The sequence below is a fragment of the Maribellus mangrovi genome (assembly GCF_037646455.1).
GTDB classification, from domain to species: domain Bacteria; phylum Bacteroidota; class Bacteroidia; order Bacteroidales; family Prolixibacteraceae; genus Draconibacterium; species Draconibacterium mangrovi_A.
The window spans coordinates 403700-461370 of sequence record NZ_JBBIXN010000004.1 but is presented as its reverse complement, the minus strand read 5'-3'; the positions used below and the strand labels follow the sequence as shown (position 1 = coordinate 461370).

Below are 57671 nucleotides of genomic sequence, written 5' to 3'. Positions count from 1 at the left end.
TAGCATTAAAAATGGCATCCACCTCCTTGTCTTCAAGTACGTTCCGGAAATCATTCTCGAGCTTTGGCTTGTAATCCAGCACTCTTGAGAAACGCTCGGCAGCCCGTGTACGCTGGTGTTCCATTACATCGCACAAGTAGCGCAATTCAACATTGCTCTCTTTGCGTGCAATCGGTGCAGTATATGCTCCTAGTCGGCGTCCCAGTCCCATAATCGCAACGTTTAGTTTATCGTTCGCACCAATAATCCTGTTGTAGCTTTTGGCCGACATTCCCATTGCCGCACCGCCAACAGCAACACCTGCCGTTCCTGCTGATAATTTCCTTAAAAAATCTCTTCGGTTTGTCATATTATAATTCTCTAATTTTTAAACTTCTAAAGTGAACAGTATCGTGATGATCCTGTAATAAAATCGGGCCTTTTTCGGCCATCCCAAATCCTTCGTAGTCGGCGTATTTACTTCGTGCAACCAGGGCTCTGTATATGTTATTACTGCGCGTATATTCTACCACCTTTCTTCCATTCAGCCAATGTTGCACTTTACCGTCGGGAAATACAAGGATCCGCCCCCGATTCCACTGATTGGCTCCTTTCACAAAGCGGTTTTCCTTTTCGGCCGGAATCAGATCGTAAAGTGAAGCCAGCGTGCGGTTGCCCACTACTCCGTTTTTTGCATCAGGATGTTTTTCATCATCCAGTATTTGGTACTCGAGACCGATCGAAGAGCCATTATTGCCAATGCCGTATTTAACGCCGCTGTTTGCGCCTTCGGTAAACATGAAGTCGAACTTAAATTCAAAGGGGCCAAATTCTTTGCGGGTAACAATATCACCTCCATTTACACCCGATAAAACGCTAAGCGTTCCATTTTCAACCTCCCAGCCTTTTTCAGGGAAATTTTCCCCATTGGCACTTTTCCATTGTTTTGTCGATTTACCATCGAACAGCAGTGAAAATCCCTGCTGTTTTTCGGCCTCACTCAAATTATTCGGTACTAAATTCACTACAGGGACACCTTCGTACGGAGCCGGTTTTAAATTGTCGGATTTAATACGAATGTTACGCCACTTGATCTGTCGTCCCTCATGTTCCTTGTTATTCCCTATACCGTGTACCTGAAGTGCGATAAAACCTTTAGCCGTCATATCATCGATAAGATGCGCCACCGGAATTCCGTTGAGCCAGGTGCGTATGGAATTTCCAATGCATTCAATCCGGTATTTATTCCATTCTCCTAATTTCAACGCTGTTTTAGCCGAAGGATTGATATCCAATGTGTACAACCATCCTCTTCGTGCTTCATCGTAGATTCCTGCACTCCACGCCCTGTCTGACGGATCGACTTCGCACTGGTAGCCATGAACTCGCCCGTTATTGTACTCCGGCAAACTCTCACTTCGGAACTGTATGCCTGAATTCATATCCGGATCGACGAACAACTCAAGCTCCAAAACAAAATCCCCATAATTCTTTTCGGTGCATAAAAACGAATTGGGAGTATTGGCCACCGTTGTACCAACAATCACTCCATCAAGCACTTCGTACTTTGCCTCGCCGTTCAACTGTTTCCATCCCTTCAAATCTTTTCCGTTGAACAGATCTGTCCAGCCATTCTGAGCGAATACCACTCCATTTAGCAGAAGACCTGTTAATAGGAACAGAACTACTTTCTTACCCTTCATAATCTATTTTGTTTATTCATTTAAATCCATTGTATAAGAGAAGCTGTATTTGCCTGATCCTAAGTAAATTTCGGTATCATTTCCAACATGCCGTTGTTCTCCATCTGCATTTGTTTCAACTCCTGAATTTCCGGTATCCGGCAGTATGACGCTCGCCGTTGTATTGGCAGGTACTTCAACATCATACTTCATCTTGTTGCCGTCTATTTTCCAATCCGACACGATGGTTCCATGAACCGATTCGAAAGTTGCTTTTGCATAAGTCAGGCCTCCCCCTGGATGAGGAGCCAAAATAAAATGTTTGTATCCGGGGTGGTTCTCATCGATTTTTATTCCAGCCACGCGGCTGTACAACCAATCGCCAATGGCACCGTAAGCATAATGATTAAAACTGTTCATCCCGACATCCTGGAAACTTCCATCGGGTTTTTGTCCATCCCAGCGTTCCCAAATGGTAGTCGCTCCCTGGGTTACGGGGTACAACCACGAAGGATATTGAGTGCGGTTCAGCAAACGATAAGCCAGGTCGTCGCGGCCAATTGCCGATAAGGTATGACACAAAAGCGGTGTTCCTAAAAATCCTGTGGTCAGGTGACCAAATTTCTCCACATCTTTAGCCAGGTAATTCGCAGCCTGATCCACACGATCGTCGGGAACAAGACCAAAAGACAATGCCAAAACATACGCTGTTTGTGTATGCGAAACCAGGCGGCCGTTGGGTGTGATAAACTCCGCTACAAACGCTTTTTTAATGTTTCCAGCGAGTTTGTTATAGTTCTGCTCATCCTCCTTTTTATCAAGTATCCCGGCCATCTTTTCGGCCAGGGTTGTGGTGTAATAAAAATAAGCTGTGGCCAGCAAGTCTTTTTCAGTTGTAGCCCCTGGGTAATCGGAATGCGTTGTTGCAAAAGCCAGCCAATCGCCAAAATGGTAATCGCCGGTCCACAGGTAATCTTCTCCTGCCCTGCTTTGCATATAGCCGATCCATTTTTGAATGGCGGGGTAACTTTCTTCCATCATCCTTGTATCGCCGTATATTTTATACACGGTCCACGGTATTATGGCAACAGCATCGGCCCACCCGGTAGCTCCTCCACCACCATTTAATACATCTGGAATCACATTTGGTACTTTCCCGTTATCGAGTTGATCGAGCGCAATATCTTTCTCCCATTTAGTGTAAAACGGAGCTACATTAAAATTAAATCCGGCAGTCATACTAAAAACCTGTGCATCACCCGTCCAGCCCAGTCGCTCGTCGCGTTGCGGACAATCAGTCGGAACATCCAGGAAATTACCTTTTTGTCCCCAGCGAATGTTGTGTTGTAATTGATTGATCATTGGATTGCTGCACTCAAAACTTCCGGTTGACGGCATATCTGAATAAATAACAACACCGGTCAAATCCTTTGGATCTGGAGCATTTTCAACACCCGTAATTTTAACGTACCTGAAACCATGAAAAGTAAACGAAGGCTCGTAAGTTACTTCACCGCTTTCACCAAAAATATAGGTATCAGTGGCTTTGGCCGCACGCAAATTGGCGGTGTAAAAATTCCCTTCTTTATCCAGTACTTCCGCAAATTGAAGTTGCACAGCATCCCCGACGGTTCCGCTTAATTTCACGCGCACCCATCCTACCATATTCTGGCCCATATCGTACACCATTTCTCCTTTTGGAGTGGTAATAAACGCTATTGGCTTAATTTCTTCAACGGCTTTTACCGGCTCTCCTTGAGTAGCAACTAGCACCTCTTTTGAACCTTCAAGTACAGTAGCAGCTTTCCAAGATGAATCATCATATCCTGCGGTTTTCCACCCCGGCATCTCCAGGTTAGCATCGTAAAATTCACCATTATAAATGTCTGATTTCAGAATGGGTCCGTTACCAACCTTCCAGTTTTCGTCGGTAACAATCGTTTCTATCCTTCCATCGTCGTATTCAATTTTTAACTGAGCGATAAGGGCAAGTTGATCTCCGTAGTAATTTCGCTGTCCGCTAAAACCAATAAATCCGCGATACCAGCCATCACCCAATTTTGCTGCAATTGCATTTTCGTCATTCAGCAATTCGGTAACATCGTAAGTCTGGTACTGAATTCTGTTTTTGTAACTGGTCCAGCCGGGAGTGAATAACTGATCTCCCACTTTCTTGCCATTGATATACATTTCGTATAATCCTTTGGCACTCACATAAAGCCGGGCGGAAGCGATGTTGGCACCGGTCTTAAAATCATTACGGTAATACTGCACCGGCAACGATGCTTTACTTTCAGATTCATCGGGCAAACTTATCCAGGAAGCTTGCCAAAGTTCAGGCTTTAAAATACCTGTTTCCCAGTATGCAGGCGTACTCCAGCTGCTCTCATTGCCTTTGTTGTCCCAAACACGCACCTGCCACCACCGGCGTTCCATTGACGGAACCGCAGGACCGCCATAGGCAACATTAACTGATTGATCGGATGTGGTCTTCCCGGAATCCCAAATCAGGTTTCCGGCACTCAAGTCAGTTTCACTGCCCGCTACCCAGATTTGATAGGCAGTCTGTAATACTTCGTTTTCGTTGCTTTCGAGTTGCCAGCTCAAACGCGGCTCAATAACATCGATGCCGATTGGATTTTGATGGTACTCGCATAACAATCTAACAGGATTGGTTTCGGACCGTGCCGAAAAGGTGAAAAGAGAGATCAACATGAATAATGAAACTCTCCAAATTAAAGATTTAGTGTGGTTCATTCAGTTAAGAATTATGGTTCAGATTAAAAGCTTTTAAAGATATTGTTTATTCATTGTTCCTACAAAAATTCCGGTTAAAATTGTTCGTCTTTATTAACTCTTCCGATAACATAAGTTTCCATTTCCTTTTTTGGTTTACAAAAAGAAAATCCTGTACTTTTTACAAAAAGATTTGTATTGGATTGTGTTTTATTTCTAAAAAAATGTAATTTTCCGCTCCTGTTTCCTAACAATATGAACCGAATCATGCAAATCAAATAAGATTTTGACAACATTAATTCTATAAAAAATCATTTATTATGCTAAAGAAACTGTACTGTTTGATCCTGTCGGCTTGCCTGATCTTTTCGGTCAACCGGCTGGCAGCTCAGGCTGCGTCTTCTTTCGACAAATACCACAGTCCGGAGGAAGTCCAGCAGATACTTAAAAAACTGGGGAGCTCAGGAAATGTCAAGTTACACCAGATTGCTGAAAGCCCCGGAGGTCATCCGGTAAGCGTACTCGAAATTGGAACCGGCCTTGATGATGTTCCCGCTATTTTTGTTGGAGCAAACCTCGAAGGAAACGTTCCCTTATCGACTGAAGGTGCACTTTATTTTGCACAAATGCTTCTCGATTCGAGTACTTATACCGAGAACGTAAAGTGGTACATTATGCCACAGCCGAATCCGGATGCTTCGCTCGATTATTTTTCAGAAGTAAAAACAGGGAAGAGCACGAACCTCTTTGTTATTAATAACGATGGAGATGAGAACATTGATGAAGATGGTGCAGACGATTTAAACGGCGACGGTTTGATTACGCAAATGCGCGTAAAGGACCTGGAAGGGAAATACATTGTTTCGAAAAACGATGCCCGAATTATGGATAAAGCCAATGCCGGTAAAGGCGAAAGAGGTGTTTATAAAGTTTACACCGAAGGTATCGACAACGATAAAGATGGCCAATACAACGAAGATGGTGTCGGCGGAATAAATGTGGGGATCACTTTTCCGCACCTTTTCCCTTACAGAAAAGATGGAGCAGGACACTATCCCGGTGAAACACCTGAAGTTTACGGCATTATGCGTTTTATTTTCGACCGGCCCAACATTGCCATGGTTTATACACTCGGAACTTCGAACTTCTGCCTTGTTCCGCCCAAAGGTGGCAGAAAAGGCGGTGCTAACCTCGAAAACATAAAAATTCCGGCTCGATACGGCAGGATGTTTGGGATCGACGTTTCGAAAACATATTCGATGGATGAAGTGATTGAGCTGTTTAAAGCACAGGTTCCTGCCGGAATGGAAGTTACACCTTCAATGGTAGCCGGTTTTCTTGGACTTGGAGCTGCCGTAAATCCACAACAGGAAGACCTGGTTTTTTATAAAGAATTCTCGGAAGCCTATAAAAAATACCTGGAGTCGGCTAAATTCAATACTGAAACACTGGATCCGGAACCGGCCAAAGACGGTTCATTCGAACTCTGGGCTTATTATCATCTTGGCGTTCCTTCTTTTAGTATGAATTTGTTTACTGTTCCGAAAGTAAAGGAAGAGAAGAAAGCAGACGAAGATGCTCTTTCGATGGATGATGTGGAGAAATTAAGTGCTGATGAATTTGTAGCATTGGGAGAAGATAAGATCAGCGCATTTCTGAAAGCCAATAATGCACCTGAACGGTTTAACGCCGAGGGTGTGATTAAAATGATGGAAAGCGGACGCGTGACGCCAAAACAAATGGTTGGCATGATGAAGCAAATGCCTAAACCTGAAAAAGAGGACGAGCTCAGCGAAAAAGACAAAGCCTTACTTGCCTATTCTGAAAAAGAATTTGACGGAGCAGGATTTGTAAGCTGGGAAAAAGTTAAGCATCCTGACTTTGGCGAAGTTGAAGTTGGTGGATACGCACCCTACCTTGAAACCACGCCAAAACCGGCTTTGATCGACTCGCTCGCAAAGATTCAGCTTCCCTGGCTTTTGAAACTTTCAACAAAACTCCCCGATTTTGAAATTGCCGATGAAAAAATAACCGACATGGGAGGTGGTATCTACAAACTCGAAATCTTTGTAGCCAACAATGGCGATTTGCCCTACCCTACCTCGATGGGACAACGCAATAATCAACCGGCTCCGCTGGTACTGGTGCTTGATGGCGATATTGAACTGCTGGAAGGAAAAATGCGTACACCCGTTGGCAGTGTTGGAGCCAACCAGGTAAAAAAACTGAGTTGGCTGATTAAAGCCAATAAGAGTGATGTTACTGCCACCCTGGAATCAGCAGTGTTTACCGATGTTGTTAAACAATTAAATATTGGAGGTTAATCATGGTACGAAAGATATTTTCATTCATAGCAATATTTTCATTGGCACTGTCGGTTTGGGCAGCCGATGATTCAGAAATAGCAGTGCCGCTGCGTTTCGACCGATACTACAATTACGAAGATGTAGTACAAGCACTTGAAGTCCTTCACGCAGCCTACCCAAAGCTTACTACACTAGAGGCGATTGGAGAAAGTGAAGAAGGCCGTAAAATTTATGTGCTGAAGATCAATAATACTGAAACGGGTGCCGAGCTTGAAAAACCCGGTGTTTGGGTAGACGGTAACATTCACGGTAATGAAATTCAAGCCGGTGAAGTTTGTTTGTATTATGCAAATATGCTGCTCACCAAATACGGCAAAAACGATAAAATAACCAAGGCTGTCGATCGAAATACCCACTACATCTGTCCGGTTGTTAATGTCGATGGACGGGCTCACTTTTTCGACGATGCCAATACCATGCATTCAAGCCGGAGTCTTCGTATTCCGAAAGATGACGACAACGACGGTTTGTTTGATGAAGATGGCCCCGACGATCTCGACGGTGATGGGAGCATTTGCCAGATGCGGATAAAAGATCCGAACGGAGAATATAAGGCCGATCCGGAAGATCCGCGAATTATGGTTCGTGTGAAACCCGGTGAAAAAGGAGAATATACCATTTTAGGTTCCGAAGGAATCGACAACGACGGCGACGGACGTTTTAACGAAGATGCAGAAGGTTATGTTGACCCGAACCGTAACTGGGGTTATAACTGGATGCCACCTTACGTTCAACGCGGTGCCGGCGATTTTCCGTTCTCAGGAGTTGGAATGAAAGCCATTAACGATTATGTGGCCAAACACCCCAATATCATCGTAAACTTTGCTTTTCACAACAACGGAGGAATGTGGTTGCGTGCACCTGCAGAAAAGTCAGTAACACTGCCACAATCTGATGTTGCTGCCTACGATGTAATCGGGAAAGAAGCCATTAAAATTACACCGGGATATGTTTATATGCCATCGTACGACCTGTATCCAACTTACGGTGATACCGACGGACAATTCTTCTTTGTTTTCGGTTCATATTCACTGGTAGGTGAATTGTTTATGCGCTCTCAGGAAACCTATTCTGAAGAACCCAAAGCTGCCAAATACAACGGCGACCGTGGCGGAGGTGTTGAACGCAGCCGCGAACAACTGGAATTTAACGACAAAGTAGTACAGGGCGAATTATACAAAGAATGGAAAAAATACGATCATCCTGTTTATGGTGAAATTGAGATTGGCGGATGGGTAAAAATGAGCTCTCGTCTGCCTCACCCGTTTATGCTTCCTGAACTCGTACACCGGAATTCTTCGGTAGTGTTGTTGGCTGCAAGTGAAACACCGGAAATTGAAATGAAGGTTTTTGAAGTTAAAGAATTGGATAAAAACCTGAACAGGGTTCGTGTTCGTCTGGAAAACAAAAACGGATTATCTTCGATGACAGCACAAGCATTTAAGGACAAACTGTATGCTCAGGACCATCTGAAAGTTAGCGGTGCAAAAGTTGTTGCGGGCGGCAAAATAAATGATTATCGCCTCGATCAGGTCAGCTATAAAGAGGAAAAACCTGAAATTCAGTTCTTTGCTATGCCCGGAAACAGTAAAGCCGAATATGAATTTATTATTGAAGGAAAAGGCGAAGTGAAACTGGAATATGTTTCGCGCAAAGCAAAAAATGTAAGCACGTCTGTTACACTATAATTGCTGTTTAATTATTATTCAAAGGAGTGTTGGTTCGCCTTCACTCCTTTTTTGTTGACTAAAATTTTAGCGAATCACAATTTACAGAAAAGGTTCTACGTGATTGCATTTGATGCCATCATCCACAAAAACGGCTTCAGCGCCAAGGTTTTCAACATCAACAATGTTCCGGTATTCATCATCAAAAAATACCATTTCGGTATACGGCAGATCAAAATGCTGCTGAATATTTCTGAAATGTTTGGTTTTATCGGCCGGATAAATTTCTTTCAGGTGGAAAAAACGATCGATTTCCAATAAATGCAAAAGATCGTTGGCCCAGTTGGGGCGATACGTGCGCGATGCTGCCACAATGTATTTTCCACTTTTATGCAGTTCAACGAGGATACGTTCTACGTCGGGATACAACCTGATCCATCGGTTATATCGGTCAGTTAAACGATCATCTTTCCAGCGATATGGCGGATTGGTCGTATCGCACCAGGTTCCTCCGGCGTCCCACAAGGTAAAATCCAAATCGAAAACAAAAACTTTTTTGCGCATGCACACAAAAATAGCGTTTCAGTTCAGTTAACCTGTCGGGATTAAAAAATAGAATAAAGTTTAGCAATGAATTAAAACAGCGTTCGACTATTTAATTACCGCATTTTCAACATCTTCAACAAACTGTTGGGCATAACGGATATCAAATGGCATAAGCTGTGTTAAAGCCAGGACCACCATTTTATTCTCCGGATCGGCAACAAAGTGCGTTGAGGCGGCACCGCTCCAACCGTACCTGCCTGTTTCAGGATCTACCGATCCACCAAGCCCGTACTGGCCGCCGTTTTCATAATCAACACTCTCGGGTAGCTGGTTCGACATAATTAGATTCACAGTTGATTCCTGTAAAATCCTCACACCATCCAGTTCGCCGCCGTTGATTAACATCCGTCCAAATCGCGAATAATCGTCGATCGTTGAAACTCCCCCACCGCCACCTGAAAACAGGACCGGTTTGCGCTTAAAATTGTCGTCCGGATCATCGGCACCTGTTAACTTGCCGTTTTCATCCATATTATAAAGCACAGCAAAACGATCGTGTTTTTCTTCGGGAACATAAAAACCGGAGTCTTCCATTTTCAGCGGATCAAAAATCCGGGTTTTAAAGAACTGGTCCAATGACATTCCCGATAAAACCTCGCAGATATAACCGGCAACATCAATCGAAACACTATATTCCCAGGTCGTTCCCGGCTGATGTTTTAAGGGGATTTCGGCAAGGACTTTCACCATCTCTTCGAGCGGTTTATTCCAACCGGCTGCTTCTGTAACCCTGTACAGGGAATCGACATAAGCATTCTGATCCCACCCGTATGTCAATCCTGAAGTATGTGTTAACAGGTGTCGGATCGTCATTTTATTGATCTGAGGCTCCAGTTTCCGGGTTTCGGGATTATAAACCTGTGTATTTTCAAATTCCGGAATGTATTTCGAAACTTCATCGTCCAGTTGAAATTTACCTTCATCATACAAGGTCATAAGGGCTGCAGCCGTTATTGGCTTTGTCATTGAATAAATCCGAAAAATAGTGTTATCCTCAACCGGTTTCTGATTTTCGATATCAGCATGACCAAAATTTTGCTTCAAAACGGTTTCGTTGTCTTTCACGACCATTGCAGAAATTCCGGCCAGTTTACCACCGTCGATATATTCCTGAACTTTTTCGCAGGCTACTTCCAGCGAATCCTGCGAAATTCCGTTGTTTACTGAAGCTGACTTCTTATTGGCATTAATACAGGAAACAGATAGAATTCCAACAAAGAAAATGGCTCCGATTAAATAAGTTATCTTTTTCATTTTTTAAGGTATTTAAGTAGTGAAGTTACTGAGTGTTCCAGTCTTATTAATCAGAACAAATAATTCAACCCAACATACATTCCGCTTTTACCATCGCGGGAATCACTGGCAAGACCGTAATCTACCCTCAATATGAAAGTTTCATTCATGGCAACGCGCAAACCAGCGCCATATGAAAAATGCAGCTTTTCAGCATCATTTTCAAAATAATCTGCTATCTCAGATACATTTTCAGTATTAACCTTAATTTTATTGGTTACCCTGCCAAAATCAGTATACCCAACCAAGCCGGTGTAAAAAGCATTATTGCCTATTTTGAAATTTGCAAATCTCCAGCGACCTTCAAGATTCCCCAAAAAATATCCATCACCAACCACACGGTTTCTTAAAATCCCTCTTAACGTGCTGCCTCCTCCAAGACCCTCTGACATCGCAGTCCGTAATTCAGAGGTCAGTACCTGTGTCTGATAGTAAAACGGAGTATGCCCTGAAAGGGTAGTCTGGTAACTTAACCGATAGGCCAGTACAAGTTTTTTCTGAATAATGGGAAAATATTGTCGATGTATTAAACTCATTTTCAGGAACGAACTTTCAGCTCCCAATAATTCGGGAGCACCTTCCAAAATTATCTCGGTCCAGATTCCTTCTGACGGACTTTTGTTAAAATCGCGTGTATCGTAAACCAAACCTGCTTTTAACGAAGGAATAAAACCACCATTGGCTTCATCTTCAGGAATAATCCCCCAATCAACATATTTATCGTAGAGTCCGTTAATATCAGGCAAATATTTTTCATCATCTTCATCCCTTCCTTTATTTAGTTTATCCACATCAACCGAAGCCAATTTAAAATTGAACAACGTTAAACCTGTCGACCAGCGTAAATGTTCTCCCGAGAGCTTCCCCTGAAAATCGGTTTTAAAACGGAACATTTTACGGTCATATTTATAAAACACCCTTGATTTGTATACATCATCCGGTTGCGAATCGTCTACCCAATCTGCATTATAAACAGCATCAAAACCATTGAATCCGTAAAAATCGTAAGCCATATCCGACAGGTAACTTAAATCGACAAACAACAATATGCCTTTAATAAGTTTGTCAGAATCATAATAAAAACGGTTTATACCGCTTCCCTTTGTAAACCTTGAAACCTCCAGATATAAATGATGGTCTGGCGTAGGGAAACGACTACCATTTCCATAGTCACTGAACTCAATCAACCCACCATACTGAAATCCAAGATCCGAATCAAAACTTATGGCAGGTAGCAGACCACTTAATTTCCAGCCCTGTTTGATTATTTCATCATCCTGCGCAAATACGGTTGAGAAGGTTAACAGAAAAGCAAAGACTAGCTGTAACTTTTTCATAAGATGGTTTTTGTTAGTACTTATCAAATATAGCAATTCAGACGCAATACGGAAAGGAAAAAAATGGCCTGAAAAATGGGCAAAAAAAACCGGTACAACTTGCACCGGCCTTTAAAACTTTAAATTGGTGTCGCTTAATCTTCTTCCGGTTCTACTTTGGTACGTGTCCAATCGTCGGAATTGGCGAATTCCCAGGTACTCAGGAAGCCAATTTTGATGATATTCAGCATTTTATCCCAGTTCACTTTATCCAGCTCATCTGAAGGCTGATGATAATCGGGATGCATGGCTGCCATGTAATAAAACACCGGAATATCGGCATCTGCAAATGGCGCATGGTCGCTTCCCCCACCCGGCTTTTCCGACGGACTATATGTCAGGTCGAGGTTTATATCATACTCATCAACATATTTTTTGGTGGCTTCTTCAATATTATAATTGGCCTCGGTGTAAACCATTCTTGCCATATTTTTGGCAGAATCTTGTTCGGTATCTCTGGCAATCATGTCATAATTAAGGTTCAGTACCACATTCATGTCATTATCTTTGGCTTCCTGCACAAAATACCTCGAGCCATACAATCCTTTCTCTTCACCTGTCCAGGCAGCAAAAATTATCGAACGTTCGGGTTTCTTTCCTGTAGCTTTAAATGCTTTGGCAATGCTAAGTACTCCAACCGTTCCCGATGCGTTATCATCGGCACCGTTCCATATCCAACCATCATGTTTTCCCAGGTGATCGTAATGACCACCAACAACAATAAACTCGTCTTTCTTTTCACCTTCTATCATTCCAACCACGTTGCGAGCTTTAACAATTTCAGAGTTAACGGTAGTTTTGAACGCAACAGATTTTCCACTTAGAACCTGTGATTGTGGCTTCAGGTCGTCGGCAACGGCTTTTTCAAAAGCTTCGAAGTCGATATCGGTTCCTGAAATAATGGAATTAGCAACACGAGGAGTTACTGTAAAAGTTGGTATGTTACCACCAAGTTCTTTTCCCGGCATCGCCATTCTTGTGTTATAATACGAACTCAATGGTTCATCGGCCTCATAATAAGCTCCTTTAACCGGATAAATCTGGTTTTTCGACCAGCTTCCGCTTGGATCGACACCAGGCATAATTTGAATAACGGCAATGGCACCGGCATCTGCCAGGCGACTCATTTTGTCTCGTTCCAAGCGATAAACAGCCCATCGTCCTTCGGGTGTAAATTTCTCGAATCCTACCGATGAGGAATCCTGGTGACCGGGATAGCCTCTAAGCACAACAGCTATCTTACCATTCAAATCTATTTTTGCGAGATCATCATAACCTTCGTCTTCGTCAGTAAATGCATATCCGGCGAAAACCAATCCTGCCTGAGCCGACTGACCAACTGTTCCGGTATTTACGCTAAAATCAGACTGGTAAACAAAATCAACGGCACTCTCACTGCCGGGTCTGCTGCTGACAACCGAAAATTTCTGTTCTTCGCCAGGTTCGTATTGCAACAGACTAAAACTTTGGTAATAAGATTTTGACACTTCAGGTCGTGCACCCGCCATCATCTGACGTCGGCTCGGACGCGAATATTCCACATCACCGAAGGGTTCAACACCGTAAAGTTGCATCAGCGATGCAATGTAGTCAGCAGCCATATAGGCACCTTTTGTTCCAACCGCCCGACCTTCGGTCCAATCGGAGGCTAAAAAGCCGAGTTGGCCTTTAATCGATTCCATTGTAATGGCCTCGAGTCCTTTTTCTGCTTCATTCTGAGCAAAAGAAAAAGCAGAAACAAATAAAAGAATAATAATTACAGCAGTTTTTTTCATTGAAACATGAATTTGGTTAATGTTTAAATAATTGATTTTTATTATCACTACCAATATTACTAAATATAACATAACCAAAACTCATCTCATGTCGGCGTTTTTAACATTTGTCGACTATTTAATTTCTTTCTAAATATGGAGAGCAGTCTTCATTTTTACCGAATCTTCTGTAACTTACACATAATTGACTGCGTTTTTCTAAAAAATCAATATCGTTAAATAAACCGCCATGAAAAAAATCGTTAAAGTTTCGGGATCCATCTACAAAAAGGAGCAATTAATGTCTTTGGATCAAATTGGACTACCCAATAACACTGTTCTGGAAGCTACACATCCGTATGCACATTATTACGGACAAGTGCCCCAGGTTTCGAAGCCGAACTCCATTTTCCTTCTCACAACCAGGTTTTATTATTTGGAAGAAATTCTTTCCTTGGTAAATCAGGTTTCCGATTGTTTGGAAGACGATATCAGTTTTGCCAGTGCCTATCTCGAGTACAACGGAAAACAATATCCGGCGATTCGCCTGAAGCACTTTCCTAACTACGAACGGCTGGCCTATCTTCAAAACTGTTTAAAAGAGGTTGGCATGGAATTCTTTCCAAAAATCCAAATCGAAGGAAAGTCACTTTCGAGGGTGCAGAAATTTTTTGAAATGCGTGAAATCGAACCCGGCATCTATTTCGATGATCTGGAAAATAATAAGGGATATATCTTCTGCGATACACAGTTTAGCAACCAGCAGTTTGAACTCACTATGCAACGGATAAAAAACAATGGTAACTGTGGCCTGGTCGACGCCGTTCATGGCGATATCCTGCTTGACGGAATACTCGTAAAAATTATTCGTGTATTTGCCGAAGGAATTCAGGCATCGACATTGAAATGTATAAAATCGGAATTTAATAAATCGTTTTCGGGGATGGAGAGGAAAAGTAAAGTAGCTTTTTTTTAAAATAAAAACCCCGGAGCCTCTGCTCCGGGGAAAAAACCAAAAATCAACTAACCTTTAAACCGCCTGGCGACTTCATCCCAGTTGATGAGATTCCAGAATGCATTCACATAATCCGGACGTCTGTTTTGGTAGTTAAGGTAATATGCATGTTCCCATACATCAATTCCCAGAATGGGCGTTCCCTTAACTTCTGCCACATCCATCAGCGGATTATCCTGATTGGGCGTGGACGAAACCACCAGTTTATTATTTTGAAGAACCAACCATGCCCAACCCGACCCAAAGCGAGTCAAAGCTGCCTTGGTGAAGGCTTCCTGAAAGTTTTCTAATGATTCGAAAGAGTCATTTATTGCATCGAGCAAAACTCCTTCGGGAGTTGTTGAACCACCCGGAGCAATAACATCCCAGTATAAATTGTGGTTAAAAAATCCTCCTCCGTTATTTCTTACTGCAGTTGATAAACCTGAAACTCCTGCGAGCAACTCTTCTAAGTTCTTTCCTTCAAGTTCAGTTCCTTCAACTGCTACGTTAAGCTTGTCAGTATATGCTGCGTGATGCTTGGTGTGATGAATTTCCATCGTCCTTGCATCGATTTGTGGTTCTAAAGCGTTGTAATTATATCCTAACTGTTTTAATTCAAATGACATTATTATAGTTGTTTTTAAAGATTAAAATATGTTTTTTTCTGAATAACAAATTTAAACGCTATTTAGAACTAATCCAAATGTTACGCCTAATAAAACACATCAATATCTTTTATTGTTCATAGAATAACTAAATAATAGGAACTTACCTTTTTAAAACTTTTACCTTTGTGGCTTCATTAGTAGTTCATGAACCGCAAAATCTTAAAATTAGCCTTACCCAATATTGTCAGTAATATAACTGTTCCCCTGCTTGGCCTTGTTGACATGGCGCTGATGGGGCACCTCGATTCGGAAGTTTACATTGGTGCCATAGCTCTTGGCGGTGTAATTTTCAATTTTATTTACTGGGGATTTAGTTTTTTGCGCATGGGCACTTCTGGCTTTACGGCCCAGGCTTACGGAGAAAACGACAATCCTAAAAGTGCAAATATACTTGCCCGTGCGCTGCTGGTTGTAGCCATGGCAAGTGCCTTGATACTTAGCTTGCAGGTACCCATAGCCTGGGCGAGTTTCAAAATTATTGGCGGGAGTGCTGATGTAGAGTCGCTCGCCAGAAATTACTTCAGCATTCGTGTTTGGGCAGCACCGGCTGCTTTGAGTTTGTTTGTATTCAGCGGATGGTTCCTGGGCATGCAAAATGCCCGCTACCCCATGATCATTGCGATTTTGGTAAATGTGGTCAATATTCTGCTCAGCGTATTTTTTGTATTTGTTTTGAATATGAATTCGGATGGAGTGGCACTGGGAACTGCGATTTCGCAATACGTAGGACTAAGCGTCGCTTTAATTCTTTTCAATAAAAAATACAGATACCTTGTCGGGTCCATTTCGCGAAAAGCAATTTTAGACCTTAAATTGCTGGTACAATTTTTTAAGGTAAATACCGATATTTTTATTCGCACCTTTTGTATCATCCTTGTTTTTACCTTTTTCACTTCAAAATCGGCCAGCATTAACGACACCATTCTCGCCGTTAACTCTCTGCTTATTCAGTTCCTGATGTTCTTTTCGTTTTTTATCGATGGATTTGCTTTCGCCGGTGAAGCGCTGGTTGGTAAATACATTGGAGCGCGTAAGATTCCAAAACTGCACAAAGTAGTCAAGTTACTTTTTATTTGGGGACTTGGACTTGCTGCGGCATTCACACTCTTTTATTTGTCGGGAGTCAACTTTATTTTAAAATTACTGACCTCGCAAACCGAAGTACTTCAAAGCGCACAAACCTTTTTGCCCTGGGTGATTCTTGTTCCGGTAGCCAGTTTTGCTTCATTTATCTGGGATGGGATATACATTGGCGCAACAGCATCGAAAGCGATGCGAAACACCTTACTTATTTCCACCTTTGCAGCTTTTGCACCGGTGTATTACTTTCTGAATCCGGTATTGGGTAACCACGCACTGTGGCTCGGAATGATCTTGTTTATGTTTATGCGCGGGCTGGTACAAACGATTCTATACAAACGGGCAATTCTGAAACCACTGAATTAAAACTTATAATATAGTCCTTCAAAATAGAATGACCAACTCGTTTCCTCCAACTAACATTGTCTCCCACCCCATTTTTTTGTAACTTAGTATAAATCAGATCTTTTATTAAGCTTTTCGAGCTATGATCTATCCTATAAGAATAGATTTGGTACCCCTTCTGAAAAATCTGATTGAAGCCATTCAACCCTATGCCAAAGCCAATAATATTCAACTTCAAATGTCATCTTTTGCCGAAAGCCTTGAAATTTATTATCATCCAGAAATCATAATACCTGATCTGACCCGGTTAATCTGCCGTATAATTACATTCACACCCCAGGATTTTTTTGTGGAACTCGATCTACCGGAACAAGATTATTATCAGAAAGAAGCTTTATTCGTTAAAATAACAAACTCCGGTGCCAGTCTGATAGCTTTACAAAGTCACATTCTGGAAGGAATAAAACTTACCACTACTTTAAATGAAACAGAAAATAATTCAACCGAATTTCAAATTAAGATCCCGATAGTTAGTTGTGATGAATCTATTGAAAATGAGATGATGTCAGCGCCAGAATCAAAAAGCAATGTTTATTATTCTCCCTTTCATACAGGCTTATTACGACATTTGAAAAGTCATTTCACCAGCATTAAAAACCTTGAAAAGTCAACTGAATCCATGAGTCAGAGAGATGCAATTTTTATGAAAAAAGTAAATGCTTTTATTTTGGCCCATCTTGACAGAGAAGGATTCGACACTGTAAAATTAGGAAGAGCCCTGGCACTGAGCCGCACACAACTCTACCGGAGATTAAAACCAATAATCGGATTCTCTCCGGCCCATTATATACGGTATGTAAGGCTGAACAAAGCAAAAGAATTTCTTGACCAGGAAGACCTGACAGTGAGTGAAGTGGCTTACAAAACCGGATTTGCCAGCCCAAGTCATTTTACCCGGGCTTTCCACAAACAATTCGGAATTAAACCCTCGGAGATTAGGCAACTTCAAAACAACAAAAACCGTAATACTAACAATAGTTAAAATTATAGCAAAACAACGGTTATGAACACGCCAGAAAAGAACAAGCAGTTTATGCGAAAATTTTACCGGGAAATAATGCATGCAAAGAATCACCGGCCTGAAACGTTAGCAGAAACCATAAATAAGTACGTAAAACCCAAAAGTTAATTGATCACGGAACTTCCTTTAACAAGTCTTTTCCCGGCTACGAACTAATAATCAAGGATATGATCGCAGAAGGCGACCGCGTATTTATACGTGTTGATTTTGTTGGAACACATAAAGGAACTACTGCTGGAATTCCGGCTACCGGAAAAGCGGTAAAAGTTCCTTTTGCGCTTTGTTACACAATCAGAGAAGAAAAAATTGTTGATTTCTGGGCCATTGCCAACGAAATGGAGTTTTTCGAACAATTAGGACTGACACGGGAGCAAGTTGAGGTTCAAAAATCATCGGAAACCGAATAGAATTGATTCTGTAAATAATTCTCGAAACAACTCTTTCCCGTATTTACAAGATCATGTTTCATCACATGTATTTTTAAAATTCGTTTTGGCAACTTTAAAACAATCACAACCGTAATATAGAACATTAGTTTAATGCTTAATAAAAACCACTATCATGAATTTACCTGAAAAGAACAAACAGTTCATGAAAAAATATTACCGGGAAATGTTGTATGCCAAAAACCGCCGGCCTGAATTATTACCGCAGACCATTCAACGGTTTATTCACGACCAAAAACTGATCGATCATATTCTTTCGTTAAACAAATCTTTTCCAGGTTACGATGTAATAATTAAAGATATGATAGCCGAAGGTGACCGAGTGTTTGTGAATGTTGATTTTATCGGGAAACACGAGGGACCAACAGAAGGAATCCCTGCAACGGCAAAAGAAGTACTGGTGCCTTTTGCTCTTTGTTACACCATCAGAGAAGAAAAAATTGTTGACTTCTGGACCATCGCCAACGAAATGGAATTTTTTGAACAATTGGGGCTGACACGTGAACAAGTTGAGGTTCAAAAAGCTTCAGATTTAGATTAACATAATTCTTAAAGTCTTCAGCCATTTTTCTAACTCCTAAGTTAGTCATGCAACACACAGTCAAGTATTTGGAACAAATCGGCTAACTCCTGCCTTTGTTATGGCCGTAACTTTGATTAAAAATCGAACGATGCCCGGGAGTGAAAAAAATCGTCAGTTTATTCTTGAATTTTACAAAGCAATTAACGGAATTCAAAAAACAAAGACTTCTTTGGCACATTTTATTTCAGACCAAAAACTAACAACTCACCTATTATTTCTTGAACAACTTTTCCCAAAATTCAGATTGATACCCGAAGAAATTACAACAGAACAGGACCGTGTAATTGTGAGAGCAAAACTTATTGGCAAACATACGGGAGAAGTTGAAGGGATTGCTCCAACTCACAAGAATGTAAATACTGTTTTTGCCACAGGATATCGAATAGAAAAAAATAAGATCGTAGATCACTGGTTTATTACCGATCAAATAGAATTGATAAAGCAACTGGGATTGGCTACCCTGTTGGATGAAATTTTACAACACAATCCTGATTTTTAAATGTATAACACTTAAAATTATGAATTATGAAAACTTCAAGATTAATGCTGTTATTCGCAACAGCTTTTATGCTTATTTTTTCTTCCTGTCAGGACAACCTCGTTCCTGTTCAGGATGACGATGCTCTTTTGCTGAAAAAGGCGAAAACTGAAAGAATTGTTCCTTTTACAGGGCAATATACTACCTATCCCGAAATTATTAATGATGAGGGTGGAGTACTTACTGCAAATATTCCCAGTGAAGGAAATGCTACCCATTTAGGACTAAGTTCATGGAATTCATTATCATTAGTTTACGCTAATACAGTGCCACCATGGGTTCAAACAGGAGATATGGTATTTGAGAAAAAAGGTACCGGCGACCAACTGATTGGTTATTTCGAAGGAATATCGGAACCCAATCCTCCGGACAATCCTTTCATGGGTTCAGGCGAGTATGTTATAACTGAAGGAACAGGAAAATTTGAAGGTGTAACAGGAAGTGGGACGTACTACTACACAGTAACACCAGATATGGTTGGAGATTTGAGGTTTACCGGAACTCTAACCTATTCGAAATAGGATTTTATTAATAAAACACAAATTTATATTTCACCCGGTAATTTTGATTCGCCGGGTGAATATTTAGAATTTGATAAATGAAGTTCTTTTTTTTGAAACAGCTGCTGTAATCAGAGTACAACTTTCAACCACGCTTCCGACATCAGTTGTGCACCGGCCATCGAAGGATGAACTCCATCATTTGTCCAGTAAACTCCGGGAGCATGATTTATTGCTTCGTCGAAAATACTTTGATACGGTACCCACATCGTCTCAAATGCCTCTGAAACGCGTTTGGCTGCTGCCTGATATTGTTTCATGGGTTCTACCCAACTCTCATCAACCGATTTTGTTTCAAGTACATAAAATGGTTCGCAGAGCACCAGTTTAATATCCGGCAAAGCTTTTTTTGTGCGCTCCAATAATTTCATGTAGTCGTTTTCATAAATCTCAACGGTGCCGTCGTAATTACCGTTTCGTTTATGCCAGTAATCGTTTACCCCGATCAAAATGCTCAGCACATCAGGTTTTAAATCCAAACAATCTTTGTCCCAGCGACTGGCCAACTGGTAGACTTTGTTTCCACTAATTCCTCGGTTATAGATCAACAGCTCTTTTTCGGGCATGGTATTCAGCAAATGCGAAGCCGCCAAAAAAGCATATCCTCCGCCAAACGACGATCCGTTGTTGGGTAACTCTTTTGTTTTTTCGCGGCCGGCATCGGTGATCGAGTCCCCCTGAAAAAGAACAATACCGCCTTTTTCAAAGACAGCGGTTGATGCAGATTTATCTTCATTTGCAATACAACTTGAAACAATGGCCGGGATACTTGCCAGGGCAGCCGCACCGGCTGAAGATTTAAAAAGGAAATTACGTCGCGAAAGATTCATCTGGTTTATTTTTTTTGATTTGAACGATTAAATGTAACAAAAATTCCACATCGGCAGTTTTTCTGCCAATTTTATTAAGGCGGATAAAAGCTGTTTTAAGATAATTTGAAAAAGGGTAACTTCTGACAATCGATTTGGAAAATCAGCACTACGAAAAAAAATGTTCCTTTAATTTTTATAAATTCGCATATCATTCAAAGCTTTATTTCATGAATGAAAATCTTTTCACCTTTTCGCTGTCTGTTTTCACAGGTTTCTTTGCCATTATGAACCCGATCGCCAATACGCCTATTTTTCTGGGTCTGGCCGGCGATCAAAGCGATGCCGTTAAAAAGCAAATTGCAAAGAAAGCGACGCTAATAGCTTTTATAATCGTTACTGTTTTCGTTGTACTCGGAAAGTATATTTTTGAATTGTTCGGAATTACCATACCGGCTTTTAAGATTACCGGCGGCATCCTCATATTTTATGTAGGCTTTGAAATGCTGATGTCGAAAAAATCGAGCATCCATGGCCATAAAATGAACGAAGACACTGAAGGCATTGCAATTTCTCCCTTGGCTATTCCAATATTAGCAGGCCCCGGAACCATTGTAACTGCCATGAATCATGTTACCAACGCCGGCTACCTGAAAGTGGGTATTGTGGTCGTTATTTTTGCACTCATGGTCTACCTTACCTACCTCGCATTCTCATTGAGTGAATACATCCTCAAAAAAATCGGAAATAACCTGATTACCGTTATCGGAAAAATCATGGGTTTGATCCTGGCTATTATGGGAAATGGAATGGTAATAGAAGGCATAAGAATGGCATTCAATCGCTGAAATTTTGGCAAAACATCACCCACTGACACATAATTGTAATACTTTCAACATAGTTGCAAGACAGCGCAACATGATTGCTATGTCTTGCTTTGGTTTTCGTCGTAATTTGATTCCAATTTTTGTGGCCTCCATAACTATGAAGTTGCGTTGCCATGTATTAACAATTTAAACTAAAAGTCATGAAAACAATGCTAACATTGCTCATTGCGATTGGATTGTCCCTCGCATTGACAGCACAGGAAAAGATTAACAAAAGTATTGATATTGAAACTTTGGATTTTATACCTGCTCAGTTTATGGGCCCCGGGTACAACCTTAATGCTCAGGATGGCGATCTGTTAGAAAATTATTTAAGCAATTACATCAATTATCCCGAGGAAGCCATAGAATGCCGGGCACAGGGGATTGAAGTTGTTAAATTTACCGTAGATGAAAAAGGAAAGGTGGGGAACATAAAAATCGTGAATAGTGTCTGCCCTGATATTGATGAAGAAATCATCCAAGCTTTGTATTCAACAAGTGGTATGTGGAAACCCGCTGTCAGAGATGGGTCCAACGGCATGTGTTATCCAACAGTTTCACTTTGCTTTTCACTCCAGAAAGATAATGAAGCCACGCTTAAATATTTTAATGAGCACGCCAAAACCCACTTTAATAAAGCGACTGCATGCATGTTCGTTGATCACAAAATCAAAAAAGCTGAAAGACTTTTCGACCAAGTGTTGACTTACAAGCCTAATGATTCCTCTACACTTTACCTCAGAGGTATCTGTCGCTATGATCGGGGAAATGTTGAAGGAGCATTGGAGGATTGGAATCGTTACAGTAATATCACCGGTTTTACTACGCCACCTGAGGAGTTGGCACTTGATGCTAAAGAATTTAAAGGAGTTGAGGCATTTGCCAATCGGAATAAATAAAAAACAAAACCCATAGTTTACATTTTTGAACAGGAGCCATCGGATTTTTTCCGGTGGCTCTTGTTTATGTTTCCTCTCAAGTTTCCTGTAAATCATAATTTATTTGTGCTATATTTATTCACCCTTTCAGGAACCTGCACCATTATCAGACAGACAGCATAAAACAGAGGATGAATGCCTTTCAAACAGGCATAAACAACACCAATTAACATCATACAAGTCTGAAAATAATAGAAATACGTCTCGGCTAATAATTTTTACCGTTCGTCGATTAAATAGGCTGCCCCGTCAAAAAAAGTTTGAGTGGAAACAAAGAAAGCCGGAAATTTGAATTAGTTTTTTTAGAAACAATTAAATCAAAGTTCAACTAAAGTATTAAGTCATGAAAACAATTTTAGTTATGCTCATTGCCATTATGTTGACGTTAGTCGGAGCAGCTCAGGAAGAAACGTCATCGATTACAAAAGACCTTGAAGGTGTTGAAATTTCTCCTCCACAATTTACCGGTATTACGAACTACATCGAGACCAATGGTAATTTTGATCTTGTTAAAAAATACCTGAAACAAAACATCAAGTATCCGAGGGAAGCAGTAAGGTGTAATATCGAAGGAACAGAAGTGGTAAAATTTACAGTTACCGAAGCTGGAGCGATTAAAGACATTCGAATATTGAATACTGTATGTCCGGCTATTGACGCTGAAATGGTTCGTGTGTTACAATCGACCAAAGGAATGTGGCAACCGGGCCTGAAAAACGGACAGCCTGCTTCCATGACCCAGGAGGTTACCTTAGCGTTTGCTCTTAATAAATCAGATGCTACTGTTGTTAAAGAATTTCAGCACAAAGCAAAACTGAATTTTAACAAGGCCTGTAAACTGATGATAGCTGACCATAAAATCAAAAAAGCCGAACGTTACTTTACCAAGGCCATCAACTACATGCCAAAACATGAAAGCCTTTATTACCTGAGAGCTATGTGCAGACACGAATTGGGTAATGTTTCAGGAGCAGCCGACGATCTGGATCGATTCAAAGAAATTACCGGTTACACAGTAGCAACTGAAGAACTGGCTTTTGACGCTGTGAACCTCAAAAAAGCAGAAGAATTAATAAAACTACCTTTATAGTGATCAATGTAATCTTAATGACAAGCATTACACAAAAGAAAGCCATTCGTCAGCTGACGGATGGCTTTCTTACTAATTCATTAAGTGAACTTTTACTTTGCTTCTTTGTCGGCCAACAATTTATCGGCCATGGTATTTGCCAGTTTTATCAGTTCTTCACTGGTACCGGCTTTCATGTTGCCTTTTTCCTCTATAGGTTCACCAACCATCTCCCACTTAATTTTTTCGGCAAATGTTTTCAGGTTTTTCACTCCGCCACCATTCCACGAGTAATTCCCAAATATACCGAGGTAGTGATTTTTAGGCGCCATGTGTTCCACAGTCGTCAGCAAAGTTTCCACATTAGGGAACATGGCATTATTGTAGGCCGCACTTCCCACAATGAATCCCTTGTATTTAAAAATATCGTTGATGATGTATGATGAATGTGTTTTAGAAGCATCGTAAACCCTGATATTTTTGATGCCGCGAACCGCGATCTGGCGGGCAATGGTTTCAGCCATTTTTTTGGTGTTACCATACATCGAACCGTAAACAATCACCACTCCGCAATCCAGATCATACGAACTCCATTTGTTGTAACGAGTCAGGATCCAGTCAAGGTCGGTGCGCCAAACCGGGCCATGGGTTGCAGCGATCATTTTAATATCGAGTGGAGCCAGCTTTTTAATGGCCCGCTGCGTGTGCGGACAATACTTACCCACAATGTTTGTAAAGTAACGCATCACTTCCACCTCATAAAAATCGAGGTTGATCTCGTCGTCAAAAATACCACCGTCGAGCGTACCATAACTACCAAATGCATCGCCCGAAAACAGAATTTTATTGGTTTCCTCGTATGTCACCATGGTTTCGGGCCAGTGCACCATTGGAATCATCTGGAACTGCAATTTGTGTTTTCCAAGATCCAGCACATGATCATCATGAACCATCAGCGTGTTGGTGGGATTCATGTAATAGGCTTCAACAAAACCAAAAGTCTTTTTATTTCCTACAAGTGTGATGTTCGGATATCGGTGAACAATGGCCTTCAAGGCACCTGAGTGGTCCGGTTCCATGTGGTTGATGATCAAATAATCCACATCGCGGTCGCCGATAATTTCCTCAATCGAATCGAGATAATCATCAATAAATGCACGTTCTACCGTATCGATAAGTGCAATTTTCTCGTCAACAATCAGGTAGCTGTTGTACGAAACTCCGTGAGGAATCGGCCAAATGTTTTCGAATAAATGGGTTCTGCGGTCGTTAAAACCCAGGTAATAAATATCTTTTGCAAGTTTTACTTGTAGCATGATTTTTTTGATTTTCAGAATTACGCCCAAAAATAGTGATTTTAGGTTTAATACAGCCGCACTCCCGCGCTTAGCCACTTATTTAGATTTTGAGTTAAGGAAATGTTAGGAAGCTGAAATGTTGATTGTGCATCGTTCAGGAAAGAATTTTATCTTTGCTATCCATTAATATTTCGTTTTTATGTCGATTGAACAAAAAAGCAAAGCCATGACATTTCCGCGTTTAGGAAGACTTATCATCATTGTATTTGCAATTGCCTTTATAATAGTTGGTGCGCGCGCCTACCAACTGTATCATTATGTTTTTGATGCCAATGTGCGTATGGATTATGTGCTTTTGATCAAAGACAGCACAACCTACGATCAACTGGTTCAGCAGCTTCAGGAAGACGAAGTTCTGGACAACTACAAAGCTTTTCGATGGGTGTCGAAAAAGAAAAATTTCCGACATAAAATAAAGCCCGGTCGCTATGAGCTACAAAAAGATATGACCACCAACGCACTGGTGAACAAATTACGCAGCCGGGCACAGGATCCGGTGGATGTGGTTTTTAACAACGTACGATTAAAAGAAGATCTGGCCGGGAAAGTAAGCAAGTACATTTGGGCCGATTCAACGTCTATTATCAAATTGTTTTCTGATACTGATCAGATTGAAGAATGGGGATTTAACAGCGAAACCTTTCGCAGCATGTTCATCCCAAATACCTACGAGATGTACTGGACAACCGAGGCGCATGAATTTGCCGAACGCATGAACGAGGAATACTATCGATTTTGGAACGTTGAACGAAAAGAAAAGGCTGAAGCGATGAATCTTTCCCCGGCAGAAGTAACCACACTGGCATCGATTGTGGAACAGGAAACTGCAAAACGTGATGAAATGCCGCGTGTAGCCGGACTGTACATCAACCGTTTAAATCGTGGAATTTTGTTGCAAGCCGATCCTACGGTAAAATATGCCCTGGGCGACTTTGGGATAAAACGGGTATTAAACAAGCACCTCGAAATTGATTCGCCATACAACACTTATAAATATGCAGGTTTACCACCGGGACCAATTTCCTTTCCTTCCATTTCTGCCATCGACGCTGTATTACATCACGAGGATAACAATTTTATTTACATGTGTGCCAAAGAAGATTTTTCGGGGTACCATAATTTTGCGGCTACCCTGACACAACACAATCGTAATGCTGCTAAATATCGTGCAGCGCTCGATAAAAACAAGATTTATAAATAGTAATTTCTTTCCCGGACGAGAACATTTAAACCTGCAATCAGAATAAGATTCCCGCTTTCACTGGAATGATCGGGGCGTTATTCAGATCTAGAATCTTCGTTCCTTTGAGTTGCATCGTTAAGAGAACCTGGAACAAGTTCAGGATGATGAGAATAGATATTGATGAGGTGCCCTATATACAGTTCACTTCACGAATCAGCTCAACACCGAACTTTTCAAGAACACTCTGTTTGATTTTTTCGGAGAAATCGAATATTTCTTTTCCGGTAGCACCGCCATAATTCACAAGAACAAGCGCCTGATCTTCATGTACGCCAACTGCTCCTTTGCGGACACCTTTCCAACCAGCCTGATCGATCAACCAACCGGCGGCCAATTTTACTTTTCCATTTGGTGCCACGTATACCGGAACTGTATCAAAGGATTGCTTTAGTTTCTCGGCTATCTCTGCATCTACCACCGGATTTTTAAAAAAGCTTCCGGCATTCCCCAGCTTATTAACATCGGGTAATTTTGAGGAGCGAATTTCAATGACAGCATCACGAATCGTCTGCAAAGTTGGAGCGCCTTTTTCATTCACCTTTTGTTCCAGCTGACCGTATTTTAAATTGAATTCGGGAAATTTCTCCAGGCGAAATATCACCGAAGTAATAATGAATTTATTTTTCAGGTAGCTTTTAAAAATACTGTCGCGGTAAGCAAAACGACATTCATCAACCTTGTATTCGCTGAGTTGCTGTTTTTCAATATCATAGCCTTTTACCTTCTCAACAACGTTACAAACTTCCTGCCCGTAGGCTCCAATATTTTGAACCGGCGCGGCACCAACCGTTCCCGGAATTAGCGAAAGGTTTTCTATCCCGCCGAGATTATAATTCACACAAAATTCCACAAACTCATCCCAGATTTCGCCTGCACCAACTTCAATCCAGTAATTATTGCGGTCTTCATTCACCGTTTTTATTCCCGGAACATTTGGATGAATAATCAGCCCATCGAAATCATTCAGAAATAAAATATTGCTGCCCTCACCCAAAACTATTAACCTCTCCTCTCTCCAGCTTTTATTTTCAGTAAAAAAAACCTGCAGATCAACCGGATCGGTACATTCAAAAAAGTATTTGGCTTTAGCATCTACGCCAAATGTATTGTGAGCTTTTAACGAGTGGTTCTCGGAAAATCGGATCATTGAAAAAGTTTTGCGCAAAGATACACGAATTAATTAGTCGTACCTCTACTATTTGATTCATCTCAGAATTAGGTGACAAGTAAATCACCCATCACAAAATATTTCAGCCCGCTAAAAGTTCTATATTTACAATCCGAATTGAATCTGCTACATTGAAAACAGACAAAAAGAAAATCATTGTTTCCGTAACCAACGACCTGGTTTCCGATAACCGTGTTCATAAGGTTTGTACTACGCTGTATTCGATGGGTTTTGAAGTCCTGCTTGTAGGCCGGATACTGCCACACAGCTCAGAAGTAAAACGCCAATATTCGACTAAAAGATTTCAGCTTCTTTTTAAAAAAGGACCGTGTTTTTATGCTGAGTACAATTTTCGACTTTTCCTTTACCTGCTCTTTGCGAAGTACGACATACTGCTTTCGAACGACCTGGATTCGCTAACCGGAAACTTTGTCGCCTCGCAACTCAGAAACAAGCCGCTGGTTTACGATAGCCACGAGTATTTTATTGAGGTTCCGGAGTTGGTCCACCGCCCAAAAATTCAGAGTATATGGCTTTGGCTGGAACAAAAAATATTGCCAAAAATTCAATACGCATATACCGTCTGTCAGTCGATTGCTGATGTATATAACAAAGAATATGGAACAGATTTTAAAATCGTCAGAAACCTTCCGTTAAAACAAAATTATAAACCGGCGGAAAAACAGTCGGATGAAAAAATTATTCTTTACCAGGGAGCCTTAAATATTGGTCGCGGATTGGAGCAGGCGATTAAAGCCATGAATAATATTGATGGCGTAAAACTGGTAATTGCCGGCGATGGCGATATTCGCGAACAACTCCACGATCTGGTCCTGCAGGAGAAACTCCATGATAAAATCCAATTTGCGGGCCGGCTTCCGCTTGAAGAACTTGCAAAACTTACTGCAACGGCCGATTTGGGATTGTCTATTGAGGAAGATTTGGGATTAAACTATCGTTTTGCACTGCCCAATAAACTGTTCGATTACATTCAGTCACAAGTCCCGGTTTTGGTTACCAATTTGCCGGAAATGGCAGCAATCGTAAAAAAATATGATGTTGGTGAGATTACTGATTCACTCGAACCAAAACAATTAGCGGATAAATTTAGAGAAGCGCTTTTCAACGAGAAAAAAAGAAAAGTGTGGAAAGAAAAATTGCCTTTTGCCGCAAAAGAACTGGTTTGGGAAAAAGAAGAAAAAGTGATCCAGGAAATTTTTAAAGGAATCACCAGGTAACTTTAATCGTACGCTATTCAAAAGAGTAAAGATGCTGAATCAAGTTCAGCATTACGTTCGAGGTCTTATTTCTAAAGCTTGATATAATCGTCACCCTGAACTTGTTTCAGGGGTCTCCTATTAAAGTCAATCGTTCGCTTCCAACAAATTTTCAAACTCAATCATCGTTCTGTTTTGCTCTGAATCGGACAAAGTTCCATCGGCACAAACCAATGTACGTGCCGGTTTTTTAGCGATTGCAGCATAATCATGGGTGGCCATCAACACCGTTTTTCCTTCTTCGTTTAAACGAATAAACAAATCAAGAATTTCCTCCGAGGTTTCGGGATCGAGGTTTCCGGTAGGCTCATCGGCTAAAATAATCTCCGGATCGTTCAGAATGGCCCGCGCAATTACGACGCGTTGCTGCTCTCCCCCGCTCAATTCATGTGGCATTTTATCTTTTTTTCCGGTCATTCCAACCACATCAAGTACATCAGTTACACGTTTTTCAATTTCGCGCTTTCCTTTCCAGCCCGTAGCTTCCATCACGAACGACAAGTTTGCCTTAATACTTCTGTCTGTTAACAAACGAAAATCCTGAAAAACAACACCCATTCTGCGCCGAAGCAGAGGAATATCACGACTTTTAATTTCAACCAACTGCATATCCAGAACCTCACCACTTCCCTCGAGCAACGGCAGTTCGGCATGCAAGGTTTTTATCAAGCTGGTTTTCCCGGTACCAACCTTCCCGATCACATAAATAAATTCACCTTCAAGAACGTCGAGATTCACCGCCGATAAAATCAAATTTTCGCGCTGGTAAACCGATGCTTTTGACAACCTGATTACTTTTTTCTTGTACATTTATAATGAATGTAACGGCAAATTAAACGGAAAATATTTATTCACAGATATAATAAACCAAAGAAATCAACAGTTTCATGTTAAGAATTACAGGAATTAGAAACCATTCAGGAAAGCGATATTAGCTATTTTAGAATTTTAATAATAATTATCCAGCATGAATTAATGATCGGGAGTTAATTCACTAAAAACGAGACATTAAAAGCATGAAGACAATTCGGTTCAGCATTCTTTTGGCCATCATCACCTTTTTACATTTTCAGTTAAACGCTCAGCAAACCGAGTATTACGAGAATGTTCAGAAAAAGATTGATGTAGCTAAAGAATTATACCAACACAAAAAGTACATTTCGGCCTTTCGCGAGTTTGAAAAAATAAAGAAACACGTTGAAGAAAAATCGGAGATTTATTCCGAGGCAGAATATTTCAGGTCAGCTTCGGCACTCAATGCCGGTTACCGCTCGGGCGATAAACTCATGGAAAGTTTTATTACAAACTATCCGGAAAGCCAATACATTAACGACGCCTGGTTTACCATGGGAAACTATCAGTTCGATAAAGGACAGCACCTGCGCGTGCTGCGTAGTTTTGCCAATGTCGATCCTGCAGGTCTTTCTGATGACGACCGCATTGAGCTTCAGTACAAAAGAGGTTACGCCAACCTGATGCAAGACAATATTGATGCTGCTTTGGCCGATTTCGATGCCATAAAAAACAGCAACAATTTATACAGCAAACCTGCCACTTATTATTGGGCTCACATTCAATATTTAAATGAGAATTACGATGCGGCACTGGAAGGATTTTCGCGAATGAATAACGATCCGGCCTACTCGCAGGTTATTCCCATTTATGTGAGCCACATCTACTATAAGCAGGAAAAGTACGACCAGGTAGTCAATTACACTACATCAATTATAAATGATGTTGAAGAAGAGCAAAAGACAGAGCTGTCTCGAATTGTTGGCGATTCTTATTTTCATTTGAAAGAATACAATAAAGCCATCCCCTACCTGGAAAAATATTTTGAAACCTCGGGGCCAAAAACGCGTGAAGAAAACTATATCCTCGGATTTTGTTATTACCACGCCGGCGAATATGACAAAGCTGCTCCAATGCTTGAAAAAGCTTCAACCGGAGAAGATGAGCTGACGCAGAACGCGTTGTATCACCTGGCTGATTGTTTGGTAAAACTGAATGAAAAAGAAAAAGCAAAAACCGCTTTCAGTGCCGCTGCCGAGTTCGATTTTAATCCGGAAATCAAGGAGGATGCACTATTTAGTTATGCCAAATTAACTTACGAACTCTCCTACTCGCCATTTAATGAAACGATAAAAGCATTTGATCGCTACATCAGTTTGTACCCGAATTCCGACAGAAATGCAGAAGCCTATAAAATATTGGTGGATGTTTATATGGTAACGCGCAATTACAGGGACGCAATCGAATCGATCGAAAAAATTCAGAACAAAACGCCCGAAGTACTACAAGCCTACCAACGTGTGACTTTTTATCGCGGACTGGAACTTTTCAATAACGCAGCTTACGAGCAGGCCATCGAATACTTCGACACATCGCTTGATAACGGAAAATACAACCAGGAACTGAAAGCCAGAGCCGTGTACTGGAAATCGGAAGCCCTGTATCGCGTTGGTGACTACAATGATGCCATCATCTCCTACAGTCGCTTTGAAAAAACAAGTGGCTCTTCATCGCTTGAAGAAGCAAGCGGTGCCGATTACAACCTGGCCTATGCTTACCTGAAAATGGATGATCGCGAAACGGCGGTCCGACATTTCAGGGAATACGTGAGCAATATGCAGGGTGCACGCACTCCTAAAGTTGCCGATGCATACAACCGAATTGCCGATTATTATTTTTTGAATACGAATTACGACAAAGCCATTGAACATTATCGTCAAACATACAACATGAAAATGTATGAGGCCGATTACGCCTTGCTACAAATTGCGTTTTGCGAAGGATTACAGCGGAAACAACAAGATAAAATCGACGACCTGAATCAGTTGCTGACGGATTTTCCACAATCGGAATATCGCGACGATGCGCTTTACGAATTGGGCCGTGCCTACGAACGAGTGGGTAAAAACTTCGAGGCGGTGCAGCAATATCGGCAAATTGTAAACACCTTTCCCGGCAGTACTTTTTACCGCAAGGCTCTGCTGCAACTGGGACTCGTGAATTACAACAATGGCGATTTTAAAGCGGCTTTAGATCAATACAAAGAAGTAGCCGAAAACTACCGGGGTACTCCTGAAGCAGAATCAGCGCTGTCGGGAATAAAAAACTGCTATGTTGAGCTCAACAATGTAAATGCCTATTTCTCCTACGTACGCAAACTTGGGGGAAGTGCAGCCAACGTGAGTGCATCGGAACAGGATCAGCTGACTTACCAGGCTGCCGAACGAGTGTACATGTCGGGGGAAACCGGAGCCAAAACTCAACTGGAACAATACCTGAGGCAATTCCCAAATGGCAGCAATGCTGTAAATGCCCATTTCTACCTGGGTGAAATCCTCTATAAAGAAGGCGAATACCAGCAAGCGAACGAACATTATACATATGTGGCCAATCAACCTGATAATGTGTTTAGCGAACCTGCTCTTTCCAAAGCATCAGAAATGCAATTCAGTGCCGGAAATTATGCGGAAGCTCTTCCCATGTTCGACCGGCTTGAAAAGCTGGCCAACAATAAATGGAATGTACTGAAAGCCAATACCGGCCAGATGCGCTGTTACATGATTACCAAAGAATACAACCGGGCCATTGAAGCAGCTAAAAAAGTGAAGAAGTTTGACATTACCAGCGATGCCTTAAATTACGAGGCCGACTACACCATCGGAAAAGCGAACTACACACTTGGTAACCTGAATTCGGCGATCGATCCTTTTAAAGACGTTTCGGAAGACACCAAACTGGAGCAAGGTGCCGAAGCGAAATACCTGCTGGCAGAGATTTATTACAAAGACAATAGAAAAGAAAAAGCAGAACAGGAAATTATCGATTTCGTCGATAAAGGAACACCATACACATTCTGGCTCGGTAAAGCATTTTTATTGCTGGCCAATATTTATCAGGATAAAGGCGATCAGTTCCAGGCCAAACATACCCTGAAAAGTCTGGCAGAAAATTACAACAACGACAATGACGGAATTATCGAAGAAGCCAATCGTCGGCTCAACATTATTCTTGAACAGGAAGCGCAGCAGCAGCAAAACGCAAAAGACAGCGCATTTCAATTGGAAATCAAACAAAATTAAATCCGGAAAACAATGCAGAAACAAGCAAAATATATTTTCTTATTGCTATTTACAACGGCCGGTCTTCTTGTGCAAGCGCAGGTAAAACAGGATACTCTAAGTCGGGAAGTGGAAGTAACAAAAGCCTACACACCGATTATTTCGGATGCCAATAAATTAAACAGCATGCCTGAAATTGATGAGGAAGAGGTGGAAAAACCTACGTTTAACTACAACATAAAAAGCCAGCCGGTATTCAGCACTTTTTCGATAACACCGCTAAAAGCCGCAACTATCGAAACCGAACCTATCATTCAAAAAGGTTACGGGCTGGTTCGTGCCGGACTTGGAACATACTACAAACCTTACGGTGAGATCTTTTTTAATAACCTGAATTCAAAAAATACGGTCTTTGGTATCCACGCTAGGCATTTATCGTCGCATGGCGACATCAAATTGAAAGGCGGAGATAAAGTGGACGCACCGTTTATGAATAATGAAGTGGAACTATTCCTGAAACACACCATTCAGCGATCGATCCTTTCTGTTGACCTGTCACTAAATCACGATGCATTCAATTACTACGGATATCCCGAAGATCCTGTCCCGGATCCGTTGCTGGAAGGCGAGCAAGACATTAACTATTTCGGAACAAAACAAGCATTCACAAAAGGCGGCATTCATATAGATTTTGATGATCCGGCCGCCGAAATGGACGAAGAAGAATTCGGTTTTAAGCTCGATTATTACTTCTTCGGAACAAAAACCGATCAGCGAGAGAATTTTGCCAACCTCACATTTAACCTGCGGAAGCCAATGACTTCGGGTGTCGGCTTGCTGGATGCCGGAGTTGAGTATGCACAGGTAAACAATGTAACATTACCCGGCGATAGTGTTCTCGGAAAAACTTCATCGACCATTCTTTTTGCCAAACCGGCATGGTACATTGGCGATGAAAAAGCCAATGTAAAGCTTGGTCTTAATGCCTGGTTTGTACTGCAATCCGATGAAGAGACAGTGGCTAAACTGTCACCTAACATCCGTGCGAACTGGTCGCCGGTAGATGAAATACTAAAAATTTACGCCGGTATCGACGGGGCATTTCAGAACAATCATTACTCAAAGATTGCCTACGAAAATCCGTTTGTAGATCCTGATCATTACGTTAAAAATTCCATGCAGCAATTCCGTTTTTATGGTGGTTTCGATGGAAAAATGTCGAAAAAAACGACCTATAAAATTTCGGGAGAATATGCCATCAACAGCGATAAACCGCTTTATTATCTGAACGAAAATTATTATTTGGATGCCGCATACAATCCGGCTCCGCTTATCGTTAATAACACATTTGATATTTTATACGACGATATGAATCGTTTAAAGCTGAATGCCGAAATTCTTTATGCGTCGTCCAGTAAAATGGATCTGTCGCTGTCGGTAAATTATTACAGCTACCAAATGGACAAGCAGGAAGAAGCCTGGAACCTTCCTACCTGGGATGCAACGATTGCCCTGGGCTATAAAATTACGGAACAATTAAGTGTTTCGGCCGATATTTATTTGATTGGCGACAGAAAAGCATTGATTGTTGAACACCCTGATCCAACCATTGCTTATCCCGCAAATATCATTCTTCCAGGCCCTGTCTTAAAATCTTATAATCTGAACACTGCTTTCGACTTAAATCTAAAAGGCAACTACCAGATCACCAGCAAGTTTTCGGTGTTTGCCCAACTTAATAACTTTGGTTTCCAGCAATACGAACGCTGGTTTGGCTACCCGGTGCAAAGTTTTAATGCACTGGCCGGAATCAGCTATGCGTTCTGATCAATCAATTCGGAAACAGAGGGAGCTTAACAGCTCCCTTTTTTGTTTCATTTTACTTTGATTTATCTTGCTCATTTTCATGTTAATAACTCGTTAAAAAATCACCTGTTAAAAGCCCTTAAAAAAGATGGTGCATTGGCGATTTTTTTTATCTTTGTCGAGTGATTTCATTATCATTTTTACAACATTATAAAGGATTGAAATTCAGCTAGTTTCCTTCAGAGAACAAAACCGTTCTCGCAATGGGAAACTATTTTATTTTAGTACAGTTCTGAAGGATAAAAAAATAGACAAGAGAGATGAGCGAAAATGAAAAGCAAAATGTTCCGACCAATGGAAATGGAAACTACGGTGCAGACAGCATTCAGGTATTGGAAGGACTTGAGGCAGTGCGGAAACGTCCTGCCATGTATATTGGCGATGTAAATGAAAAAGGATTGCACCATTTGGTGTACGAGGTGGTAGATAACTCCATCGACGAAGCACTGGCCGGCTACTGCAATACTATTGAAGTTATAATTCACGAAAATAATTCCATTTCGGTAACAGACGACGGACGTGGAATTCCTACCGAAAAGCACTCGAAAGAAAACAAATCGGCACTGGAAGTAGTAATGACGGTTCTGCACGCTGGTGGTAAGTTCGACAAAGATTCGTACAAAGTTTCAGGGGGTTTGCATGGCGTTGGTGTTTCGTGTGTAAACGCGCTGTCAGCTGACCTCAGAGCCGAGGTTCACCGCGATGGAAAAATATGGGAACAAAAATATCAAAAGGGGAAACCCCTGTCGGATGTAAAAGTTATTGGAGAAACTGACAAAACAGGAACCATTGTTACTTTCCTTCCCGATAACAGTATTTTCCTGACCACCACTTACAAATACGAAATTCTGGCTGCCCGACTTCGAGAGCTGGCCTTCCTGAACGCCGGAATCAGCCTCACCATTATTGATGAACGAGTAAAAGAAGAAGACGGCAGTTTTAAAACCGAAACCTATTTTTCGGAAGAAGGATTAAAGGAATTTGTTGAATACCTCGACGACACCCGCGATAAACTCATCGACGACGTAGTACACATCACTACCGAAAAAAACGGGATCCCGGTTGAGATTGCTTTGCAGTACAACACTTCATTCTCAGAAAACATTCACTCGTATGTCAACAACATCAACACCATTGAAGGAGGAACGCATTTAACGGGTTTCAGAAGAGGTTTGACCCGCACATTAAAAAACTATGCCGACCAAAGCGGAATGCTCTCAAAACTGAAATTTGACATTAGTGGAGACGATTTCCGCGAAGGCTTAACTGCCATTATTTCGGTTAAAGTGGCCGAACCTCAGTTTGAAGGACAAACAAAAACCAAATTAGGGAACTCCGAAGTAAGTCTATCTGTGGATCAGGCAACAAGCGAAGCCTTACAATATTACCTGGAAGAAAATCCAAAAGCTGCCAAACAAATTGTATCCAAAGTAATTCTGGCAGCTCAGGCGCGGCACGCAGCACGCAAAGCCCGTGAAATGGTGCAGCGTAAAAATGCACTGTCAGGTGGTGGATTACCCGGAAAGTTGAGCGATTGTTCGGAGAAAGATCCTACCAAATGCGAAGTATTCCTGGTTGAGGGTGACTCGGCAGGTGGTACAGCAAAACAGGGTCGCGACCGAAGAACACAAGCTATTCTTCCTTTACGCGGTAAGATCCTGAACGTGGAAAAAGCCATGCAACACAAGATCTTCGAAAACGAAGAGATTAAGAATATTTTTACGGCTTTGGGTGTGACTATCGGAACCGAAGAAGACTCGAAAGCACTGAATCTGGACAAACTGCGTTACCACAAGATTGTGATCATGACAGATGCCGACGTGGACGGAAGCCACATTGCCACATTGATCATGACCTTTTTCTTCCGCTACATGAACGACCTTATTAAAAAAGGTTACTTGTACATTGCTGCTCCACCACTTTACCTGGTTCGAAAAGGCAAAAAAGAAGCTTACGCCTGGACGGAAAAACAACGTCTTGACTTGATTAATCAATGGGCTGATGGCAATGAAAGTGCTGTGCATACGCAACGTTACAAAGGTTTGGGTGAGATGAATGCCGAACAGTTGTGGTCGACAACCATGAATCCTGAACAACGTACTTTGCAACAGGTTACTATTGAGAATGCGGCGGAAGCAGACCACATTTTCTCGATGCTGATGGGCGACGATGTTCCGCCGCGCCGTAAGTTCATTGAAGATCACGCTACTTACGCCAATATTGATGCGTAAGATTAGAACTGAGATTTTTAGCAGAGAGTACTGAGACAAAAAATCTCTTCTCTTACTTCAATATCTCGTTTAAATATTAAGACACGAATTTCAAATATAGAATTAAAAATCCGGGCAAAACCCGGATTTTTTCTCACTACTAATTACTCACTACTCATATCTGAATTAAAATGAATATCTGTGTTTTTTGTTCGTCCAGCAATGCCATCGACCAGGTGTACTTTTCTGAAGCCCATAAACTTGGAGAATTAATTGCAGCAAATAACGACATTCTGATCAATGGTGGAGCCAACGTTGGTTTAATGGAGGCGGTTACGATTTCGGCCAGTAAAAAAGGCGCAAAAACCATCGGTATCATTCCCGAAAAAATGATCACACGCTCTTTGGCCAGTAATAATATGCACGAAGTGCACGTTACAAAAGACATGATGGAGCGAAAAGCCCGGATGAGAGATATGTCTGATGCTTTTATTGCACTTCCGGGAGGTTTTGGCACACTTGAGGAAATACTGGAAGTCATCACTCTCCGACAACTATCTTATCATGCAAAACCCATTGTATTCATAAACACGAATAATTTTTTCGGCCACCTGCTCAAACAATTCGAACTTTCTTACGAAGAACAATTTGCAAAACCGATCTACCGAAAATTGTATTACGTGGCTCAAACTCCGGAAGAAGCCATCAATTACATAAAAAACTACCGTGAAGTTGAACTGGATTCAAAATGGTTTGTTGTACCTGAAAAAAGTAAGGGATAATGTAATTTGAGAAGGCGATCTCGGTCAAATACACAATAAGATTAATATATTACTGACAAATTTGCAGCAAAACTTTAAAAAGTAATTTTCATCTTTTAACACTTGGTGGTTTCAGAGTTAAATAATGCAAAATAGCAGAAAAAGCTGATTAACCACAGTTACAATGGCAGCAAATTTGCATGAAAACGGTCGCTAATTATTAATTAAAATTTTACACCATGAAGAAAATTGGAAGAATCTCATTAACATTTTTACTTGTTATTGCAGGTGCCTTTGTTGCAGTTTGGACCTACAGTACTTTCTTCAATGAGACAAAAGTTGTGACCGTAAAAGAAGAACCGGCAGTACGTTATGCCAGTTTACCCGCCGATAGTGAACAAAAATTACCGGATTTAACCTTTGCGGCCGAAAAATCGGTTCATGCCGTAGTACACATTGCCACACAATCGGTTCGTACCGGGCAGTGGTCGAGCGGTAACCCGTTCCTCGATGAATTTTTTGGTTTCAGAAATCAGCAACCACAGGTTCGCCAGGGATTTGGTTCGGGAGTCATCCTTTCGAGCGATGGTTATATTGTGACTAACAATCACGTTGTTGAAGATGCCCAAAACATTAAGGTAATTCTTGATGATAAACGTGAGTTTGATGCTCGTTTAGTTGGAACCGATCCATCAACCGACCTCGCACTGTTAAAAATTGATGAAGATGATCTGCCTTATCTCACCTATGGCAATTCAGAAAATTTGCAGTTGGGCGAATGGGTTTTAGCGGTAGGTAATCCTTTCAACCTGACATCTACAGTTACGGCCGGTATTGTAAGTGCACGGGCCCGTAACCTTGGCATTAATCGTGACACTTACTCCATTGAATCGTTTATACAAACCGATGCAGCCGTAAATCCTGGTAACAGTGGAGGAGCGCTGGTAAATCAGCAAGGAAACCTGGTTGGTATTAATGCAGCCATTGCCTCACGTACAGGATCGTATTCAGGTTATTCGTTTGCCATTCCGGTAACCATTGTACAAAAAGTAGTAGATGACCTCAAAGAATTTGGCGAAGTTCAGCGTGCATTAATCGGTGTTAACATTGGTGATGTTGACGCGGAAATTGCAGAAAAATTGAACCTCGACAAGGTTGAAGGTGTTTATGTAGCAGCAGTGACTGATAACGGAGCTGCCAAAGAAGCAGGCATAAGAGCCGAGGACGTAATCATCGATGTGGATGGCGAAAAAGTAAAAACTTCAGCTGAATTGCAGGAGAAAATAAGTCAGTATCGCCCCGGTGACGATGTAAAAGTTATTGTGCTGCGAGACAATGATAAGAAACAATTTACCGTTACCTTACGTAACAAACATGGTGACACGCAAATCTTAAGAGATAACATCACTGTGCTTGGTGCCGAGTTTGAGACGGTAGATGAAAATGTGAAACGAGAATTAGACATTGACAACGGAATAATTATAAAAGACCTGAATAAGGGTGTTTTAAAAGATGCCGGATTGAAAGAAGGCTTTATTATAACTAATGTGAACAAAAAGCCCATTTATGAAGTCAATGATTTTAAGAGAGAGATTGGAAATGCGAGAGGAGGAATATTAGTAGAGGGAATCTACCCAAATGGAGAATCAGCATATTATGTTTTTGGTTTGGGTGACGAGTAAATTGTAAAAATTTCTTTAAGTTTGCACTTTTTACACTCTGTATTCATTTTCTCCTTGAGCGATATTTATTATATGTTCTATATTTGCACGATTTTTAATAAAATTGTATGAGACAGCTAAAGATCACAAAGTCAATCACTAACCGTGAAAGTGCCTCTTTAGACAAGTATTTACAGGAGATTGGCAAGGAAGAGCTAATTACTGTAGAAGAAGAAGTGGAATTGGCCCAGCGGATCAAAAAAGGTGATCAGGCTGCTTTGGAAAAATTAACCAGGGCAAACCTTCGTTTTGTGGTGTCGGTAGCTAAGCAGTACCAAAATCAGGGACTGAGCTTACCCGACCTTATCAACGAAGGAAACCTCGGATTAATAAAAGCAGCTGAGAAATTTGATGAAACCCGCGGTTTTAAATTCATTTCTTACGCAGTATGGTGGATCCGCCAGTCTATTCTTCAAGCGCTTGCTGAACAGTCGAGAATTGTTCGTTTACCATTGAACCAGGTAGGTTCGTTGAACAAGATCAACAAAGCATTTTCTAAATTTGAGCAAGAACACGAACGAAAGCCATCGCCTGAAGAATTAGCCGATTCACTCGAGCTTCCTGCCGATAAGGTAGCCGACACTTTGCGAGTATCCGGACGTCATGTTTCGGTTGATGCACCATTTGTTGATGGTGAAGACAACAGCCTGCTTGATGTACTGGTGAACAACGACTCGCCAAATGCCGACAAAAGCCTTATTAACGAATCACTTGCTAAAGAAATTCATCGCGCGTTAGCAACTTTGACAGAGCGTGAAAGTGACATTATTAGACTGTTTTTTGGTATTGGATGCCAGGAAATGACATTAGAAGAAATCGGTGAACGATTTGGATTAACCCGAGAAAGGGTACGACAGATAAAAGAAAAGGCTATACGACGATTACGACATACATCGCGAAGCAAATTATTAAAATCATATCTGGGATGAAAAAGAGAAAGGTTGTCAATTAAATGGCAACCTTTTTTGTTGCCCTTTTTTATCAATAAGTATCACTTCATAACACTACACGAAATTCTCAGCGAGGAAACTCCCAAAAGACTAACTTAATTTTTATCCTCATCAATCGGCAATTCAACAAATTCATCTGCCGAACTTTTAGCATGATCTTCCTTTTGGGAACCTGAATCTCCCCCATCCAGCTCTTCGCGTTGCTTGCGGTAAGCAATTAAAGCCCATGCCATAATAATACTGGTGACCAAAATAACTACGAACAGAACACCATTTTCAAAACCTTTCACTTTGAGTTCTTCGGGAATGGCAAAGAAAAGCAGGATGGAAATTAGTCCGCGCGGAGTGATTAAAACCTGAGGCATTATACTTTTCCGTTCAACCACAAAGAACAGCCCAAAACGCAAAACATAAGTTACAATCAAAAACAAAATACTGATCACCCAAACGTTCCAGCTGATTAGCGATGCGATTGGTAAGGTCATTCCAAACACCACAAAAAAGAAGGTTCGGACCAGAAATGAAGTCTCAACCGTTATCATTTTAAACTGGTCGAATAGTGAGTCCATTCGTTCATCCCTGAGCCATTCTTCCAGTTTCCAAAACAATAGCACTTTATGATTCCTCAGCAATAAACCAAACATCAGAATAATTACAAGCGACGATAAATGGAACAGCTTACCTACCGAATACAGCAACACCAACACCGCCAGGAAAAGAAAAAATTTGGCTTCGCCACGAATATTCTGAATAACATACAACAGCACATAACTTAATGTTGCCGAAATAAATATGGTAAGAAACAAGTTTCCGCCAATGGCCACGCTGAGTTGTCGCATGCCCTCAACATCAATGTTTTCAACGATCATGTAAAAAACCATAATGCCGAGAATGTCGGAAAAAGTACCTTCGTAAATCAGAAATTCCTTTTTGTATTTGCTCATGTTAACCACACTCGGGATAACTATGGCACTGCTCATAATCGATAGTGGCAGCACGTAAACAATGGCCTCCAAAAACAACATATCGGGCATAAAATACAGCAGGATAAAGGAAAGCGAAACCGAGGTAAGTGCCAGCGAGAGTGCTGCTATGGTAAACGATTTCCAGATTATCGGCCAATTCTCTTTTTTTAGTTCCAGGTCGAGGGCAGCTTCAAGCACGATCATGATCAATCCAACAATTCCAAGTATTTCGAGCGAATTGTAGAAATCGGGTACGATTTTGAAGTATTCAAGCAGCCGGCTCAAACCAACTCCTAAAAATATAAGTACCAAAACGCTGGGAACATTCGTCTTCTTCGACAATATTCCGGTGAAAAAGGAAAGTATGATAACGAGACAAAGACCAATTAGAAATAGATATGCATTCATATCACAGGTTAGAATCTTTTATGTTTTTTGCTCCAAATTAATAAGCGAGAAAGATAAGTAGAATAATTTCAAATTACATATCTTATTTCCGATGAGGAATAGAAAATCCTGATCATCGATGAGGCGGCGCAAAACGGAAATTAATAGCAACTTCTACAAGGTTCTGAATATCAAAAAACAAAACCGGGATGCCACTTCAAAAAGCTGCAAACCCGGTTAGCACGATTTTCAAAAAAAGAACTATTTCAGAAAAAATTTCACTCGATATCAAGCAGCATAAAGGGAGCTTTCCCGGTTTCAAACTCATCCGCGAATGTTCCATCGGGCTGATACACTTTTACGCTTCCGTTGGCAGTAACACTTTCCGAGATAAACACAAGCACTTGATTGTTGTAATATCCAACTCCGTTAATTCCTTCAACGCTATTCAAAAACTTTTCTTCCTCGAACTGTTGGCTGGCCACATCAAATACAGCTAACGCTCCCGGATCGCCCCAGTTTGCACCTTCAGTAACCACGTAAATTTTCGAGACATCGTTATTTGCCGCCATAACATTCACGTATGATGTGGTAACGCCTCCCATTTCATAAACTGCTTCCAGTTCATCAGTAGTCGTGTTGATATAGCCTAATCCTGTAGTTTCCGAGAAATCGCTGTAGGTACTTACCAGCGAAACATACAGGTTATTGTTCGCATCCTGAATAAAATACGAACTTACCGCGGGTGTTTCAATGAATGAGATTTCATCAGAGTTTAAATCGATTACTGCGACACTGTCTTTGTAGTTAAGGGCAGCATAAAGTTTATTTCCGGCCACGACCATACCTTCCGGACCTCCCGGAAGTTGAATTTTATCTTCAACCATTTTTGTAGCTAAATTAAATTTGGCAATATACGAGAGCGACTCATCAGCCCAAATATCGCCTCCCCAACACGAAATATAAAGGTAATTGCCGGAACCAACACCGTAGCGGGGTTTTACAATGTCGGCACTTATCGCATTTTCACTATTTTGAAAGGTTTCACTGTTCACCCACAACAGCTCATCGGTATTGTTACCCAGAATGTACACATTTTCGTTGTAGTTAAAAGCATGCGAAACATTGCTCACTAGTGGTACATTATTTATGCTTTCATAAAAATTATTCGTAATCGTCATGCTCTCATCATTAATAGCGGTTATAGTACTTTTTGACCCCTCATAATCGCCATAATTTAAAATTATCGCATCAGCAACATTTGGTGATTCTTCAATAGGATCATCTTCATCACTACACGAAACAAAAAGCGTTGTAAATAAGGTTAGCAGCAGCAGTAAATTAAATCTGTTTTTCATTTTGAATTGTTATTTTGATTGATTAATTGAATTTATACGTTAAACCCAGCCGGTAGCTTATTCCGGGCATGGCATAGCCCCAACTCGACTGATAATCAACATCGAGCAGGTTATTTACTGCCCCTGTAATAATAAAGCGGTTGGCAGAGTTTATCTCTAGATCATAAGCGACTGATGTGTTGAATAAAATGTAAGCATCCAGCACATTCCGGTCTTCCTCGTCGATATATTGTTCGCCTGTATACGATCCGTCAATGGTAAAATCCAGATCATTCCACTGTATTGTTGTAAAGCAATTCCCGCTGTGCAGCGGTACATATTCCATTTGCCGGTTAATGGCATTGGTATTATTCTGCGATTCAATCCGTTTTGTCGATGTCAGTGAGTAATTCAATCCCGAAGTTGCAGGCAGTCCAAACAACTTGTAACTCCAGGCGGTCATTACCTCCAGTCCACGGCTTTTAACCTTCTGCACATTTTCGGCATACCAAAACGATCCGCCATTTTTCCATAGTATCCAGTCTTCAATGTTTAGGTAAAATCCATTAATTTTCAGGTTGCCTGAAATATCTCCGTTGCAGTAACTCCATTTTGTGCCCAGCTCATAGTTAATTCCCTTTTCAGAATCAAGGTCCGGATTACCGCCGGGTATCCAAAAACGGTCGTTAAAAGTTGGTACGCGGTAACTCCGTGCCACGCTACCCAGAAAGCGAAGCACCCAGTATTCTTTTGAAACAACCAAATAATTCAGTCCTACAGAGGGTGTAAATGGTACATTAAAATCAGTTACAAATCCCTGACGCAGATTGAGTGTCAATGAAAGTTTTCGGAAAAACCGCTGATAATAGGAAGCGTAAAAATCAACGCGATCTTCTTTTTCAAGCGAGCTGCTGTAGGCATAAACTTCGGGAAAAATACGCTCGGCTTTTGCCCCGATCTTATAACTGGCATCCGATCTAAAGTCGTGTTCTACAAAAGCTTCTGCAATGGCGCGTTGTGTGCGAATGGTATCCTTTGTGCTTCCATTGTTAACTGCGTCATCAAAGACATATCCTCCGTTGATCTCAAACTTAAACGGATTTTTCCTGTTCTTATATCCTGCCCAAATACGTATGTGTTTGTCCTCGTAATCTTCACTAAAATCAGGATTATTCAGGTTGGTTTGCATGTTTTGCTGGTTCTGCCGCCAATTGTTTTCGAGCCAGACATTTAAGGTGAAAAATTCGTTTTCTGCAAAACGGTAGTTCAACTCCTGCAACAAACCATATTTCTCAATACTTGCATTTTTCTGAACATCTTCAATTTCAAATATGTTGTTCTCAAAATCGCGATACGTGTTATTCAAAAACGGAAAATCGTTCTTCTTGTAGTAATAATAGGCACGGCTTACCGATTCGAATTTGCCATTACCTGCAAAGATCTTAGTACCGTATAGTTGCTCACCAAACGATCCGTGCGAAACCCGGGTTTCCAGTTTAAAACCATCGGTCCAACGATTTATTAATCCCAAATGAATGGCCCCGCCAATACTCCCCGATCCGTTAACGGAACTGGCACTGCCAAACTGAACACCGATTTCATCAAAAAGAAAAACAGGAATATTGTTAAAATTAGATTGACCCAGCGTAAGCGAATTAAGGTCAATCCCGCCAAAATTGACACTGGTGTGGTTGGCCGCTGTTCCCCGAATTCGAATGGTCGACAAACCTCCGGCATCGCTTTTAAAAGCAATGGGCAGGCTCCGCGTCAATAATTGCTCCAGGTTTCCATCCTGACTGAGAATATACTGCGCACCGGATATTTTTTCGATTTTAGCACCCGACTGAAACTTTTGCAAGTGGCCGTAACTCACCACCTCTCCAAGCTGAATGGTATCGCTTATTTGCGGTGTTTCCTGTGCTGACAACCGAAAAGTGATCAATAAAACTATGACAAATACAAACCTCCTCATTTCACAACTTTTAAGGAGCTTTGGATAATCGGTGAAAAATACTTTTTCGAATATTTCTCAAGCTTTTTATCCCGAAGCTTAATTCTATTTAACAGGAATTGAGGCAGGTCTTCTGGCTTCTCCCGGTTATTGATGCCTTCCCGATCCGTCAGTCGAAGGAAAAGTGGCTTGTAGTTCAACAACGCTATCCGCCAGTTGGCGGATGGGATTTACAGCTGCGGGTACAGCTCCGGATTTTCATCGGATTCCCTTTTCATCGTGTTCATGAATCATGAACTTCGAACCAAAATTCGATAACAAATATAAAGAGAAAGTTTCCGGAAAATTGCTTTTTGTTCATTGTTTTTTCATTTTGTTAATAAGGAAGTATTTGAAACGTCTTTCCGTGAAAAGTTCAGGGATTTTTAAACAAACTCCTTACTTTTGCGCCGGAAATATCTGTATATTAGACCAAAACCGCATAAAATGCCAATGCCTAAAATCAAATTCGAATACAAAATTGCGTTCGCATATCTGCTTATTGGCGGCCTGTGGATCAGCTTTTCCGACAGATTCCTGAATACGATAATACGTGATCCTGATTACCTCACCGAAATCCAAACCTACAAAGGTTGGTTTTATGTTCTCGTTACTGCGATACTGTTTTTTCTTTTTTTGAAAAAACACCTGAGCGAACTTCGCTCGACTAGAAACGAATTGGAAGCACACAAAAATAACCTGCAACAACTTGTTCAGGAAAAGACTAGAAACCTGGATATTGCCATTAGAGAACTTGAAATTAAAAACAAAGAAATCAATCTGAAAAACAGCAAATTGGAAAGTACTCTGCAGGAATTGAAAGAGATGCAAGCCCAATTATTTCAGGCCGAAAAAATGGCGTCAATCGGGATTTTAACTGCCGGAATTGCGCACGAAATCAATAATCCGCTCAACTACATTTTGGGAGGTTTAACAGGTTTGCAAAGTTATTTCGATGAAGAAAAGATTGAAGACGAAAAAATTTTACTTTTTACAAATAGTATTGAAATAGGGATTAACCGGGTAAATACAATCGTTTCAGGACTTAACAACTTTAGCAGAAACAACAATACCTTCGACGAAACCTGCAACATCAATGAAATTGTAGATAACTGTCTGAATATTATTGGCAACCAGTTAAAACACCGGATTAATGTTGTTAAAAACTATGCCGAACCTGCACCAATCTTAAAAGGAAATGTGGGTCAGCTCCACCAGGTATTTTTGAATATTCTGGTAAATGCCACCCAGGCCATTCCTGAAAAAGGTAGCATTAATATTCGCACAGAAAACAAAAAAGATTCTATATTTATCCAGATTTCAGATACCGGATGCGGAATTGAACAAGATGACCTCCCTAAAATAACTGATCCTTTCTTCACAACCAAAGAACCGGGTGAAGGTACCGGGTTAGGCTTGTCGATTACCTATAATCTGATTACTGCGCATAAGGGACGTTTGAATTTCGAGTCGCAAGTAAACAAAGGAACAAAGGTTCGTGTTGAACTTCCTAAAGGAGAATGATTAATGGAGAAGCCAAAAATATTGTACGTTGATGATGAACCACTTAACCTGATACTTTTCAAAGCAAACCTGAACAAAACTCACGAGGTTATAACTGCTGACAGTGGTGTGTCGGGACTGAAGATTATAGAAAATTCAGAAGATTTTTGTTGCGTGATAAGCGATATGAGAATGCCTAATATGAACGGTATCGAATTTGTGAAGGCAGCATCAAAGATATTGCCCAATATTTCCTACTACATTCTTTCGGGCTTCGATATTTCAGAGGAAGTTCAGGAAGCGCTGGATTCGAAACTGATACAAAAATATTTCAGAAAACCTTTTAATCTGAAAGACATGGCGAATGAAATTGATTGCACAACATCCTGCAATTAGTAGCTATTTCTTTTCGCTGTTGATCCAATCAGGATAGCTAATGTCGACTAAAAACAGGCCTTGTGCGGGTGCCGATGCACCGGCTGCTCCCCGATCTTTGTTATCAATTATTTTTCGAAAATCATCGATCGATAATTTTCCCTTGCCCACTTTCAGCAAGGTTCCAACAATGGCTCGCACCATGTTTCGAAGAAAGCGGTCGGCCTGAATTACAAAAACCAGTTTACCGCCTTCCCTTTTCCATTCTGCCCGGTAAATTTTACAATTGTTGGTTTTTACATCGGTATGCAGTCGGCTGAAACTTGTAAAATCTTCATAATCAAACAAAACCTTTGCTGCCAGATTCATTTTGTCTACGTCAAGCGGCAAAGTATAGCGGAAAGCCGTATCAAACGAAAAAGGATCTTTTTCTTGTGTAATGTAATAATGATAAGTTCTTGAAACGGCACTAAACCGTGCGTGTGCCTCGTTACGTACCGACCAAAAACGTTGAACGGCAATGTCTTCGGGTAAAAAACTATTCAGTTTATACACTACATCGAAATTGTCAGGTACCGGTTTTGATAGGTCGAAATGCAAAATAAAATACGTTGCATGAACACCTGTGTCTGTTCTGCCGGCTCCAACTACAGCCACATTCTCGCGTAAAAGTGTCGACAGCGCCTTTTCCAGTACCTCCTGCACAGAAACTGCGTTAGGTTGCACCTGCCAGCCATGATAGCGGGTACCGTTATAACTGAGTTGTAAAAAATAGCGTTGTGACATCAAATGAGTTCCTTTTGGGCAAAGTAAACACTAATTCCCGATAAAACCATCATTCAGTGCGGATCACAGCTTATCCTGACAAACAATAATAAGTATACAACATCCTGTTTATCAATACAATTACATCCTAAATACTCATTCAATTGTACAGTTCGGAGAATCCTGAAATAGAAGAATAAATCTTAATAAATTCCTAATAAGCTGTTATTGTTTGTTAACATCATATTTTGAATCATCTTTCCTTAATTTTTTTTAACAAAAGAATAGGGCAATAAATATCATAATACTTTAAATTCGTGCCTTCGAAAAAAATTAGCTAATAAATTTATAATAGATATGAATCAAGCTGTTGATATCAAAGAATTGAACGAGAGGATTCAAAAAGAAAGTTCTTTTGTCGACATGGTTACCATGGAGATGAACAAAGTGATTGTGGGTCAGAAACACCTGGTGGAAAGTCTGATGATCGGATTATTATCAAACGGTCATATTTTGCTTGAAGGTGTTCCGGGATTAGCAAAAACGCTGGCCATTAAGTCGTTGGCACAAACCATTAGCGCCAAATTTTCGCGTATTCAGTTTACGCCCGACTTGCTGCCTGCCGACTTGCTGGGTACCATGATCTACAGTCAGAAAAAAGAAGAATTTACCATAAAAAAAGGGCCGATCTTTGCCAACTTTATTCTGGCCGACGAGATCAACCGTGCACCTGCAAAAGTGCAGTCGGCATTGCTCGAGGCCATGCAGGAACGTCAGATCACTATCGGCGACAATACTTTTAAACTCGACGAACCTTTCCTGGTTATGGCCACACAAAACCCGATTGAACAGGAAGGTACTTACCCGCTTCCAGAAGCGCAGGTCGACCGTTTTATGCTAAAGGTAGTGATCAACTATCCGAAAAAAGACGAAGAGCGGGCAATTATCAATCAAAACCTCTTAAGTCATTTTCCGGAAACCAGCACTATTCTGAAACCCGAGGATATTATAAAAGCCCGTAACGTGGTAAAAGATGTTTACATGGATGAGAAGATTCAGAAATACATTGTTGATATTGTATTTGCCACTCGCGAGCCTATTGAGTACAAACTCGAGAAATACCAGGAGATGATTTCTTACGGAGCCTCGCCAAGGGCAGGAATCAGTCTGGCTCAGGCAGCAAAAGCTTATGCTTTTATTAAGCGTCGTGGTTATGTAATTCCGGAAGATGTACGCGCAGTTTGTCCCGATGTGTTGCGTCACCGTATCGGTTTAAGCTACGAAGCTGAAGCTAACAATATCACATCAGAAGAAATTATTACTGATATTTTAAATACTGTTGAGGTACCATAAAAAGTCGCAGTTAACAGTCACAGTTTACAGCTGTTCTGGTATTGCTTTGAACACTGAACTTTTCCTGAAGGGATGCCTTCGGCAAAACTTTGAATTCATAAATGGAAACAACAGATTTATTAAAAAAAGTACGGAAGATTGAGATTAAAACACGTGGACTCTCGCGAAATATTTTCGCCGGAGAATACCATAGTGCATTTAAAGGGCGGGGAATGGCATTTTCGGAAGTGCGCGAATACCAGTTCGGCGATGACATCCGTAATATCGACTGGAATGTTACTGCCCGCTACAGTCATCCGTATGTGAAAATTTTTGAAGAAGAACGCGAACTCACCGTGATGCTGCTGATCGATGTCAGCGGTTCGCGCGATTTCGGATCATTCGAAAAGTTCAAAAAGAATGTTATCACCGAGCTTTCGGCGATCTTGTCGTTCTCGGCCATTCAAAATAACGATAAGATTGGGGTGATCTTTTTTTCGAATACCATCGAAAAATTCATTCCGCCTAAAAAAGGGAAAAGCCACATTTTACGTATTATCCGCGAGTTGATCGATTTCAATCCGGAACACAGTGAAACCGATATTACCGGGGCTGTTCGTTACCTGACTAATGCGATAAAAAAACGCTGCACGGCCTTTGTTATTTCAGATTTTATCGATGACAATCCGGCGCTGGAACAGTCATTGTCGATTGCCAATAACAAACACGACCTGGTAGCACTTAAGATTTACGACGAACGTGAAACCGAACTTCCGCCAATTGGTATGCTAAAGTTCAAAGATGCTGAAACCGGCGAATATGTTTGGGTCGACAGTAGTTCACGCCGCACACGGAAAATCTACTCGAAATGGTGGCAGGATCATGCTCAAAAAATGGACGTGATGTTTAAGAAGTGTGGTGTCGATTACGTTTCAATCAACACCCGGGAAGATTATGTGAGATCGTTAATGACCCTTTTTCAGAAAAGAGCATTGAAATAAAAACAATGAAGTTAAGACTCAAAATAATACTGATTTTTGTCGCGGTAGTTTTCGCCGGTCAGGTGCAGGCACAGCGGATAAAGGCAACTGCACGACTCGATTCGACCAATATTCTAATTGGCGACCAGATAAAACTTTTCCTCGAGATCGATCATCCAAAAACTGTGGATATTGAATTCCCTCAGGTACCGGATTCGATCAAAGGTGGATTAATAGAAGTTTTGGGGCGATCGGGAATCGATACTTTCGAAATGGACGATGAAAAGTTCATGAAACAAATTCAAGCCTACACCATCACAAGTTTCGACAGTGGCCATTATCGAATTCCGCCGTATTGGTTCAAAATTGACATGGATGGCAACATCGATTCGATACCCAGCAATGGGGTAACGCTAAATGTGTACTCCATGCAAATCGATACGACCAGAGGTCCGACGGATATCAAAATGCCATACGATGCTCCTTTAACATTGAAAGAGGTTACACCCTATATTCTGGGAGTAATTCTGATCGGAGCCATTATTTTCTTCCTGTTGTATTCCATTAAGCGGAAGAAAAAGAATCAGCCCATTTTTGCCCGTCCGGCCAAACCAAAAGAGCCGGCGCACATTGTGGCCTTGCGCGAACTCGATCGTATAAAAACGGAGAAGATCTGGCAGAAGGGAAAAACCAAGCAGTATTACAGTGAACTGACCGATGCGCTCCGCGAGTACATTGAAGACCGATTTGAAATCCGGGCTATGGAACAGGTAACCGACGAGATTATTGAAAGTTTCAGGGCACAGAAAGGTATCATAAGTGATAAGAATTTTGCCAACCTCAGCCAGATTTTGCAACTGGCCGACCTGGTGAAATTTGCAAAATACACACCGCTGCCCGACGACGATAACCTGTCGCTGGTAAATGCCTATTTCTTCGTCAATGAAACGAAAAAGGAAGTAGTGAAGAAACCGGATGAAAAAGGCACAGGCACAGGCGAAGAGGAAAAAGACGATAACATTGAAGAAGTTGAAATAAAATAAAAGAGGATGTTTGAAGGATTGACATTTAAAAACCCGGAATTGTTCCATATTTTGTGGGTCTTGCTGCCCATGACAATCTGGTACATTTTCAGGCAGAAAAGAAATACCGCAAGCATTCGCATTTCAACAACAGCTTCGGTATTTAAAGCCCCAAAAGGAATTCGGTATTACCTGCGTCATTCGGTTTTTGTATTTCTACTGGCCGCCATCAGCTTTTTTGTTGTGGTGCTGGCACGACCGCAATCATCGAAAAACTGGGAGAATGTAACTACGGAAGGAATTGATATTGTAATTGCACTCGATATTTCGAGTAGTATGCTGGCACAGGATTTTCAGCCTGATCGTTTGGAAGCAGCAAAAAACGTAGCCATGGAATTTATATCCGGTCGCGAATACGACAGAATGGGACTGGTGGTATTTGCCGGCGAAGCATTTACGCAGTGCCCGTTAACGACTGATCGTGCTGTTTTGCTAAACCTGTTTAAAGATATTCAGAGTGGAATGATCGAAGACGGTACAGCCATCGGAAACGGTTTGGCCACAGCAGTTGCCCGACTTAAAGATAGCGAAGCCATTAGCCGGGTAGTCATATTGTTAACCGATGGAGAGAACAACCGCGGTGAAGTGGCACCGGTAACTGCTGCCGAAATCGCAAAAACGTTTGGTATAAGAGTATACACTGTTGGTGTGGGAAGCATTGGAACCGCTCCCTACCCTGTGCAGGTGCAAACACCTTTTGGTGTGCAAACACAGTTGCGCGATATGGAAGTTAAAATCGATGAAGAAACCCTTCAGGAGATTTCGTCGATTACCGACGGCCGTTATTTCAGGGCAACAAGTAATACCAAATTGGAAGAGATTTATAAAGAAATTGATGCACTTGAGAAATCAAAAATAGAAGTTCGCGAATTTAGTCGTAAGTCGGAAGAATTCTTGCCGTTCGCGCTGCTCGGGGCACTGTTTTTGATGTTGAGTCTTCTGCTTCGGGTAACCGTTTTCAGAAGTATCCCATAAAGGAGTAGGACTATGGAAATGTTTAGATTTGGAAATATCGAATACTTGTGGGGACTGTTAATCATTCCTGTGCTGACAGTGATTTTTGCGTGGTCGCGAATCTCACGACGCAAGGCGCTCAAGAAATTCGGGAATCGTGAAATCCTGAACGAACTGATGCCCTTTCGTTCGCAAAGTCGCCCCGTTTTAAAGTTTGTGATCCTGATGCTGGCACTCGCCTTTTTTGTAGTGGGTATTGCCCGCCCTCAATTCGGATCGAAACTCAAAACCGAAAAACGCGAAGGCGTTGAGCTGATCATTGCACTCGACGTGTCGAACAGTATGATGGCCGAAGATATTCAACCCAACCGCCTTGAACGAGCCAAACGCGCCATTTCAAGATTGGTTGACCGTTTACGTGACGATAAGATCGGACTGATCGTTTTTGCCGGGGATGCATACACCCAGTTGCCCATCACTACCGATTACAATTCGGCAAAGTTGTTCCTGAATTCGGTGAATACGCAAATTGTACCCAAGCAGGGAACCGCAATCGGGGCAGCAATCGATTTGGCTCACCGCTCGTTTACACCTGATGGAGAAGCCAACAAGGCGATCATTGTCATTACTGACGGCGAGAATCATGAAGATGATGCAGTTTCGTCGGCCCAGTCAGCTGTTGATGATGGAATTATCGTACATACTATTGGAATGGGACTCCCCTCGGGATCGCCGATTCCGGTACTTAGAAACGGCCAGACCGATTATCTGAAAGACCGCGACGGCAAGGTTGTTGTAACCAAGTTAAACGAACAGATGCTGGAGCAGATCGCTGCCGCCGGACAAGGAATTTATGTACGTGCCAATAATGCACAGGTGGGATTAAATGCCCTTTTCGATGAGATAAACAACATGGAAAAACAGGAAATGGAAACCCGTACCTTTTCGGAGTACAACGACCAGTTCCAGTATTTCTTTGCTATAGGATTGTTTTTATTGTTGCTCGAATTCGTAATTCTTGAACGTAAAAACAAATACCTGAAAAACATTAATTTGTTCGGAACAAAAAGGAGTTGATGATGAGAAGAACGATAACACTGATCCTATTTATGATGATTTCTGTAGCAGTTTTCGCTCAGAATGAACGCAAATTTGTTCGTAACGGGAATAAGTTGTTCATGGATGCCGTGCGCGATACTACAAAAATCGATTCGGTAAAATATGCCAATGCCGAAACCGAATACCGCAAGGCACTGAATAAACGTCCCAACGATAAAAAATGGAATTATAACCTGGCCGATGCTTTGTACAAACAGCAGCGGTTTGAAGAAGCGGAGGGTAAATTCTTAGAGTTAGCGGAAAATATGGAAGCACCAATCGAACGTGCGAGAGCTAACCACAATCTTGGCAATACGCAGTTAATGCAGCAAAAACTCGACGAAAGCATAGAATCGTATAAAAAAGCATTGCGCGAAAATCCTTCCGATCTGGAAACCAAATACAACCTGGCATACGCGCAAATGCTGAAAAAACAACAGGAGCAGCAACAACAGCAGCAACAGCAAAACAAAGATCAAAATAAGGATCAGAATAAAGATCAGCAACAGAATAAAGACCAGCAAAACAAAGATCAGAATAAGGACCAGAACAAGGATCAACAAAATAAAGATCAACAGAACAAAGACCAGCAGAATCAAAATAAAGATCAGCAAAAGCAAGATCAGCAGCAAAAACAACATCCACAGCAAAATAAAATTTCAAAACAGGATGCCGAGCAGTTGTTACAAGCGCTTCAAAACGATGAACGAGATATTCAGGATAAAGTAAAAAAAGCGAAAGCTGCCAAGGCAAAACGAACGCGCACTGAAAAAGAATGGTAACCACAGCATACTCTATACGGATATTTGCAGCTTGCGGCTAAAAAGATAATTTTGTAGGCTTTTAAAAACAATGATTAAAAGATTAGCAACATATTTCATTTTATTTTTTCTGGTGATTGGAGCCTCGGCACAGGAAACTCGTTTCACTATGTCGGCGCCCAATGCAGTAGAAAACGGAAGGCAATTCCGGTTGAGTTTTACCTTGAACCAGAGGGGAACTAAACTTCACCTCCCTCCAGGATTGAATGACAATTTCCAGGTATTGATGGGCCCCAGTACAGGTCAGTCAACAAGTATTCGAAGTGTAAACGGGCAAACAACCACCGAAGTCACCTATTCATACACCTATATTCTTCGCTCCAAAAAAGAGGGCACATTTGAACTCCGGCCGGCATCGATTGAGGTGGACGGCAAAATTGTTGAATCGAATTCAGTAACGATACGAGTGGTAAAAGCACAAACGCAATCCCAACAGGGAAATCAGCAACAAGGAGGAGGACAAGCTCAGCAAGGTTCAGCATCCAATGTCGATCTTGGCAAAGACAACCTGTTTGTCAAAGTTGATTTAAGCAAACGCAATCCCTACCGCGGCGAACAGATCGTTGCTACAGTTAAACTGTATGTTCATCCCGACATTCCGATTGCAGATTTTGCCGATGTGAACCTGCCAACATACGAAGGATTTTATACACAGGATATTGATATTCCGCAGCAAATTAATTTTAGCCGCGAGGTATACAACGATAAAATTTATCAGGTTGGCGTATTGAAAAAGACCATCCTTTTCCCGCAACAAAACGGGACCATAAAGATCGATCCGTTTAGTATGGCGCTTCTGGTTCGCCAGCGGATGCAGGCACGTAGTTTTTTCGATGACTTCTTCGACAATTACCGAACAGTAAAAGCACGTGTTACCAGCGATGCCGTTACAGTAAACGTAAAAGACCTGCCGACTGAACCCGCAAATTTCCTAGGTGGAGTTGGTAATTTTAACATCGCATCTGAAATAAGCAGCGAAAACGCCACTACAAACGATGCAATAACACTGACTGTAAAAATAACGGGGAACGGAAATATCCGCCTGATCAGAACGCCGGAATTGAAATTACCGAGCGATTTTGAAGTTTACGACCCGAAAACGACCGACAACGTAAAAGCCGGTAACAACGGAGTTTCCGGAACAAAAACCATAGAATACCTGTTCCAGCCACGTTTTGAAGGCGACTACACCGTACCGGCCATTCCATTTACTTACTTTAATCCGTCTACCGGAAAATATGTTACAAAGTCAACACAAGCATACACCCTTCATGTTGAAAAAGGCACGGAAGAGCAATCGGCTACCGTCGTGAGCTCGCTGCGCAAGCAGGATGTTCAGTTGATCGGTCAGGATATTCGCTATATTAAGCAGGGAAATCCGGCATTAAAAAGTCACGGAAGTTCGTTTTTTGGAAGCACCTTATTTTATCTGCTTTACATTGCAGGTGCAGTGCTGTTCCTCGTGCTGTACATTGTTTACCGGAAAAAGGCCCGCGAAAATGCCAACATTGCACTCACGCGTAACAAAAAAGCAAACCGTGTGGCTACCAAACGCTTAAAAAGTGCAGCCGGCTTTATGAAACAAAACAAAAACGAGGCTTTCCACGAAGCTATTTTAAAAGCATTCGAAGGTTACATTAGCGACAAACTTGGCATTCCGGTTGCTGACTTAAAACGGGAAACCGCAATAGCCCGTTTAAAAGAAAAGAATGTTTCCGAAGAACTGATCGCCGACCTAGTTGATGTAGTTGAACAATGCGAGTTCGCAAGATATGCGCCAACAGGTGGATCTGAAGCCCGACACGAGCTTTACAAAAAAGCAGAATTGACCATGGGCCGAATGGAAAAACAAATAAAAAGGTAAAAGGATGAAACGATATATATTTTTCATATTACTTGTTATTCCCGGCATTCTTTCAGCACAGGAAGAAAATGAACAGCTTTGGGAAAAAGCCAATGCCTATTACACCACCGAAGAATACCAGCAGGCCATTTCAGCTTACGAACAAATACTGAGTTCGGAGGAAGAATCGGCAAAACTGTATTTTAACCTCGGCAATGCCTATTACAAAGCAGGAGATGTTAATAATGCCATTTTGAATTACGAACGTGCCAAACTTTTGGCTCCGCAGGACAAAGACATTGCCTTTAACCTGCAAATTGCCAACCAGTATGTGGTTACTAAAATCGAACCGCTCCCCCAGCCTTTCTTTTTGCGCTGGCGGACTTCAGTCATCAACAAAAATTCTGCCGATACCTGGGCGTATATCAGTGTTTTATCATTTGTTTTATTTCTGATACTGCTCGGATTATTTTTGTTTAGCCGCATTCCGGGAATTCGTCGTTTTTCATTCTGGATCGGTATTTTGGTCATCCTGTTCTCAGGCTTTACCTACTCATTTGCGGCCAAGCAAAAAAAGAAAATGGTCGATCGAAAAGGAGCCATTGTCTTTTGTCCGCGTGTGACGGTTAAAAGTGCACCACGTCAAAGTGGCACCGACCTGTTTTTGATTTATGAAGGTCTTAAAGTAGAGATCACCGACAGTTTAAATACCTGGAAGGAAATAAAACTCGCCGATGGTAATGAAGGTTGGCTGCCCGATTCCTGTATCGTAAAAATTTAGTCCCTCGTTCCTAAATAACACAGCTTCTGTTCTCATTTCTAAATCTTTCGGAAAGATAATGCCAGCATTTTTGTTCAGATCCATTTTAGAGGTTACCTTTATTACATCTGAAATATATCATATATGGAAACTGACATTAAGCTGGCCGTTCTGATTGACGGCGACAATATTCCTTCGGCATATGTAAAAGAAATGATGGAAGAAATTGCCAAGTACGGCAATCCTACCATCAAACGAATTTATGGCGACTGGACCAAACCTTTTTTGGCGAAATGGAAAAATCTCCTGCTCGAAAATGCCATAACGCCCATTCAGCAGTACGGCTACACTGCCGGGAAAAATGCCACCGACTCGGCCATGATCATCGATGCAATGGACATTTTATACAGTGGTCAGGTAAATGGCTTCTGTTTGGTATCGAGCGACAGCGATTTTACACGACTCGCTACCCGCCTCCGCGAAGCAGGGATGACAGTAATTGGACTGGGCGAAAAGAAAACGCCGGATCCGTTTATTGTGGCCTGCGATAAATTCATCTACATCGAAATTCTGAAAAAGAACGATAAAGAGGCTGAAGAAAGTAGCGTAACCAGAGCAAAAACAACCCCAAAAAACGATTACGACAAGATTACCCCAAAAGTGATCCGCTTAATCTCTTCCACTATCGACGACCTGGCCGATGACGATGGCTGGGCTTTTTTAGGTGATGTTGGAAGTTTGCTACAAAAAAAGCAACCTAACTTCGATTCACGAAACTACGGTTTTGGAAAACTGACTCCTTTGATCAATTCCATCGGCAAATTCGAAATTGACCAACGCGACAGCTACAAAGGAAAGTTCAAGTTGATTTATGTTCGAAATAAAAAAGGCAAAAATTAAACGTTTCATTCGCAGGCTTAGTTAAATACCTTATTAATCGTATCAATTTTATGAAAATGTTGCACGTAAAATCAATTCTTGGATTAATAGTCTTAATGCTGGGGTTTTCAGTAATCGGATTCAGTAAGAAAGCAGATAAAACCGCTTCGACAGTGCCCGACACATCAGCTTACAGTAATTTAAAATATCGGAATATCGGTCCGTTTCGGGGAGGACGTTCGGCAGCAGTTTGTGGTATCGATGGAAATACTGACGTGCATTATATGGGAGCGACCGGAGGCGGCGTATGGAAAACCGAGAATGCCGGCCAATCCTGGAAAAACATTACTGATGGTTATTTTGGTGGAACAATCGGAGCCATTGCGGTAGCTCCGTCCGATGATAATATCATTTACGTTGGTGGCGGAGAAGTCACCCTTCGGGGAAATGTATCGCACGGTTACGGCATCTGGAAATCGATGGACGCCGGTGAAACCTGGGAATACAAGGCCTTAAAAGAAGGACAGTACATAC

Annotated in this window: 48 protein-coding genes and 1 riboswitch (2 of these 49 running past the window's edge); of the genes, 32 read left to right on the top strand and 16 right to left on the bottom strand. The window is 41.4% G+C overall.

Going from position 1 to position 57671, the window contains the following annotated elements; translation table 11 throughout:
- The 3 genes in view from WFY05_RS17400 to WFY05_RS17390 are tightly spaced (at most 12 nt apart) and all read right to left on the bottom strand, a layout consistent with a single transcriptional unit that may run on beyond the window.
- Positions 1-349: the 5' portion of a Gfo/Idh/MocA family oxidoreductase gene (locus tag WFY05_RS17400; protein ID WP_340114187.1), read on the bottom strand. 995 nt of this gene lie to the left of the window's left edge; 349 of the gene's 1344 nt are visible here — the first part of the coding sequence; its start codon is at positions 347-349; its stop codon lies beyond the left edge, outside the window.
- 1 nt (position 350) lies between these two features.
- Positions 351-1682 carry a 3-keto-disaccharide hydrolase gene (locus WFY05_RS17395; protein ID WP_340114186.1) on the bottom strand — a complete coding sequence of 444 codons (1332 nt, stop codon included), beginning with the start codon at positions 1680-1682 and terminating at the stop codon, positions 351-353.
- Between the two features lie 12 nt (positions 1683-1694).
- On the bottom strand, positions 1695-4418 hold the full coding sequence (locus WFY05_RS17390; RefSeq protein WP_340114185.1) for a glycoside hydrolase family 78 protein: 2724 nt from the start codon (positions 4416-4418) through the stop codon (positions 1695-1697).
- Between the two features lie 299 nt (positions 4419-4717).
- On the opposite strand from WFY05_RS17390, the gene WFY05_RS17385 reads away from it, so the two are divergent.
- Together WFY05_RS17385 and WFY05_RS17380 are read left to right on the top strand one after the other, a co-directional pair.
- Complete coding sequence (locus WFY05_RS17385) at positions 4718-6721, top strand: M14 family metallopeptidase (RefSeq protein WP_340114184.1); 2004 nt, start codon at positions 4718-4720, stop codon at positions 6719-6721.
- 2 nt (positions 6722-6723) lie between these two features.
- Positions 6724-8451, top strand: a complete 1728-nt coding sequence (locus WFY05_RS17380) for a M14 family metallopeptidase (protein ID WP_340114183.1) — start codon at positions 6724-6726, stop codon at positions 8449-8451.
- Positions 8452-8532: 81 nt separating this feature from the next.
- Here the strand turns inward: WFY05_RS17380 and WFY05_RS17375 are convergent, their stop codons facing one another.
- The 4 genes from WFY05_RS17375 to WFY05_RS17360 all read right to left on the bottom strand — a co-directional run bounded on the left by WFY05_RS17375 (position 8533) and on the right by WFY05_RS17360 (position 13480).
- Positions 8533-8994 (bottom strand): magnesium-dependent phosphatase-1, encoded by a 462-nt coding sequence (locus WFY05_RS17375; RefSeq protein ID WP_340114182.1) that lies wholly within the window; start codon positions 8992-8994, stop codon positions 8533-8535.
- A gap of 87 nt (positions 8995-9081) precedes the next feature.
- On the bottom strand, positions 9082-10290 hold the full coding sequence (locus tag WFY05_RS17370) for a serine hydrolase domain-containing protein (RefSeq protein WP_340114181.1): 1209 nt from the start codon (positions 10288-10290) through the stop codon (positions 9082-9084).
- A gap of 50 nt (positions 10291-10340) precedes the next feature.
- Positions 10341-11666, bottom strand: a complete 1326-nt coding sequence (omp85, locus tag WFY05_RS17365; RefSeq protein ID WP_340114180.1) for an Omp85 family outer membrane protein — start codon at positions 11664-11666, stop codon at positions 10341-10343.
- Positions 11667-11800: 134 nt separating this feature from the next.
- Positions 11801-13480, bottom strand: a complete 1680-nt coding sequence (locus WFY05_RS17360) for a M20/M25/M40 family metallo-hydrolase (protein ID WP_340114179.1) — start codon at positions 13478-13480, stop codon at positions 11801-11803.
- Between the two features lie 229 nt (positions 13481-13709).
- Here WFY05_RS17360 and WFY05_RS17355 point away from each other — a divergent pair, with 229 nt between their 5' ends.
- Positions 13710-14435, top strand: a complete 726-nt coding sequence (locus WFY05_RS17355) for a hypothetical protein (protein WP_340114178.1) — start codon at positions 13710-13712, stop codon at positions 14433-14435.
- A gap of 47 nt (positions 14436-14482) precedes the next feature.
- On the opposite strand, the gene WFY05_RS17350 is transcribed toward WFY05_RS17355, so the two are convergent.
- On the bottom strand, positions 14483-15082 hold the full coding sequence (locus tag WFY05_RS17350) for a superoxide dismutase (protein WP_340114177.1): 600 nt from the start codon (positions 15080-15082) through the stop codon (positions 14483-14485).
- A gap of 186 nt (positions 15083-15268) precedes the next feature.
- Between WFY05_RS17350 and WFY05_RS17345 the strand changes: the two genes are divergently transcribed.
- The 6 genes from WFY05_RS17345 to WFY05_RS17320 all read left to right on the top strand — a co-directional run bounded on the left by WFY05_RS17345 (position 15269) and on the right by WFY05_RS17320 (position 19718).
- Positions 15269-16570: an MATE family efflux transporter gene (locus WFY05_RS17345; protein ID WP_340114176.1), complete on the top strand. Its 1302-nt coding sequence runs from the start codon at positions 15269-15271 to the stop codon at positions 16568-16570.
- Positions 16571-16691: 121 nt separating this feature from the next.
- The gene (locus WFY05_RS17340; RefSeq protein WP_340114175.1) at positions 16692-17591 is read left to right on the top strand and encodes a helix-turn-helix domain-containing protein; all 900 of its coding nucleotides are present in this window, start codon (positions 16692-16694) and stop codon (positions 17589-17591) included.
- A gap of 146 nt (positions 17592-17737) precedes the next feature.
- Complete coding sequence (locus WFY05_RS17335; protein ID WP_340114251.1) at positions 17738-18037, top strand: ester cyclase; 300 nt, start codon at positions 17738-17740, stop codon at positions 18035-18037.
- Positions 18038-18191: 154 nt separating this feature from the next.
- Entirely contained in the window at positions 18192-18617 is a 426-nt protein-coding gene (locus WFY05_RS17330; protein ID WP_340114174.1) for an ester cyclase, read from the top strand.
- A 130-nt stretch (positions 18618-18747) separates the two neighbouring features.
- Positions 18748-19158 (top strand): ester cyclase, encoded by a 411-nt coding sequence (locus WFY05_RS17325; RefSeq protein ID WP_340114173.1) that lies wholly within the window; start codon positions 18748-18750, stop codon positions 19156-19158.
- A 26-nt stretch (positions 19159-19184) separates the two neighbouring features.
- Complete coding sequence (locus WFY05_RS17320; RefSeq protein WP_340114172.1) at positions 19185-19718, top strand: hypothetical protein; 534 nt, start codon at positions 19185-19187, stop codon at positions 19716-19718.
- Positions 19719-19828: 110 nt separating this feature from the next.
- Here the strand turns inward: WFY05_RS17320 and WFY05_RS17315 are convergent, their stop codons facing one another.
- Positions 19829-20587, bottom strand: coding sequence for an SGNH/GDSL hydrolase family protein (locus WFY05_RS17315; RefSeq protein WP_340114171.1), 759 nt, complete (start codon positions 20585-20587; stop codon positions 19829-19831).
- Between the two features lie 209 nt (positions 20588-20796).
- Here WFY05_RS17315 and WFY05_RS17310 point away from each other — a divergent pair, with 209 nt between their 5' ends.
- From WFY05_RS17310 to WFY05_RS17300, 3 genes are all read left to right on the top strand, one after another.
- Positions 20797-21414 (top strand): MarC family protein, encoded by a 618-nt coding sequence (locus WFY05_RS17310; RefSeq protein ID WP_340114170.1) that lies wholly within the window; start codon positions 20797-20799, stop codon positions 21412-21414.
- A 179-nt stretch (positions 21415-21593) separates the two neighbouring features.
- On the top strand, positions 21594-22334 hold the full coding sequence (locus WFY05_RS17305) for an energy transducer TonB (protein ID WP_340114169.1): 741 nt from the start codon (positions 21594-21596) through the stop codon (positions 22332-22334).
- Between the two features lie 382 nt (positions 22335-22716).
- Positions 22717-23463, top strand: a complete 747-nt coding sequence (locus tag WFY05_RS17300) for an energy transducer TonB (RefSeq protein WP_340114168.1) — start codon at positions 22717-22719, stop codon at positions 23461-23463.
- A gap of 92 nt (positions 23464-23555) precedes the next feature.
- On the opposite strand, the gene WFY05_RS17295 is transcribed toward WFY05_RS17300, so the two are convergent.
- The gene (locus tag WFY05_RS17295; RefSeq protein WP_340114167.1) at positions 23556-24758 is read right to left on the bottom strand and encodes an FprA family A-type flavoprotein; all 1203 of its coding nucleotides are present in this window, start codon (positions 24756-24758) and stop codon (positions 23556-23558) included.
- A gap of 181 nt (positions 24759-24939) precedes the next feature.
- Here WFY05_RS17295 and mltG point away from each other — a divergent pair, with 181 nt between their 5' ends.
- A complete protein-coding gene (gene mltG / locus WFY05_RS17290; protein WP_340114166.1) occupies positions 24940-26001 on the top strand; it encodes an endolytic transglycosylase MltG in 1062 nt (353 codons plus the stop codon).
- Positions 26002-26173: 172 nt separating this feature from the next.
- On the opposite strand, the gene murB is transcribed toward mltG, so the two are convergent.
- Entirely contained in the window at positions 26174-27190 is a 1017-nt protein-coding gene (murB, locus tag WFY05_RS17285) for a UDP-N-acetylmuramate dehydrogenase (RefSeq protein WP_340114165.1), read from the bottom strand.
- A gap of 152 nt (positions 27191-27342) precedes the next feature.
- Here murB and WFY05_RS17280 point away from each other — a divergent pair, with 152 nt between their 5' ends.
- Entirely contained in the window at positions 27343-28449 is a 1107-nt protein-coding gene (locus WFY05_RS17280; protein ID WP_340114164.1) for a glycosyltransferase, read from the top strand.
- 126 nt (positions 28450-28575) lie between these two features.
- On the opposite strand, the gene WFY05_RS17275 is transcribed toward WFY05_RS17280, so the two are convergent.
- The gene (locus WFY05_RS17275) at positions 28576-29298 is read right to left on the bottom strand and encodes a cell division ATP-binding protein FtsE (protein WP_340114163.1); all 723 of its coding nucleotides are present in this window, start codon (positions 29296-29298) and stop codon (positions 28576-28578) included.
- A gap of 206 nt (positions 29299-29504) precedes the next feature.
- Between WFY05_RS17275 and WFY05_RS17270 the strand changes: the two genes are divergently transcribed.
- From WFY05_RS17270 to WFY05_RS17245, 6 genes are all read left to right on the top strand, one after another.
- On the top strand, positions 29505-32579 hold the full coding sequence (locus WFY05_RS17270) for a tetratricopeptide repeat protein (RefSeq protein WP_340114162.1): 3075 nt from the start codon (positions 29505-29507) through the stop codon (positions 32577-32579).
- Between the two features lie 12 nt (positions 32580-32591).
- Positions 32592-34385 (top strand): TonB-dependent receptor, encoded by a 1794-nt coding sequence (locus WFY05_RS17265; RefSeq protein ID WP_340114161.1) that lies wholly within the window; start codon positions 32592-32594, stop codon positions 34383-34385.
- Between the two features lie 299 nt (positions 34386-34684).
- Complete coding sequence (gene gyrB / locus WFY05_RS17260) at positions 34685-36655, top strand: DNA topoisomerase (ATP-hydrolyzing) subunit B (protein WP_340114160.1); 1971 nt, start codon at positions 34685-34687, stop codon at positions 36653-36655.
- 170 nt (positions 36656-36825) lie between these two features.
- A complete protein-coding gene (locus tag WFY05_RS17255; protein WP_340114159.1) occupies positions 36826-37416 on the top strand; it encodes an LOG family protein in 591 nt (196 codons plus the stop codon).
- 218 nt (positions 37417-37634) lie between these two features.
- A complete protein-coding gene (locus WFY05_RS17250; protein WP_340114158.1) occupies positions 37635-39077 on the top strand; it encodes a Do family serine endopeptidase in 1443 nt (480 codons plus the stop codon).
- Positions 39078-39184: 107 nt separating this feature from the next.
- Positions 39185-40045, top strand: coding sequence for a sigma-70 family RNA polymerase sigma factor (locus WFY05_RS17245; protein WP_340114157.1), 861 nt, complete (start codon positions 39185-39187; stop codon positions 40043-40045).
- Between the two features lie 116 nt (positions 40046-40161).
- Here WFY05_RS17245 and WFY05_RS17240 read toward each other — a convergent pair whose 3' ends face one another.
- From WFY05_RS17240 to WFY05_RS17230, 3 genes are all read right to left on the bottom strand, one after another.
- Positions 40162-41439, bottom strand: coding sequence for a cation:proton antiporter domain-containing protein (locus WFY05_RS17240; protein ID WP_340114156.1), 1278 nt, complete (start codon positions 41437-41439; stop codon positions 40162-40164).
- Between the two features lie 257 nt (positions 41440-41696).
- Positions 41697-42776, bottom strand: a complete 1080-nt coding sequence (locus WFY05_RS17235; protein WP_340114155.1) for an NHL repeat-containing protein — start codon at positions 42774-42776, stop codon at positions 41697-41699.
- Positions 42777-42798: 22 nt separating this feature from the next.
- The gene (locus tag WFY05_RS17230; RefSeq protein ID WP_340114154.1) at positions 42799-44727 is read right to left on the bottom strand and encodes a TonB-dependent receptor; all 1929 of its coding nucleotides are present in this window, start codon (positions 44725-44727) and stop codon (positions 42799-42801) included.
- An 85-nt stretch (positions 44728-44812) separates the two neighbouring features.
- A riboswitch (cobalamin riboswitch) is annotated at positions 44813-45030 on the bottom strand.
- Between the two features lie 168 nt (positions 45031-45198).
- On the opposite strand from WFY05_RS17230, the gene WFY05_RS17225 reads away from it, so the two are divergent.
- Entirely contained in the window at positions 45199-46269 is a 1071-nt protein-coding gene (locus tag WFY05_RS17225; protein ID WP_340114153.1) for a sensor histidine kinase, read from the top strand.
- 3 nt (positions 46270-46272) lie between these two features.
- Complete coding sequence (locus tag WFY05_RS17220; protein ID WP_340114152.1) at positions 46273-46644, top strand: response regulator; 372 nt, start codon at positions 46273-46275, stop codon at positions 46642-46644.
- 3 nt (positions 46645-46647) lie between these two features.
- On the opposite strand, the gene truA is transcribed toward WFY05_RS17220, so the two are convergent.
- The gene (gene truA / locus WFY05_RS17215; RefSeq protein WP_340114151.1) at positions 46648-47409 is read right to left on the bottom strand and encodes a tRNA pseudouridine(38-40) synthase TruA; all 762 of its coding nucleotides are present in this window, start codon (positions 47407-47409) and stop codon (positions 46648-46650) included.
- Between the two features lie 336 nt (positions 47410-47745).
- On the opposite strand from truA, the gene WFY05_RS17210 reads away from it, so the two are divergent.
- From WFY05_RS17210 to WFY05_RS17165, 10 genes are all read left to right on the top strand, one after another.
- Positions 47746-48741 (top strand): AAA family ATPase, encoded by a 996-nt coding sequence (locus WFY05_RS17210; RefSeq protein ID WP_340114150.1) that lies wholly within the window; start codon positions 47746-47748, stop codon positions 48739-48741.
- A gap of 101 nt (positions 48742-48842) precedes the next feature.
- Positions 48843-49721, top strand: a complete 879-nt coding sequence (locus WFY05_RS17205) for a DUF58 domain-containing protein (protein WP_340114149.1) — start codon at positions 48843-48845, stop codon at positions 49719-49721.
- Positions 49722-49726: 5 nt separating this feature from the next.
- Positions 49727-50743, top strand: a complete 1017-nt coding sequence (locus WFY05_RS17200) for a hypothetical protein (RefSeq protein WP_340114148.1) — start codon at positions 49727-49729, stop codon at positions 50741-50743.
- Between the two features lie 6 nt (positions 50744-50749).
- A complete protein-coding gene (locus WFY05_RS17195; protein WP_340114147.1) occupies positions 50750-51757 on the top strand; it encodes a vWA domain-containing protein in 1008 nt (335 codons plus the stop codon).
- A 12-nt stretch (positions 51758-51769) separates the two neighbouring features.
- Positions 51770-52813 carry a vWA domain-containing protein gene (locus tag WFY05_RS17190; protein ID WP_340114146.1) on the top strand — a complete coding sequence of 348 codons (1044 nt, stop codon included), beginning with the start codon at positions 51770-51772 and terminating at the stop codon, positions 52811-52813.
- A complete protein-coding gene (locus WFY05_RS17185) occupies positions 52813-53616 on the top strand; it encodes a tetratricopeptide repeat protein (RefSeq protein WP_340114145.1) in 804 nt (267 codons plus the stop codon). The genes WFY05_RS17190 and WFY05_RS17185 overlap by 1 nt, the downstream gene beginning before the upstream one ends.
- A gap of 70 nt (positions 53617-53686) precedes the next feature.
- Positions 53687-55519, top strand: a complete 1833-nt coding sequence (locus WFY05_RS17180) for a BatD family protein (RefSeq protein ID WP_340114144.1) — start codon at positions 53687-53689, stop codon at positions 55517-55519.
- Positions 55520-55523: 4 nt separating this feature from the next.
- Complete coding sequence (locus WFY05_RS17175; RefSeq protein WP_340114143.1) at positions 55524-56279, top strand: tetratricopeptide repeat protein; 756 nt, start codon at positions 55524-55526, stop codon at positions 56277-56279.
- Between the two features lie 123 nt (positions 56280-56402).
- A complete protein-coding gene (locus WFY05_RS17170) occupies positions 56403-57158 on the top strand; it encodes an NYN domain-containing protein (protein WP_340114142.1) in 756 nt (251 codons plus the stop codon).
- A 56-nt stretch (positions 57159-57214) separates the two neighbouring features.
- Positions 57215-57671, top strand: partial view of a WD40/YVTN/BNR-like repeat-containing protein gene (locus WFY05_RS17165; RefSeq protein WP_340114141.1) — the 5' end (the start) only. It continues 2684 nt past the right edge of the window; the window shows 457 of its 3141 coding nt (coding positions 1-457); its start codon is at positions 57215-57217; its stop codon lies off the right edge, out of view.

Excerpts from the sequence above, each read along its gene's own strand:
- WFY05_RS17195 (WP_340114147.1), top strand. The coding sequence starts at position 50,750 with ATGTTTGAAGGATTGACATTTAAAAACCCGGAATTGTTCCATATTTTG.
- WFY05_RS17305 (WP_340114169.1), top strand. The coding sequence starts at position 21,594 with ATGAAAACAATGCTAACATTGCTCATTGCGATTGGATTGTCCCTCGCA.
- WFY05_RS17330 (WP_340114174.1), top strand. The coding sequence starts at position 18,192 with ATGAATTTACCTGAAAAGAACAAACAGTTCATGAAAAAATATTACCGG.
- WFY05_RS17390 (WP_340114185.1), bottom strand. The coding sequence starts at position 4,418 with ATGAACCACACTAAATCTTTAATTTGGAGAGTTTCATTATTCATGTTG.
- WFY05_RS17375 (WP_340114182.1), bottom strand. The coding sequence starts at position 8,994 with ATGCGCAAAAAAGTTTTTGTTTTCGATTTGGATTTTACCTTGTGGGAC.
- gyrB (WP_340114160.1), top strand. The coding sequence starts at position 34,685 with ATGAGCGAAAATGAAAAGCAAAATGTTCCGACCAATGGAAATGGAAAC.
- WFY05_RS17180 (WP_340114144.1), top strand. The coding sequence starts at position 53,687 with ATGATTAAAAGATTAGCAACATATTTCATTTTATTTTTTCTGGTGATT.
- truA (WP_340114151.1), bottom strand. The coding sequence starts at position 47,409 with ATGTCACAACGCTATTTTTTACAACTCAGTTATAACGGTACCCGCTAT.
- WFY05_RS17385 (WP_340114184.1), top strand. The coding sequence starts at position 4,718 with ATGCTAAAGAAACTGTACTGTTTGATCCTGTCGGCTTGCCTGATCTTT.
- WFY05_RS17255 (WP_340114159.1), top strand. The coding sequence starts at position 36,826 with ATGAATATCTGTGTTTTTTGTTCGTCCAGCAATGCCATCGACCAGGTG.
- WFY05_RS17200 (WP_340114148.1), top strand. The coding sequence starts at position 49,727 with ATGAAGTTAAGACTCAAAATAATACTGATTTTTGTCGCGGTAGTTTTC.
- WFY05_RS17225 (WP_340114153.1), top strand. The coding sequence starts at position 45,199 with ATGCCTAAAATCAAATTCGAATACAAAATTGCGTTCGCATATCTGCTT.
- WFY05_RS17250 (WP_340114158.1), top strand. The coding sequence starts at position 37,635 with ATGAAGAAAATTGGAAGAATCTCATTAACATTTTTACTTGTTATTGCA.
- omp85 (WP_340114180.1), bottom strand. The coding sequence starts at position 11,666 with ATGAAAAAGTTACAGCTAGTCTTTGCTTTTCTGTTAACCTTCTCAACC.
- WFY05_RS17235 (WP_340114155.1), bottom strand. The coding sequence starts at position 42,776 with ATGAAAAACAGATTTAATTTACTGCTGCTGCTAACCTTATTTACAACG.
- murB (WP_340114165.1), bottom strand. The coding sequence starts at position 27,190 with ATGATCCGATTTTCCGAGAACCACTCGTTAAAAGCTCACAATACATTT.
- WFY05_RS17395 (WP_340114186.1), bottom strand. The coding sequence starts at position 1,682 with ATGAAGGGTAAGAAAGTAGTTCTGTTCCTATTAACAGGTCTTCTGCTA.
- WFY05_RS17245 (WP_340114157.1), top strand. The coding sequence starts at position 39,185 with ATGAGACAGCTAAAGATCACAAAGTCAATCACTAACCGTGAAAGTGCC.
- WFY05_RS17340 (WP_340114175.1), top strand. The coding sequence starts at position 16,692 with ATGATCTATCCTATAAGAATAGATTTGGTACCCCTTCTGAAAAATCTG.
- WFY05_RS17350 (WP_340114177.1), bottom strand. The coding sequence starts at position 15,082 with ATGTCATTTGAATTAAAACAGTTAGGATATAATTACAACGCTTTAGAA.
- WFY05_RS17360 (WP_340114179.1), bottom strand. The coding sequence starts at position 13,480 with ATGAAAAAAACTGCTGTAATTATTATTCTTTTATTTGTTTCTGCTTTT.
- WFY05_RS17220 (WP_340114152.1), top strand. The coding sequence starts at position 46,273 with ATGGAGAAGCCAAAAATATTGTACGTTGATGATGAACCACTTAACCTG.
- WFY05_RS17230 (WP_340114154.1), bottom strand. The coding sequence starts at position 44,727 with ATGAGGAGGTTTGTATTTGTCATAGTTTTATTGATCACTTTTCGGTTG.
- WFY05_RS17310 (WP_340114170.1), top strand. The coding sequence starts at position 20,797 with ATGAATGAAAATCTTTTCACCTTTTCGCTGTCTGTTTTCACAGGTTTC.
- WFY05_RS17190 (WP_340114146.1), top strand. The coding sequence starts at position 51,770 with ATGGAAATGTTTAGATTTGGAAATATCGAATACTTGTGGGGACTGTTA.
- WFY05_RS17370 (WP_340114181.1), bottom strand. The coding sequence starts at position 10,290 with ATGAAAAAGATAACTTATTTAATCGGAGCCATTTTCTTTGTTGGAATT.
- WFY05_RS17240 (WP_340114156.1), bottom strand. The coding sequence starts at position 41,439 with ATGAATGCATATCTATTTCTAATTGGTCTTTGTCTCGTTATCATACTT.
- WFY05_RS17210 (WP_340114150.1), top strand. The coding sequence starts at position 47,746 with ATGAATCAAGCTGTTGATATCAAAGAATTGAACGAGAGGATTCAAAAA.
- WFY05_RS17320 (WP_340114172.1), top strand. The coding sequence starts at position 19,185 with ATGAAAACTTCAAGATTAATGCTGTTATTCGCAACAGCTTTTATGCTT.
- WFY05_RS17345 (WP_340114176.1), top strand. The coding sequence starts at position 15,269 with ATGAACCGCAAAATCTTAAAATTAGCCTTACCCAATATTGTCAGTAAT.
- WFY05_RS17275 (WP_340114163.1), bottom strand. The coding sequence starts at position 29,298 with ATGTACAAGAAAAAAGTAATCAGGTTGTCAAAAGCATCGGTTTACCAG.
- WFY05_RS17185 (WP_340114145.1), top strand. The coding sequence starts at position 52,813 with ATGATGAGAAGAACGATAACACTGATCCTATTTATGATGATTTCTGTA.
- WFY05_RS17170 (WP_340114142.1), top strand. The coding sequence starts at position 56,403 with ATGGAAACTGACATTAAGCTGGCCGTTCTGATTGACGGCGACAATATT.
- WFY05_RS17270 (WP_340114162.1), top strand. The coding sequence starts at position 29,505 with ATGAAGACAATTCGGTTCAGCATTCTTTTGGCCATCATCACCTTTTTA.
- WFY05_RS17265 (WP_340114161.1), top strand. The coding sequence starts at position 32,592 with ATGCAGAAACAAGCAAAATATATTTTCTTATTGCTATTTACAACGGCC.
- WFY05_RS17325 (WP_340114173.1), top strand. The coding sequence starts at position 18,748 with ATGCCCGGGAGTGAAAAAAATCGTCAGTTTATTCTTGAATTTTACAAA.
- WFY05_RS17315 (WP_340114171.1), bottom strand. The coding sequence starts at position 20,587 with ATGAATCTTTCGCGACGTAATTTCCTTTTTAAATCTTCAGCCGGTGCG.
- WFY05_RS17205 (WP_340114149.1), top strand. The coding sequence starts at position 48,843 with ATGGAAACAACAGATTTATTAAAAAAAGTACGGAAGATTGAGATTAAA.
- WFY05_RS17295 (WP_340114167.1), bottom strand. The coding sequence starts at position 24,758 with ATGCTACAAGTAAAACTTGCAAAAGATATTTATTACCTGGGTTTTAAC.
- WFY05_RS17355 (WP_340114178.1), top strand. The coding sequence starts at position 13,710 with ATGAAAAAAATCGTTAAAGTTTCGGGATCCATCTACAAAAAGGAGCAA.
- mltG (WP_340114166.1), top strand. The coding sequence starts at position 24,940 with ATGTCGATTGAACAAAAAAGCAAAGCCATGACATTTCCGCGTTTAGGA.
- WFY05_RS17300 (WP_340114168.1), top strand. The coding sequence starts at position 22,717 with ATGAAAACAATTTTAGTTATGCTCATTGCCATTATGTTGACGTTAGTC.
- WFY05_RS17380 (WP_340114183.1), top strand. The coding sequence starts at position 6,724 with ATGGTACGAAAGATATTTTCATTCATAGCAATATTTTCATTGGCACTG.
- WFY05_RS17175 (WP_340114143.1), top strand. The coding sequence starts at position 55,524 with ATGAAACGATATATATTTTTCATATTACTTGTTATTCCCGGCATTCTT.